The 57,671-nt window shown below is 33.0% G+C and carries 50 protein-coding genes and 1 tRNA gene (1 of these 51 running past the window's edge); 21 read left to right on the forward strand and 30 right to left on the reverse strand.

The window, feature by feature from the left end:
• Positions 1–141: 141 nt before the first annotated feature.
• Both EG814_RS17975 and EG814_RS17980 read right to left on the reverse strand, forming a co-directional pair.
• A complete protein-coding gene (locus EG814_RS17975; protein WP_317133053.1) occupies positions 142–510 on the reverse strand; it encodes a GIY-YIG nuclease family protein in 369 nt (122 codons plus the stop codon).
• Positions 479–551 (reverse strand) — tRNA-Phe (locus tag EG814_RS17980). Before EG814_RS17980 ends, EG814_RS17975 begins: the two co-directional genes overlap by 32 nt.
• A gap of 99 nt (positions 552–650) precedes the next feature.
• On the opposite strand from EG814_RS17980, the gene EG814_RS17985 reads away from it, so the two are divergent.
• The 6 genes from EG814_RS17985 to EG814_RS18015 all read left to right on the forward strand — a co-directional run bounded on the left by EG814_RS17985 (position 651) and on the right by EG814_RS18015 (position 7,593).
• Complete coding sequence (locus EG814_RS17985; protein WP_125723274.1) at positions 651–1,385, forward strand: type III pantothenate kinase; 735 nt, start codon at positions 651–653, stop codon at positions 1,383–1,385.
• Complete coding sequence (locus EG814_RS17990) at positions 1,378–2,607, forward strand: hypothetical protein (protein ID WP_125723275.1); 1,230 nt, start codon at positions 1,378–1,380, stop codon at positions 2,605–2,607. Before EG814_RS17985 ends, EG814_RS17990 begins: the two co-directional genes overlap by 8 nt.
• A gap of 50 nt (positions 2,608–2,657) precedes the next feature.
• Entirely contained in the window at positions 2,658–3,215 is a 558-nt protein-coding gene (gene lptC / locus EG814_RS17995) for an LPS export ABC transporter periplasmic protein LptC (RefSeq protein ID WP_125723276.1), read from the forward strand.
• 202 nt (positions 3,216–3,417) lie between these two features.
• On the forward strand, positions 3,418–4,674 hold the full coding sequence (locus EG814_RS18005) for a hemolysin family protein (protein ID WP_125723278.1): 1,257 nt from the start codon (positions 3,418–3,420) through the stop codon (positions 4,672–4,674).
• Between the two features lie 107 nt (positions 4,675–4,781).
• Entirely contained in the window at positions 4,782–6,881 is a 2,100-nt protein-coding gene (locus tag EG814_RS18010) for a peptidylprolyl isomerase (protein ID WP_125723279.1), read from the forward strand.
• A 271-nt stretch (positions 6,882–7,152) separates the two neighbouring features.
• Positions 7,153–7,593, forward strand: coding sequence for a hypothetical protein (locus tag EG814_RS18015; RefSeq protein ID WP_125723280.1), 441 nt, complete (start codon positions 7,153–7,155; stop codon positions 7,591–7,593).
• Between the two features lie 17 nt (positions 7,594–7,610).
• On the opposite strand, the gene EG814_RS18020 is transcribed toward EG814_RS18015, so the two are convergent.
• Together EG814_RS18020 and EG814_RS18025 are read right to left on the reverse strand one after the other, a co-directional pair.
• A complete protein-coding gene (locus EG814_RS18020) occupies positions 7,611–8,519 on the reverse strand; it encodes a GYDIA family GHMP kinase (RefSeq protein ID WP_125723281.1) in 909 nt (302 codons plus the stop codon).
• 121 nt (positions 8,520–8,640) lie between these two features.
• The gene (locus EG814_RS18025; RefSeq protein WP_125723282.1) at positions 8,641–9,954 is read right to left on the reverse strand and encodes a hydroxymethylglutaryl-CoA reductase, degradative; all 1,314 of its coding nucleotides are present in this window, start codon (positions 9,952–9,954) and stop codon (positions 8,641–8,643) included.
• Between the two features lie 180 nt (positions 9,955–10,134).
• Between EG814_RS18025 and EG814_RS18030 the strand changes: the two genes are divergently transcribed.
• The 6 genes from EG814_RS18030 (at position 10,135) to EG814_RS18055 (ending at position 17,397) form a co-directional block, all read left to right on the forward strand.
• Entirely contained in the window at positions 10,135–12,306 is a 2,172-nt protein-coding gene (locus EG814_RS18030; RefSeq protein ID WP_125723283.1) for a S9 family peptidase, read from the forward strand.
• Positions 12,307–12,344: 38 nt separating this feature from the next.
• Positions 12,345–14,021: a peptide MFS transporter gene (locus EG814_RS18035; RefSeq protein ID WP_125723284.1), complete on the forward strand. Its 1,677-nt coding sequence runs from the start codon at positions 12,345–12,347 to the stop codon at positions 14,019–14,021.
• A complete protein-coding gene (locus EG814_RS18040; RefSeq protein ID WP_125723285.1) occupies positions 14,022–15,506 on the forward strand; it encodes a peptide MFS transporter in 1,485 nt (494 codons plus the stop codon). It begins immediately after the preceding gene.
• A gap of 48 nt (positions 15,507–15,554) precedes the next feature.
• Positions 15,555–16,022: a thioredoxin family protein gene (locus EG814_RS18045; RefSeq protein ID WP_125723286.1), complete on the forward strand. Its 468-nt coding sequence runs from the start codon at positions 15,555–15,557 to the stop codon at positions 16,020–16,022.
• A 218-nt stretch (positions 16,023–16,240) separates the two neighbouring features.
• The gene (locus EG814_RS18050) at positions 16,241–16,693 is read left to right on the forward strand and encodes a thioredoxin domain-containing protein (RefSeq protein ID WP_125723287.1); all 453 of its coding nucleotides are present in this window, start codon (positions 16,241–16,243) and stop codon (positions 16,691–16,693) included.
• A gap of 257 nt (positions 16,694–16,950) precedes the next feature.
• The gene (locus tag EG814_RS18055; RefSeq protein ID WP_164515342.1) at positions 16,951–17,397 is read left to right on the forward strand and encodes a thioredoxin domain-containing protein; all 447 of its coding nucleotides are present in this window, start codon (positions 16,951–16,953) and stop codon (positions 17,395–17,397) included.
• 3 nt (positions 17,398–17,400) lie between these two features.
• On the opposite strand, the gene EG814_RS18060 is transcribed toward EG814_RS18055, so the two are convergent.
• From EG814_RS18060 to surE, 5 genes are all read right to left on the reverse strand, one after another.
• On the reverse strand, positions 17,401–19,425 hold the full coding sequence (locus EG814_RS18060; RefSeq protein ID WP_125723288.1) for a ComEC/Rec2 family competence protein: 2,025 nt from the start codon (positions 19,423–19,425) through the stop codon (positions 17,401–17,403).
• A gap of 46 nt (positions 19,426–19,471) precedes the next feature.
• Positions 19,472–19,969: a C40 family peptidase gene (locus EG814_RS18065; RefSeq protein WP_125723289.1), complete on the reverse strand. Its 498-nt coding sequence runs from the start codon at positions 19,967–19,969 to the stop codon at positions 19,472–19,474.
• 6 nt (positions 19,970–19,975) lie between these two features.
• Positions 19,976–21,097 carry a lipid-A-disaccharide synthase gene (lpxB, locus tag EG814_RS18070; protein WP_125723290.1) on the reverse strand — a complete coding sequence of 374 codons (1,122 nt, stop codon included), beginning with the start codon at positions 21,095–21,097 and terminating at the stop codon, positions 19,976–19,978.
• A 67-nt stretch (positions 21,098–21,164) separates the two neighbouring features.
• Positions 21,165–21,434, reverse strand: a complete 270-nt coding sequence (locus EG814_RS18075) for a hypothetical protein (protein WP_125723291.1) — start codon at positions 21,432–21,434, stop codon at positions 21,165–21,167.
• Positions 21,427–22,206, reverse strand: a complete 780-nt coding sequence (surE, locus tag EG814_RS18080; protein ID WP_125723292.1) for a 5'/3'-nucleotidase SurE — start codon at positions 22,204–22,206, stop codon at positions 21,427–21,429. Before surE ends, EG814_RS18075 begins: the two co-directional genes overlap by 8 nt.
• 213 nt (positions 22,207–22,419) lie before the next feature.
• On the opposite strand from surE, the gene EG814_RS18085 reads away from it, so the two are divergent.
• Together EG814_RS18085 and EG814_RS18090 are read left to right on the forward strand one after the other, a co-directional pair.
• Positions 22,420–24,603, forward strand: coding sequence for a carboxy terminal-processing peptidase (locus EG814_RS18085; RefSeq protein WP_125723293.1), 2,184 nt, complete (start codon positions 22,420–22,422; stop codon positions 24,601–24,603).
• Between the two features lie 94 nt (positions 24,604–24,697).
• Positions 24,698–25,483, forward strand: coding sequence for a DNA/RNA non-specific endonuclease (locus EG814_RS18090; protein WP_125723294.1), 786 nt, complete (start codon positions 24,698–24,700; stop codon positions 25,481–25,483).
• On the opposite strand, the gene rpe is transcribed toward EG814_RS18090, so the two are convergent.
• The 11 genes from rpe to EG814_RS18145 form a co-directional block, all read right to left on the reverse strand.
• A complete protein-coding gene (gene rpe, locus EG814_RS18095; RefSeq protein WP_125723295.1) occupies positions 25,460–26,122 on the reverse strand; it encodes a ribulose-phosphate 3-epimerase in 663 nt (220 codons plus the stop codon). The two genes, EG814_RS18090 and rpe, sit on opposite strands and share 24 nt — an antisense overlap.
• Before the next feature lie 353 nt (positions 26,123–26,475).
• Positions 26,476–27,339: a sigma-70 family RNA polymerase sigma factor gene (locus EG814_RS18100; RefSeq protein ID WP_007804760.1), complete on the reverse strand. Its 864-nt coding sequence runs from the start codon at positions 27,337–27,339 to the stop codon at positions 26,476–26,478.
• A 142-nt stretch (positions 27,340–27,481) separates the two neighbouring features.
• Positions 27,482–29,239 (reverse strand): hypothetical protein, encoded by a 1,758-nt coding sequence (locus tag EG814_RS18105; protein WP_125723296.1) that lies wholly within the window; start codon positions 29,237–29,239, stop codon positions 27,482–27,484.
• A complete protein-coding gene (locus EG814_RS18110; RefSeq protein WP_235831008.1) occupies positions 29,227–30,417 on the reverse strand; it encodes a DUF4249 domain-containing protein in 1,191 nt (396 codons plus the stop codon). Before EG814_RS18110 ends, EG814_RS18105 begins: the two co-directional genes overlap by 13 nt.
• A gap of 24 nt (positions 30,418–30,441) precedes the next feature.
• Positions 30,442–33,225, reverse strand: coding sequence for a TonB-dependent receptor (locus EG814_RS18115; RefSeq protein WP_125723298.1), 2,784 nt, complete (start codon positions 33,223–33,225; stop codon positions 30,442–30,444).
• Positions 33,226–33,231: 6 nt separating this feature from the next.
• Entirely contained in the window at positions 33,232–33,975 is a 744-nt protein-coding gene (locus EG814_RS18120; protein ID WP_125723299.1) for a hypothetical protein, read from the reverse strand.
• A 257-nt stretch (positions 33,976–34,232) separates the two neighbouring features.
• Positions 34,233–36,368, reverse strand: a complete 2,136-nt coding sequence (locus EG814_RS18125; RefSeq protein WP_125723300.1) for a polyribonucleotide nucleotidyltransferase — start codon at positions 36,366–36,368, stop codon at positions 34,233–34,235.
• 223 nt (positions 36,369–36,591) lie between these two features.
• Positions 36,592–36,858: a 30S ribosomal protein S15 gene (rpsO, locus tag EG814_RS18130; RefSeq protein WP_125723301.1), complete on the reverse strand. Its 267-nt coding sequence runs from the start codon at positions 36,856–36,858 to the stop codon at positions 36,592–36,594.
• A gap of 98 nt (positions 36,859–36,956) precedes the next feature.
• Positions 36,957–37,901, reverse strand: a complete 945-nt coding sequence (locus tag EG814_RS18135; RefSeq protein WP_125723302.1) for an energy transducer TonB — start codon at positions 37,899–37,901, stop codon at positions 36,957–36,959.
• A 105-nt stretch (positions 37,902–38,006) separates the two neighbouring features.
• On the reverse strand, positions 38,007–38,675 hold the full coding sequence (locus EG814_RS18140; RefSeq protein WP_125723303.1) for a toxin-antitoxin system YwqK family antitoxin: 669 nt from the start codon (positions 38,673–38,675) through the stop codon (positions 38,007–38,009).
• Between the two features lie 33 nt (positions 38,676–38,708).
• Entirely contained in the window at positions 38,709–39,164 is a 456-nt protein-coding gene (locus EG814_RS18145; protein WP_125723304.1) for a GAF domain-containing protein, read from the reverse strand.
• Between the two features lie 70 nt (positions 39,165–39,234).
• Between EG814_RS18145 and xrtF the strand changes: the two genes are divergently transcribed.
• From xrtF to EG814_RS18175, 6 genes are all read left to right on the forward strand, one after another.
• Positions 39,235–39,771: an exosortase family protein XrtF gene (gene xrtF / locus EG814_RS18150; RefSeq protein ID WP_125723305.1), complete on the forward strand. Its 537-nt coding sequence runs from the start codon at positions 39,235–39,237 to the stop codon at positions 39,769–39,771.
• Positions 39,761–40,207, forward strand: coding sequence for an exosortase F system-associated membrane protein (locus EG814_RS18155; RefSeq protein WP_125723306.1), 447 nt, complete (start codon positions 39,761–39,763; stop codon positions 40,205–40,207). Before xrtF ends, EG814_RS18155 begins: the two co-directional genes overlap by 11 nt.
• A 45-nt stretch (positions 40,208–40,252) precedes the next feature.
• On the forward strand, positions 40,253–40,651 hold the full coding sequence (locus EG814_RS18160) for an HYC_CC_PP family protein (RefSeq protein ID WP_125723307.1): 399 nt from the start codon (positions 40,253–40,255) through the stop codon (positions 40,649–40,651).
• 118 nt (positions 40,652–40,769) lie between these two features.
• A complete protein-coding gene (locus EG814_RS18165) occupies positions 40,770–42,776 on the forward strand; it encodes a TonB-dependent receptor plug domain-containing protein (protein ID WP_125723308.1) in 2,007 nt (668 codons plus the stop codon).
• 34 nt (positions 42,777–42,810) lie between these two features.
• Positions 42,811–43,152: a heavy-metal-associated domain-containing protein gene (locus EG814_RS18170; protein ID WP_125723309.1), complete on the forward strand. Its 342-nt coding sequence runs from the start codon at positions 42,811–42,813 to the stop codon at positions 43,150–43,152.
• A gap of 136 nt (positions 43,153–43,288) precedes the next feature.
• Positions 43,289–43,969 carry a DedA family protein gene (locus tag EG814_RS18175; RefSeq protein WP_125723310.1) on the forward strand — a complete coding sequence of 227 codons (681 nt, stop codon included), beginning with the start codon at positions 43,289–43,291 and terminating at the stop codon, positions 43,967–43,969.
• A gap of 206 nt (positions 43,970–44,175) precedes the next feature.
• Here EG814_RS18175 and rodA read toward each other — a convergent pair whose 3' ends face one another.
• From rodA to purH, 6 genes are all read right to left on the reverse strand, one after another.
• Positions 44,176–45,411 (reverse strand): rod shape-determining protein RodA, encoded by a 1,236-nt coding sequence (gene rodA / locus EG814_RS18180; RefSeq protein WP_125723311.1) that lies wholly within the window; start codon positions 45,409–45,411, stop codon positions 44,176–44,178.
• An 18-nt stretch (positions 45,412–45,429) separates the two neighbouring features.
• Positions 45,430–47,400 (reverse strand): penicillin-binding protein 2, encoded by a 1,971-nt coding sequence (gene mrdA / locus EG814_RS18185; protein WP_125723312.1) that lies wholly within the window; start codon positions 47,398–47,400, stop codon positions 45,430–45,432.
• Complete coding sequence (locus EG814_RS21235; protein ID WP_125723313.1) at positions 47,397–47,903, reverse strand: rod shape-determining protein MreD; 507 nt, start codon at positions 47,901–47,903, stop codon at positions 47,397–47,399. The genes mrdA and EG814_RS21235 overlap by 4 nt, the downstream gene beginning before the upstream one ends.
• On the reverse strand, positions 47,896–48,726 hold the full coding sequence (mreC, locus tag EG814_RS18195; RefSeq protein WP_125723314.1) for a rod shape-determining protein MreC: 831 nt from the start codon (positions 48,724–48,726) through the stop codon (positions 47,896–47,898). Before mreC ends, EG814_RS21235 begins: the two co-directional genes overlap by 8 nt.
• A gap of 112 nt (positions 48,727–48,838) precedes the next feature.
• Positions 48,839–49,867: a rod shape-determining protein gene (locus EG814_RS18200; protein ID WP_008466528.1), complete on the reverse strand. Its 1,029-nt coding sequence runs from the start codon at positions 49,865–49,867 to the stop codon at positions 48,839–48,841.
• Positions 49,868–49,923: 56 nt separating this feature from the next.
• Entirely contained in the window at positions 49,924–51,450 is a 1,527-nt protein-coding gene (gene purH, locus EG814_RS18205) for a bifunctional phosphoribosylaminoimidazolecarboxamide formyltransferase/IMP cyclohydrolase (RefSeq protein ID WP_125723315.1), read from the reverse strand.
• Positions 51,451–51,614: 164 nt separating this feature from the next.
• Here purH and EG814_RS18210 point away from each other — a divergent pair, with 164 nt between their 5' ends.
• On the forward strand, positions 51,615–52,862 hold the full coding sequence (locus EG814_RS18210) for an ABC transporter permease (RefSeq protein WP_125723316.1): 1,248 nt from the start codon (positions 51,615–51,617) through the stop codon (positions 52,860–52,862).
• Between the two features lie 81 nt (positions 52,863–52,943).
• Here the strand turns inward: EG814_RS18210 and EG814_RS18215 are convergent, their stop codons facing one another.
• From EG814_RS18215 to tamL, 4 genes are all read right to left on the reverse strand, one after another.
• Positions 52,944–53,552, reverse strand: a complete 609-nt coding sequence (locus EG814_RS18215) for a hypothetical protein (RefSeq protein WP_125723317.1) — start codon at positions 53,550–53,552, stop codon at positions 52,944–52,946.
• 85 nt (positions 53,553–53,637) lie between these two features.
• Entirely contained in the window at positions 53,638–54,495 is an 858-nt protein-coding gene (gene accD / locus EG814_RS18220; RefSeq protein WP_008466538.1) for an acetyl-CoA carboxylase, carboxyltransferase subunit beta, read from the reverse strand.
• A gap of 103 nt (positions 54,496–54,598) precedes the next feature.
• The gene (gene fbaA, locus EG814_RS18225) at positions 54,599–55,666 is read right to left on the reverse strand and encodes a class II fructose-bisphosphate aldolase (RefSeq protein WP_035645669.1); all 1,068 of its coding nucleotides are present in this window, start codon (positions 55,664–55,666) and stop codon (positions 54,599–54,601) included.
• Between the two features lie 60 nt (positions 55,667–55,726).
• Positions 55,727–57,671: the 3' portion of a translocation and assembly module lipoprotein TamL gene (tamL, locus tag EG814_RS18230; protein ID WP_125723318.1), read on the reverse strand. 611 nt of this gene lie beyond the right edge of the window; 1,945 of the gene's 2,556 nt are visible here — the last part of the coding sequence; its start codon lies beyond the right edge, outside the window; it ends in the stop codon at positions 55,727–55,729.

Genomic DNA, 57,671 nt, shown 5'->3' on the forward strand with positions numbered 1-57,671 from the left:
ATATAAAATTTTTGAGAAGAACTGGAATATAGAATATATAAGTAATGCATTTGTGAGTATGTTGAAAAACAAAAAACCCACTCGTTTGAGTGGGTTTCGTGGTACCTCCAGTCCCGAGGCTTCGGGAGAACCAGGGACGCATTATGATTTTCTTTTACTAAGAATGTCTTTTAGAATTGATGGGTCTGCTATTATTTTATTATTGAAAATTTTGCTTTTCATTTTTTTGATGAAGCTTTCAAGATATAAAGCTTCGTCTCTATTTTCACAGATAAAACTTAAAACTATTTCCCAATCTCTAGCAATTTTAGTGAAAGAATTTGAATATGAATGGTTGTTGTGTTTTAATGTTCTTTCATCAATATTGCTTGTTTCGCCAATATAAAATTTTTGAGAAGAACTGGAATATAGAATATATAAGTAATGCATTTGTGAGTATGTTGAAAAACAAAAAACCCACTCGTTTGAGTGGGTTTCGTGGTACCTCCAGGGATCGAACCAGGGACACATGGATTTTCAGTCCATTGCTCTACCATCTGAGCTAAGGTACCGTGCTTGTTGCGGGTGCAAATATATAATCATTTTTGGTTTGTGCAAAACATTTTTTAGAAAAAATCAATTCGTATCTTCGCAAAAGCAAAAATAGAAATATGATTTTAACGGTCGATGTTGGCAATACCAGAATTAAAGCATCTGTATTTGAGGATAATACTTCTCTAGAAAATTTTGTTTTTGATAAAAATGAAATCGAAAAAAAAATTGAAAAAATTTTAGAAAAATACCCAAAATGCTCCGATTTGGCTGTTGCATCTGTTGGAAATATCGAAAAACAGTCGTTTTTAACATTCGAAAATAGACTGAAAGTTCATTTCTTTACTCACGAAGACATTTTTCCTTTTCAAAATAAATATGCAACGCCAAAAACATTAGGAATAGACCGAATGATTTTGGCAGCAGGTGCAACATTACAATTCCCTAAACAAAATCGTTTAGTTATAGATGCTGGAACATGCATTACCTACGATTTTATCGACGAAAAAGATAATTATTTAGGAGGAGCCATTTCTCCAGGGCTTCGTTTGAGATATGAATCGCTTCATAATTTTACGGCCAGACTGCCGTTATTAACCTTAGAAGAACCCGATTCTTATGTAGGAAACTCTACGGCACAAGCCATACATTCTGGGGTTGTCAACGGTTTCGTCTATGAGATTGACGGTTTTATCGATGAATATCGCAAAGAGTTTTCAAATTTTATCATAATTTTAACGGGAGGTGATGCAGATTTTTTGGCTAAACGATTAAAAAATACCATATTTGCCAATTCAAATTTCCTTCTGGAGAGTTTGAGCCAAACATATCAATATAAAATCGACAATGATTAAAAAAGTAATACTAAGCGCTTGTTTGCTTATATCGTTCGTTTCATTCGCTCAACAAGGTACTGCTTCACCTTATTCTTTTTTCGGAATAGGAGATGTGAGATTCAAGGGAACACTTGAAAACAGATCTATGGCAGGAGTCGCAGTAGAACAGGATACGATTCACTTAAATATAGAAAACCCGGCAAGTTATGCCAGCTTAATTCAGACAACTTTTACAGTTGGAGGAACATTTGCTACTTCTAATTTAAAAACAACTTCTCAATCAGAAAAAGCACAACGTACTACTTTTGATTATTTAGCTTTAGGAATCCCGATGGGAAAATTTGGTGCTTCTTTTGGTTTAATACCGGTAAGTTCAGTAGGATACAAAATTCGTAATGACAATTCTGCTACAGAAGGCGCAACAAGTTCTCAGCTTGAAGGAAAAGGCGGGATAAACAAAGTGTATTTTGGTTTATCATATAAAATAATACCAGGCTGGAATATTGGAGCAGATGCACAATATAACTTTGGAAAAATTACAACCACTAGCATAGAAGCTGTTACTGGAGTTGAAAGTGGAACTGCAGAAGTTAATGCCTCTGAAGTTTCGGGTATAGCATTCAGTTTCGGAACAATGTATCAGAAAAAGATCGATAAAAAAATGAGTATATTTTCTAGTTTAAGTTATTCTTTTGGGAGTGATTTAAATTCAGATAATACAAGAGTTATTTCGGTTCAAGGAGATTCTGATCCTTATACAGTTCCAACAGTATCGACAAAATTAAAACTTCCAAATAAATTAAGTATTGGTTTAGGTGTTGGTGAAGCTAGAAAATGGCTTGTAGGAGCCAATATGTCTTTTCAAGGAGACGGGCAGTTGGGCAACTACTATAATACCATGCCTAATGTGAGATATGAGAGTTATTCTAAATATGCTCTTGGAGGATATTACCTTCCAAATTATTCCTCTTTTACTAGTTACTTGAGCAGAATAACTTATAGAGCAGGTTTGAAATATGAAAAAATTGGTTTGATTGTTAATAATGAATCAATTAAAGATGTCGGAATGTCATTAGGAGCTGGAGTTCCAATTCCAGGATCGTTTTCTAATGTAAATTTCGGAATCGAATTTGGTAAACGTGGTACAACTTCGGCAGACCTAGTACAGGAAAATTATGTTAATTTTAGCGTGAGTTTCTCTTTCAATGATAAATGGTTTGTGAAGAGTAAATACCAATAAGCAAAGTATTTTATCTTTAGAAGCTCATTACAATTTACTACATTTGGCAAATGAATTTACCAAAGAGATATAGTCTGATGGTTGTCACAGTTATTGCTGTGACACTGTTTTTTGGATGCGAAAGTAATTTTAAAGAAGTTCAGAAAATTAACTTTTCAGAATTTGTTCCTGCCAGTGATGCCGATACTGTAAATATTAAATATACAGATTCTGGACGCATCACGGGGGTTTTGAAAAGTCCGAAAATGCTAGATTACTCTAATCTCGAATTTCCATTTACAGAATTCCCTAAAGGAATAGATGTTACCTTATACGATAAAAACCAAAAACGTACCTTTATAAAAGGCAATTATGCAGTTTCGTATAAAAATACCGGAATTATTGATTTGATAGGAAAAGTAAAAATAACTTCTGAAGCCGGACAGATTTTAGAAACAGAACAATTGTATTTCGATCAGAAAAATGAATGGTTTTATACCGAACGAAAGTTTAAATTGACTGATAAAAAAGGTGTTTCCCATGGTCAGGGAATAGATTTTAGCAAAGATTTTAAAGTGATCAATTCGCAGCGAATAACAGGTGAAATTGAATCTAACGAAGAATTATAATTATTATGGGTTATTTAAAATATACACAATACGTTTACATCCTTTTTGCTCTTTTCTTTACTTACGATGGTATAGTAAAGCTAAATGAGGGCAATGAGAGCTATCCTTTCTATTTTGTAATTGCAGGAATGGCAATTTTTATGTTTTTCTTTAGGAGAAGATTTCTTAATAGGCATAACGATCGTAACAAAAAACAATAAAAATGGAAATTAGTATTATAATAATCTGTTTAATACTAGCCGCCTTTTTTTCTGGGATGGAAATAGCTTTTACATCCGCCAACAAAATTTATCTCGAAATAGAAAAGAAGCAAGACGATTTCCTGTCTCGAATCTTAACAAAACTAACCGAAAATCCTTCAAAGTTTATTGCGGCCATGCTTATTGGCAATAATGTAACGTTGGTAATTTACGGTTTTTTTACGGGCGATCTAATTTTAAATTGGATAACCAATTTTGGTTTTGTTCTTTCTGATTGGTGGGATATACTTATTCAAACTCTTCTAGCGACTTTGATCGTTTTAGTAACTTCAGAATTTTTTCCGAAAGTTTTTTTTCAAATTTACGCCAATTCGTTAATTAAAATTCTAGCGCTTCCAGCTTATTTGTTTTACCGATTATTTTATTACATCTCTACTTTTTTTATCTGGATTGCAGATTTTGTTTTAAGTAAATTTTTTAAAACAGAAGGAAGTCAGATTCATTTGTTTAGCCGTATCGAACTTGGAAATTTTATAACAGAGCAAATGAGCGCTGTTGAAGAAGATGAGGAAGTAGATTCTGAAATTCAGATTTTCCAGAATGCATTAGAATTCTCTGCCGTTAAAGCGCGTGATATTATGACGCCCCGCACAGAAATTGTAGACATGGATTTATTTGATACAGTAGATGATCTTAAAGCATTGTTTATAGAAACGGGCTATTCTAAAATCATAATAAGCCAGAATTCACTAGATGATATTGTTGGTTACGTTCATTCTTTTGATCTTTTTAAAAAGCCATCAACTATAAAATCGGTTTTAATGACAGTCGAATTTGTTCCAGAAACAATTTTGATTAAAGATGTTCTGAATTTATTGATTAAAAAACGAAAAAATGTTGCCGTCGTTTTAGATGAATATGGAGGAACTTCAGGAATTATCACTATTGAAGATATTGTTGAAGAGCTTTTCGGCGAAATTGAAGATGAACACGATTTGGATGAAGAATTGGTTGAAGAAGAAATAGGAGAAGGCAAGTATTTATTTTCGACTAGATTAGATGTTGAATACCTCAATGAAACTTATAAATTGATGATTCCAGAAGAAGATTCTTATGGCACATTAGGTGGTTTTATCGTAAATCATACCAAAGAAATTCCGCAAAAAGGTGATAAAATCGTAATCGACAGGTTCCATTTTTCTATTGAAGAGGCTTCAAATAAGAAAATAGAACTAGTTAAATTAAGAATTAAAGAGTGATTTTTTAAATTAATGAAAAAAAAAGTTGAAAATAAAACGCTAGTTGTATTGTTATTAACTAGATAATTGTATTTTCGCAAACTGAATATAAAATTAACGATAATAAAATGGCAGTTTTAGCAAAAATTAGACAGCGTTCCGCTTTATTGATAGGTGTTATTGCACTTGCATTATTTGCATTTATAATACAAGATCTAATCGGTAAAGGAACATTTAGTCAAAGTTCAAAAGATGTGGGAAGTATCGACGGAAAAGATATTTCATTTGAAGACTTTAGAATTAAAGTTAGTAATGTTGAAAAGAGTGGGCAAGGTATAACTTCCACTGAAGCTGCAAACAGAGTTTGGGATCAAGAAGTTTCAATCGCTTTATTGTCAACACAATTTGAGAAATTAGGATTGAGAGTTGGTGAAAAACACATTTTAGAAGTTTTAAAATCAGATCCAAATATTGGTAAAAATCCAATGTTCTTAAACGCAGCAGGAATTTTTGATGTTGTTAAGTTTAAAGATTATTTTAAATCAAACCCAGAAGCGGCACAATACATCTCTCAGAAAGAGAAAGATGCTGAATTGAATGCAAAGTTTCAAATCTATAATACTTTAATTAAGTCAGGACTTTACACAACTGCTAGTGAAGGAAAATTAAAGTATGAAATGGAAGCTAATAAAGTAAGTTTTGCTTTTGCAGCAGCTCCATATTCTTCTATTAAAGATAGTGAAGTTAAAATTTCTGATGACGAGATTGTAGCTTACATGAAGAAAAACGAGAAAAAATTCAAAGCAGATGCAACTCGCGAAATTCAATACGTTTTAGTTGAAGATAAAGCTTCTAAAGAAGATGAAGCTGAAATTAAAGCTAAATTGACTTCATTATTATCTGGAAGTGTTGTTTACAACGCAAAAACTGGTAAAAACGATTCATTGCCTGGATTTAGAAATGCTACAAACATTGCTGAATTTGTAAACGCAAATTCTGATGTTCCTTACGATTCTACTTATGTTCCTAAAAATGCATTGCCAGCAGTTGATGCTGACAAATTATTCAGCTTGCCAGCTGGAGCAATTTACGGACCATACGTTTACGGAAGATATTATGCAATCTCTAAATCTCAAGGATTTAAAGCTGGTGTTAATGCAAAAGCAAGTCATATCTTAATTGGTTACGAAGGATCTCAAACTCCAAATCCAAAAGAGAAAAGAACTAAAGAAGACGCTAAAGCTAAAGCTGAAGAAATTTTAGCACAAGTTCAAGCTAATCCAGATAGTTTTATGATGTTGGCTTTTACTAGTTCTGATGATTCATCTGCACAACAAGGTGGTGATTTAGGATATTTTGGGCCAAACCAAATGGTAAAACCTTTCAATGATTTTGTATTCAGCAACGGAATTGGTAAAGTTGGTTTAGTAGAAACTCCTTTCGGATTTCATATTATCAAAATTACAGACAAACAAGACGGAATTCGTTTAGCTACAATTGCTCAAAAAATTGAACCATCTGAAGCTACTTCTGATAAAGTATTTACATTAGCAACTAAATTTGAAATGGATGCTGCTGATAAAGATTTTAATGCTGCGGCAAAAGAATTAGGTTTAAAAGTTGCCCAGCCAGTTAATGCAAAAGCTATGGATGAAGCATTTGGACCATTAGGAAACCAACGCAACATTGTAAGATGGGCTTTTGACAAAGAAACAAGCAAAAATGATGTTAAACGTTTTGAGATCGCAAACATCGGACACGTTATTGCGCAATATAAAGGTGAAAACAAATCAGGTTTAGTTTCTGTTGATATGGCAAGAGCTTACGTAGAGCCAATTTTGAAAAACAAGAAAAAAGCAGAATTGTTAAAAGCTAAAATGCAAGGTTCTAGCCTTGAAGCTATCGCTAAGGCTGCAGGAGTTGCTGTTCAGCAAGCTGCAGATGTAACGCTTGATAACCCAGTTTTACCTGGTGGAGTTGGACAAGAGCCAAGAGTTGTAGGTAATGCATTTGCTTTAGCTGCAAACAAAATTTCTGCTCCAATTGAAGGTAACACAGGTGTTTATGTAGTAATAAACATTAAAACTGTAAAAGCTCCAGCAATTGCTAATCACGCTGCTTATGTAGAGAAAGTAAAAGCTCAAAGTGCTAACGATGCAAGCAGAGTATTGCCAGCTTTGAAAAACAATGCTAAAATTGAAGATAACAGATTGCAATTTAATTACTAATATTTAGTAATTCCAATTATAAAAAACCCGAAACATTTAAGATGTTTCGGGTTTTTATTTTTCTGTTTTTTTTTAAAATTGAAAACAAATTGTATTTTGTGTTAATTTTCTTAAATTATATAGAGATTATAGAAATTTAATTTAAAAAACTTGTGATTTTCAAATTATTACAGTTAATTTGCTCGATTTTTTCATTTTAACACTTTTTTGGCCTTCGCCGAAAATGAAAAATAATTTCCAATAAACGAACACTTTAATAATTAAACATTGAATGTTTTTTACTTTCAAATTTTTTAAAAAGAAGCCAAGAGTATATACCAAAATAGAAAGTCATATTTATGGTATTATTATAGAGCTTTTAAAAGTGCCTAGCACCGACATCAATGTTGATGAATTGGGTGGAAAGTATTATTTAAGTAATGACGAGCAGCATTTTAAAGTTACTATTTTGAGCAACGATAATGTGATTAGATTAACTAATACTCATGATTCTGTTGCCGAAAAGTACGATAAAATTTTTGTGGAAGATGTTTTAAGAGCAGTAAAAGAAGAGAAACACCGCCGAATGGAAGTGGTTTATGATTCTATTACAAACAGCATCGAAAAAATGGCAGAACGCTTGCATAATAGGCTTATAGAGTCTAATGAGCAAGAAAGCAAAGCTGTTCGTCGTTTAGAGACAAAGCACATTAGAGGCAAAAGAGCTAATTAATTGTTTTGAAATTGATTTTATAAAATCATTTCTTCGTAAGTCAAAATCGTTTCATATCCTTTTTCTAAGAAATATTCTTTAGGATCTTCTTTAGAAACCACCAAAATAAAATCGCCTCCCCAAGCTCCAAGACTTTTAATAACACCATTAAAATCTGGAAAAACAGCCTCTTTTATAGTTTGCATTTCTAAGATATTGCTCAAATGAATTTCATGTTTCTGAACTGCCACAGCAAATTCTTTTAAAGTCTTTGCATTTAGAATAGCATTTGTAATTTTATTATTTTCTGCAACGCTTGATGCTAAATGATTGCTTTTGTGATTGTTATAGGAGTATATAGCCGATTTGCTGTTTTGTTTTTTATTCAAATAAACAAAATAAATATGCTCTTTAAAATCAGGATTAAATTCAACTTGCTCTACAAAATTATCTTTTATTCTATATAAAACAGGAGTGTTATTTTGTGCGCAAGCAATATCGTAACCGCTTCCGCCAAAGCTATTATTTAGCAAAGTAAAAGCATTAATTTCTGTCCATTGTGCAATATTATTGATTAGCGTTGAAGAGGTTCCTAATCCCCAGTTTCTTGGAAAACTTAAATGTGTGCTCACTTTATATCCTTCAGAATCATCAATGAACTTTGGATTCAAAATATATGCTTCGTGCAGAATATTGACTAAAGTTGATTTTACGCTATCTGTTTGAGAATCTGAACCTTTTATAACTTCGTCAAACAAAATGGTTTCTTCAAACCATAAGTGTTTGTCATAGTCATAACTTTTCCATTCAATTTGCTTATAATCTGAACTTTCAATTACTAAATCCTGACCAAATTTTGTAGGTAACGCAAAAGCATCTGCTCCATCTAAAACCAGATATTCTCCAGCGATAAAAAGTTTTCCGTTACTGTAAAATGTTTTCTTCATACTTCTGTAAATTCCAATATTTTAATTTCAAATTCCAAAACTCAAATTCCAAATTCCAAATTCTTTTAGCTTTGGAATTTGGAGTTTGTTCAGAATTAAAATGTTTGGAATCTAACTTTAGTTATTTTCTTAGGTTTTCAATAAATTCTACCACAGCACTGTGAGAAACGGCTATTTTTTTGAAGTGTGTTTTAATTAAATAGCGCTCTTCATCGGTAGCTTCAAATTGATTGATAATGTTGTTAAGATGCATTTTCATGTGGCCTTCTTGAATTCCGGTTGTAGTTAAAGAACGTAATGCTGCAAAATTTTGTGCTAAACCTGCAACAGCTACAATTTCCATTAGTTCTGACGCAGAGGGTTTTTCTAAAATATCTAAACATAATTTTACTAAAGGATGTAAAGATGTTAAACCGCCAACAGTACCAACGGCAAGTGGAATTTCAAGCCAAAAAGTAAAAATTCCGTTTTCGATTTTCGCGTGGGATAAACTCGCATACTGGCCATTTCTGGAAGCATAAGCATGTACGCCGGCTTCTACAGCTCTAAAATCATTTCCTGTTGCCAGAATTACACCATCGACACCATTCATGATACCTTTATTATGAGTAACGGCTCTAAAAGGCTCGACTTCTGCAATTTGTACGGCTTGAACAAAACGTTCTGCAAATTCTTGAGGATTCGTAATATGTTTTTCTGCTAAATCTTCAATCGGACATGAAACTTCGGCTCTAACAAGGCAATGAGGAACGTAGTTAGAAAGAATACTCATTATAACTTCTAGGTTTTCACCATTTTGGCATAAGTCAGAATTTTGAGCTTCTTCTTTTAAAGTAGTTGCAAATTGCTCTAAACAAGAATTTATAAAATTGGCACCCATACTGTCTTTTGTTTCAAAAGTAGCATGAAGCTGGTAGTAGTTTTCTAGTAAACTTCTTTTGTCTTTTAGTTTAATGTCTAAGATCCCGCCGCCACGCTGCTGCATGTTTTTGGTAATGCTTTGCGTTTCTGAAAAGAATTTTGGTTTGATTTGGTCAAAAAACTGAGTAAGTTTTTCTGCATCTCCATTATACGTAAAATGCACTTGACCAATTTTTTCGGTATCAATTACGGTTGCTTTAAAACCTCCTCTTGTTGACCAATATTTTGCAGATTTTGAAGCCGCAGCAACCACAGAGCTTTCTTCAATAGCCATCGGGATGGTTTTGTACTTTCCGTTGATTAAAAAGTTAGGGGCAACTCCAAGTGGGATGTAAAGGTTTGTAATCGTGTTTTCTATAAATTCGTCATGAAGTTGCTGTAGCTTTTCGTCTGAATTCCAGTAATTTCTTATAATATTTTGCGCCTCTTCAGGGTTTGAAAAATATTCGTTTGCAATCCAGTTAATTTTTTCTTTTTTGGATAATTTAGAAAATCCAGCAACAGCGTTGTTCATTCTCAATATATTAAATAATAATGTTGCGGCAAAGATACTATTTTAAGAGTTTTGTTTGCAATCTATTTTGAATATCAGAATATGCAATCGTTATTTTTTTTAACATTTAACACTTAAAATGTGTATTATGTTTAAATTTTTCACTAAAATTGGGCTCTTTTTATATTTAAAATAATTCTAATGAATACAAGTAAATTTACTGCAGTACTTTTATTTTTAACTGCAGTCGTTTTTGGACAGCAAAAGATAACTGTCGAAAATGTTTTTGGCGGTACTTTCCGGGCTAAGGGAATGGATGAGCTGCAATCGCTAAAAAATACAAATCAATATACTGTTTTAAATGTTGATATGGCGGCCAGAAGTATGCAGATTGATTTATACGATTTTGCAACGTTAAAAAAAGTATCAAATCTTATTGATACAAAAAATCATAAAGAACTTGCCGATGGAATTGACAGCTATACTTTTGACGCTTCAGAAAAAAAGATCTTAATTGCTTGTAATTCAACTAAAATTTTCCGTCACTCTTTTACTGCTGATTATTTCCTTTATGATATTGCAGCAAAATCTCTAACTAAACTGGTTGATTTTCAAATTCAGGAACCAACATTCTCACCAGACGGAACTAAAATTGCTTATGCTAAAGAAAACAACTTATATATATATGATGTTGCTTCAAAAAAATCAACGGCAGTTACAACAGACGGAAAGAAAAATGCTGTTATAAACGGTATTACGGACTGGGTTTATGAAGAAGAATTTGCATTTGTACGTGCATTTGACTGGAGTAAAGACAGTAAAAAACTAGCTTACATTCGTTTTGACGAAAGCCAAGTTCCAGAATTTTCAATGTCAATTTTCCATAAAGATTTATATCCAAAAATCGAAACTTTTAAATATCCTAAAGCAGGAGAAAAAAACTCGGTAGTTTCATTGCATATTTATGATGCTGCTGGAAATGGTTCTAAAAAAGTAGATTTAGGAAACTATAATGATTTTTACATTGCAAGAATGCAGTGGACAAATGATGCAAATGTGCTTTCTGCACAAGTTTTAAACCGTCATCAAGATAATTTAGATTTACTATTTGTTGATGGCAATACAGCTACAGCAAAAGTAGTTTTGAACGAAAAAGACAAAGCTTACGTAGATGTGACAGATAATTTAACTTTCTTAAAAGATAACAGTTTTATCTGGACAAGCGAAAAAGATGGTTTTAATCATATTTATGTGTATGATAAAAACGGAAAGCTTAAAAATCAAGTTACAAAAGGAAACTGGGAAGTTACTTCTTACTATGGTTTCGACGAAAAAAACAAAACTATTTTCTACCAATCTACAGAAAATGGTTCTATCAACAGAGCAGTTTATCGTATTTCATTAGACGGAAAAAATAAAACAGCTTTAACTGCTAAAATTGGAACAAACGCGGCGACTTTTAGTCCAAATTTCCAATATTTTATCAATACCTATTCTAGTGCTACTCAGCCAACGACTTATACTTTAAATGAAGCAAAATCAGGAAAAGAAATTCAGGTTATTGAAAATAATCAAGCTCTTGCTGATAAATTAAAAGGATATAACCTTCCTTCTAAAGAATTTATTGTTCTTAAAACAGCAAAAGGGAACGAATTGAATGCTTGGATCTTAAAGCCAAAAGATTTTGATCCTTCAAAAAAATATCCTGTTTTCATGTTCCAATATTCTGGTCCAGGATCTCAGCAAGTAGCAAATCAATGGAATAATTCTAACGATTACTGGTTTCTGTCATTGACACAGCAAGGTTATATAGTGGCTTGTGTTGACGGACGTGGAACTGGTTACAAAGGAGCAGATTTCAAAAAAGTGACTCAAAAAGAGTTAGGAAAATATGAAGTTGAAGATCAGATCGATGCTGCAAAAGTAATTGGTGCTTATTCTTATGTTGATGCTTCAAGAATTGGAATTTTCGGATGGAGCTATGGAGGATTTATGGCTTCGAACTGTATTTTCCAAGGAAACGACGTATTCAAAATGGCAATTGCAGTTGCTCCAGTTACAAACTGGCGTTTTTACGATAGCGTTTATACAGAAAGATATATGCAGACTCCGCAGGAAAATGCAAGCGGATACGATCAAAACTCTCCTATAAATCATGTTGATAAATTAAAAGGGAAGTTTTTATTGATTCATGGTTCTGGAGATGACAATGTTCACGTTCAGAATTCAATGCAGATGATGGAAGCTTTAATTCAGGCGAATAAACAATTTGATTCTCAAATTTATCCAGATAAAGATCATGGTATTTATGGCGGAAACACGAGAATTCAGCTTTACAATAAAATGACAAATTTTATCAAAGAAAATTTATAATCTAAAAATATATTAAACCTAATTAAATAGACGAAAATATGGGAGAAACTCAAGTAAAAACTGCGCATCCAAAAGGACTTTGGGTATTGTTTGGAACGGAGATGTGGGAGAGGTTCAATTTTTATGGAATGCGAGCTTTATTGACTTTATTTCTTGTAAATTCATTATTAATGAAAGAAGAGGAAGCTTCGCTAATTTATGGAGGTTTTCTTGGACTTTGTTATTTGACACCAATGTTAGGTGGTTTTGTTGCCGACCGTTATTTAGGAAACAGAAATTGTATTCTCTTAGGAGGATTATTAATGGCGATTGGGCAAATGCTTTTGTTTACCAGCGGAAGTGTTTTTGAATCGAATTTAGGTCTGGCAAAAATTATCATGTATTCTGCATTGGGTGTAATTGTTTTTGGTAACGGATTCTTCAAACCAAATATTTCTAGTATGGTTGGAAGTTTGTACCCTAAACAAGAAAAAACAAAATTAGATAGTGCATTTACTATTTTCTATATGGGAATCAACATCGGAGCTTTTTTGGGTCAGTCAATCTGTCCATTGTTAGGAGATGTTAAAGATGCAGGCGGAATTAGAGATATTCATGCTTTTAGATGGGGATTCATGGCCGCTTCTGTTGCAATGTTATTGGGAACAATTCTTTTTTATGTCTTAAAAAATAAATATGTAGTTTCTCCAGAAGGAAAGGCATTAGGAGGACTTCCTTCTAAAAATGATGCTTCAGATTTTGAAGAAGGAGAAGCGCAAACAGCAAATTTTTCTCCAAAAGCTTTGATTGGTGCTGGAATTGCATTTATCGCTTTAGGATTCTTTTTCCATTATGTTGTAGGTCAGAACTTAATTTACACTTTGATTTATTCAAGTGGTTTGGCTTTGGCAGGATTAATTATTTCAGATACTTCTTTAACTAAAATTGAAAGAGACAGAATTATTGTAATTTATATTGTTTCGTTCTTTATTATTTTCTTTTGGGCGGCGTTTGAGCAAGCAGGTTCATCTTTAACTTTTATTGCAGATAACCAAACTGACAGACATTTCTTTGGCTGGGCAATGCCGCCATCGATGGTTCAGATTTTTAACGGATTATTCGTTGTGCTTTTAGCAGTTCCATTTAGTATTCTTTGGGATACTTTAAGAGCAAAAGGAAAAGAGCCGATTTCACCTGTAAAACTTGCTGCGGGATTAGTGATAATTTCTATCAGCTTCTTAATGATTGCGACTCAAGTTTCTTATATAGGAACTACGGGACTTTTATTAGTTAAATGGTTGATCTTATTATATTTCTTAAATACATGTGCAGAATTATGTTTGTCTCCAATTGGTTTATCATTGGTAGGTAAATTATCTCCAAAACGTTTTGCCTCATTATTATACGGAGTATTCTTCTTGTCTAATGCGTCTGGATATGCATTAGGAGGAACTTTGGGTTCTATTTTGCCAGCAACTGGAGATAAATTTGCAAAAGCAAAAGAACTAGGAATCGATCTTCAAGCGGTTTTAGATAAAAAAATAACACCATCAGCTGAGCAATTAGCTTTATTGGATCAACATCAAATTAGTGCGCAAAATCCAATTTTTGCAGGATTCGAAATCCATAATTTATATGAGTTCTTTATGGTTTTTGTTGTCTTGACAGGTATTGCGGCAATTTTATTATTTGCTTTAACGCCACTATTGAAAAAATTAATGCACGGTGTTAGATAAATGGAAAGCAAGATTACTTTAGAAGAAATTCAAAATTTTGAAGGCAAGTACCCAAAGCAATTGTGGTACTTGTTTTTTGTTGAAATGTGGGAGCGTTTTTGCTTCTACGGAATGAGAGGTGTTTTAACAATCTTTATGGTTGATCAGCTTTTATTGAAAGAAGATCACGCTAATTTACAATACGGAGCGATTCAAGCTTTTGTGTATGCATTTACCTTCATTGGAGGTATTTTTGCAGACAAAGTTTTAGGTTTTAAAAAATCGCTTTTTTTCGGGGCAATTGTAATGATTCTTGGGAATCTTTTAATTGCTGTTGCGCCTCATGATTTGTTTTATTATGGTATTGCATTCTCAATTATAGGAACGGGTTTCTTTAAGCCGAACGTTTCGTCAATGGTTGGAGAGCTATATAAAGAAGATGACGGTAGAAGAGATGCTGGTTACGGAATGTTTTATGCTGGAATAAATATTGGAGGACTTCTTGGAGGTGCTTTGTGCGTTTATTTAGGAAAATACTATTCTTGGGAGCTGTGTTTCCTTTCTGCGGCAATTGTAATGTTTTTAGGATTGGTAACTTTTTTAATGACTAAAAAATATTTAGGGCCAATTGGAGATTCTCCTTTATTAAATCTAGATGCCAGCAAAAGAACAAAACGTGAAATTGCAGTATATGCTCTTTCGCTTTTAAGTATTCCGCTTATTTACATCATGGTTCAAAACACCGATTATACAGATTATTTCATGTATACTATTGGTATCACAGCAGTTTTGTATTTTGTTTACGAATTATATAAATTAGGAGATGTAAAACTGCAAAAGAAGCTTTTTGCCGCCTTCTTGTTTGTTTTTTTCTATCTTTTGTTTAATGCTATTTATGAGCAGAGCGGAGGATCATTATCGCTATTTGCTAAAGATAATTTAGATAACAAACTGTTGTTTTTTAACATTGATCCAAATATTATCAATAATAGTTCAAATACTTTCTTTGTTGTTGTATTAAGTCCGCTGATTGGTTTATTGTGGATCTGGATGGGAAAAAGAAAAATTGAACCTAATACATTGATTAAATTCGGAATTGGATTTTTGTTTTTAGCAGCTTCATTTTATATTTTCTATTTGACTAGATTTTTTGCAGACGCGAAAGGAATTGCTTCTCTGAATGTATTTACTTTTGCTTATTTAGTAACAACAATTGGTGAGCTTTGTTTAGGTCCTATTGGAATGTCTATTATTACAAAATTATCACCAAAACGATTATTCGGAATGATGATGGGATTGTGGTTTTTGGCATCGGCTTTCGGACAATTATTTGCGGGTAAGTTAGGGGCAGAAATTTCAAGATCAAATACTGGAGATTCCTTGTTGTCTAAATTGCAATCTTATACAGAAGGATATTATCAGTTGGCAATTTATTCTCTTGTAGCGGGAGTCGTTTTAATTGCGATTTCGCCTTTAATCAAAAAATTAATGCAAGAAGTTAAATAATTAAATTGTAATCACTTTTTGTATATTTTTGTGAAAAATTTCCCCATTATGAAAAAAATAGTACTTATTACTTTGTTTTTAATTGGTGCTGCAAATCTTCAGGCGCAAGAATTAAAATGGTATACAGATGTTAGAGAAGCAATTACGATAAGTAACAAAGAGCAAAAGCCTATGCTTATGTTTTTTACAGGCAGTGATTGGTGCGGTTGGTGTATTCGTTTGCAAAATGAAGTTTTAAAGACTGCTGAGTTTAAAAAATGGGCGACAGATAATGTAGTTTTAGTAGAGTTAGATTATCCAAGATCGGTTCCTCAGACTCCAGAAGTTAAGAGTCAGAATAATGAATTGCAACAAGCGTTCGGTATTCAAGGTTTTCCAACTGTTTACTTTACAAGTGCAGAAACAAAAGATGGAAGAGTTAACTTTAAAGGTCTTGGTAAAACAGGATATGTTGCTGGCGGTCCATCAGCTTGGTTAACTGTTGCAGAAGGAATAGTGCATCCGAAGAAATTGTAAAATTTTTTATCTAAAATAATAAGGAAGGCCTTTTACATTGTAAGAGGCCTTTTTTTTTGTTTAGTAGGAAAAACTCTTTAAAAATTTCTTATCTATTGTGTATTTGGTATTTTATTATTGATAAAAAAACACATAATATATTTTTTATGCCAATAAAAATTGGATAATTAAAATATAATGTTAATTTCGTCTTGCTAATCTAACCAAAACCAATTAATATGACTAAAAAACTACTTGCCCTAGTGTTTTTTTTAGGTTCATTTATGATGCAAGCACAAAATTTAGCATGGAGAACTAACATGACAGATGCTATTGCTATTAGTAACGACCAGAAAAAACCAATGTTGATTTTATTCACTGCCTCAGGTGTACCGGAAAATCTTCAAAACGAAATCTTTAAAACACCAGATTTTGCTGTTTGGTCACGTGATAACGTGGTTTTAGTGAAACTGGATTTGTCCGATATCAACGCTTCAGATAGCGATCGCGAACAAAATGCGAAATTAAAAAATGCATTTGGAGTTCAAGATCTTCCAGAAGTATGCTTTGCAATGGCGTCGGTAAGAAAAAACAAAACTACGTTTAGCGCCTTAGGAAAAATAGCGTATAAACCGGGAGGAGCTAAAGCTTGGATTGCAGAATCAAATGCAATTTTGCATCCTGCCGAGTAGTAAACGATTTCATTTAACTTTTATTTTAATTTTTTTTAGTCCCTTTTTGTTTTACAGAAAGGGATTTTTTTATTAAAATACTCATCAAGAATTTAATGATTTTCATTAGTGTTTATTTCACATTTATTAAAAAATAAGCCATTTATTAGCAATTTGATTTTAATGCTCAGAAGTTGGTTTTTAATCTCTTAAAATTTTTATATGATTCTGTTTTTATAGTATTTTAGTTTTATTAACATAACCAAAACCAAAATTATATGCCAAAAAAATTACTTATTCTACTATTGTTTTTAAGTCCATTTTGTATGAATTCTCAAAATATAATATGGAAAACAGACATTAACGATGCTGTTGCTACAAGTGCAGAAAAAAGAAAACCATTGCTGATTTTTTTTACTGGTCAAGGGGTAAATCCTCAGTTGCAAAATGAAATTTTTTCTACTCGAGATTTCGAAGAATGGTCTCGAAAAAATGTTATTCTGGTTAAGCTTGATCTTTCAGATCCATCTATTACTGATGCTGCTAAAGAGCAAAATTTACTATTAAAGAATGCTTTGGGTATCGAAGAGATTCCGCAAGTTTGTTTTTCTGAAGTAACTGTTAGAAAAGGCAAAACAAATTTTAATAAGCTAGGTCTTATTGCGTATAGATCTTCTGCTAAAGCCTGGATTTCTGAATCAAATTCGATTTTAAATCCAGAATAAAAATTATAATCTATAATATCCCTTTTCTTTTGTTGAATGAAAAGGGATATTGTTTTTACGGCAACTTTTTTTCCAATATTTCTGAATAGAATTTGAGTTGGAGCCATCTGCAATTACAATTTTTGGATGCATGTTTTGCAATAGCCGATCCAAATTAATTCTCGAGGTTTGGGTAAGAATTAAAATGTCTGGATTTATTTTTTCTGAAAATATTCCTGTACTGTCAACGATGAAAATTTTGTTTTTTTTGAAGTAAAGAACATTTTTAATCTTTTTAATTCCAGATAAATCAATTGAGTTCCCTACGAGATATGAATTTATATTTTTGTTTTTGCGAATTGCTGTGTCTCTGGTAAAAAGCACAATATTTTTTCCCAAACGCTCCGAAATAAGCGTGTTATTTTTTTCGCTGTAAACTATTAATTCTTCTTCTTTTTCAGTTTCTATTTTGGTGTAGATAAACGAAAGCTGCACTATAATAATTGAGGCAAATGCAAATAACAATTTATGAAAACTCGGTTTTTTGATCCAAATTATTATACTTATTATTAAGAATGAAAATGCCCATAAATGATAGATGTTAAAGCTAATATCACGAATGACAAAGGAGTCAAAAGAAGCGACAGCATGAATCATGAGATTTAGCAAATAAATACTTTTCTCAAAAATAATTGTTATAAATAATGGAGGGTTTGTAAAAACAGCAATCACCATAACGATAATTCCTGCAATCATTATGAATGATAAAAGGGGAAGTATGATGATGTTTGTAACAAAAAATAAACCTGGAAATTGATGAAAATAATAAAGGCACAAAGGCAGAGTGCCAATCTGCGCGGCAAAAGAAACAGTTAGCGCTTCCCAAATATAAATGACGAACTTATTTTTCGGTTTATAAATATTTTTTAAAATAGGCTGCAGCCAAAGAATGAAAAATAACGCCAAATAGCTTAATTGAAAGCCCACATCAAATAAAAAATACGGTTCAAAAAGCAAAATCAGTAAAATAGAAACCAATAAAGTATGGTAAATATTGCCGTTTCTTCGAAGATGATTTCCAATTGCAAGAAATGAAAACATGACTACCGATCGTAGAACTGAAGGAGACAAACCGGAAATTATAGCAAAACCAGTTAATGAAATGAGAATCGAAGCTAATTTAATGAACGAGCCTTTTCTAGTGTTTGGAATTGGCTTCAGAATAAAAGTGATAAAGAGCATTATAAACCCTACATGAAGTCCAGAAACAGATAGAACGTGCGTAACTCCAGAATATTGGTAATCTTGAATAATATCTGCCGAAATCTCTTGTTGCTGGCCTAAAATTAAGGCGAGCGCGACATTCATTTCATCCTTGTTAAATTTTGATTTTTCAAGATTGGAGATTATTCTCGAATGCAATTTGGCACAATAATACCAAATGTCTTTTTGAATAGTTTTGCTAACCAAGATTTGACTTTTCTGGCAATAAATCTGCGCATAGATTTGTTTGTCGGCCAAATAACGACTGTAATCAAACTGATTCGGATTTTTGCTAGGTTTGTTTGGCTGTAAAACGGTTTGAATTTTAATGCTGTTTCCTATAATGAGACGGTTTTGACTGCTGTCTTTCTGGATGTTTATAATTACTTTTCCGGAGTAAGTTTTTCCTGAAATCGTTTTTATAAGGCCAATATATCGATCGCTATAATCGTTGCTTTTTAATTTTTCTCTTAAAAGTAAAGTTATTGATTGAGAATTTTTGAAAGCAGATTTGCAATGGGTATAATTGTTTTTGTGAAGGTTTTCGGTATGGCTTAAAAGTGTAAATGCTCCAACACAGAAAGATAGAATGTAGCTTGAAATTCCGAAAAAGTTTGATTTCTTGTTACGTTTTAAGTACCAAAAGAAAGCTCCGCAAAAGGCAATGAAACTCAGCGAAAGCGAAGAAATGATTACCGAAATTGGCAGAAAAAGATAATAACAGGCAATTACGCCTAATACAAAGGCAATTGTAATTTTTACTAAAGGAAAATCTAATACTTTCATGAAAACAAAAGTATTAAATTTGTAGGAAAAATAATAAATATTTTATTTACGGAATCACTCGATTTACCTGTTCAAAAGAATTTTTGTAATACGGTTCTTTAGTAGAAGAAATAATAACGCCTTTTGAAGTTGATGAATGCACAAATTTAACTTCATCAGAATTGGCTTCTGTAATTAATCCGACGTGATTTATAGTTCTGCTTTTATTGGTTTTAAAGAAGATTAAATCGCCTTTTTTTGCATCATTAAGCGGAATCACTTTTCCAACTTTTGCCTGCTCGTAAGAGGGTCTCGGAAGTTTGATATTCTCACTTTCAAAAGTAGTATAAACAAGTCCAGAGCAATCAAATCCGCTTTTTGTAGTTCCTCCTGCTTTATACCGAACCCCAATATTTTCAGTTGCTTTTTCAACTAAAATATTAACCAATTGCCTGTTTTCTTTTTTTGATTCGCTTTTTGTGCTATTTTTTGAAACCGCTGTTGAAGTCGATTTACAAGAAGTAAAAGCAATTGCTAAAAGCAGAAAAAGGATTATTCTTTTCAAAGTCAGTTAATTATTTTGTTTTAAATCGGATACGATAAGTTTTGCGGTATTTTTACTAGCACCAACTCCACCTAATTTTTGCTCTAATATATCGTAATTTTGTAGCACTTTATTGCGATGGCTAGGCTCTAATAATTTTTGAAGCTCTTCTTTTATTCGTTTTTTGTTACAATCTCCCTGAATTAATTCGGTTACCACTTCCTGATCCATAATTAAATTAACCAGAGAAATGTATTTTAAAGTAATGATTCGTTTTGCAATCTGATAAGAAACTTCGCTTCCTTTATAGCAAACCACTTCGGGAACTTTAAAAAGAGCTGTTTCTAGAGTTGCAGTTCCAGAAGTTACTAATGCAGCTGTTGAACAGCGAAGCAAGTCATACGTTTTATTGGAAACAAACGCGATGTTTTTGTTTTTTAGAAACTGCTGATAAAATTCATATTCCTGACTTGGAGCGCCTGCAATTACAAATTCGTAATCCTGAAAATCGTCAACAACGCTTAGCATTACGCTCAACATTTTGGTAATTTCCTGTTTACGGCTTCCGGGCAGAACGGCAATAATTGGTTTTTCGCCCAAATTATTTTCTTTTCTAAACAATTCCTGGTCAATTGCTGGCTGATTTTCGATGGCATCAATAAGCGGATGTCCAACAAAATCTACAGGAAAATGATGCTTGTCTTCGTAAAAGCTTTTTTCGAAAGGCAAAATAACATACATCTTGTCAACGTCTTGCTTGATGGCTTTAATTCGGTTTTCTTTCCAAGCCCAAATTTGAGGAGAAATATAATAATGTGTTTTATAGCCCAATTCTTTAGCCCATTTTGCAATTCGCATATTAAAACCTGGATAATCAATAAAAATGATCACATCTGGCTGAAATTCTGTGATGTCTTTTTTACAGATTTTGATGTTGTTTAATATGGTTTTTAAGTTAAAAATCACTTCAATGAAGCCCATAAAAGCCAAATCACGATAGTGTTTTACTAGAGTTCCGCCTGCTTTTTGCATTAAATCGCCTCCCCAAAATCTAATTTCTGCTTCTGGGTCTTCGGTATATAATGCCTTCATTAAATTGGAACCATGTAAATCTCCAGAGGCTTCTCCTGCAATGATGTAATACTTCATGTTGATTTTTTTGTAATGTGCTAAAAGTTGTAACTCCGTAATAACGGTGACTTAGCAAAGATAAGATTTAAATAACTAATGTTGAAATTGCCAGAACAATGACTGCTAAAATTATACCTCGAGCCATAAATTCTTTGTTTCTTTTTAAAAGAATAGCAAATACGGCAAGATTTAAAAGTGTTCCTAAAGTGATTATTTTTCCTAGATAGCCTTTTTCTCTAATGATTTGAAATCCCGAAGAAATGTCAAAGGTTGTAAAAAAAGTGATGAACAGATAGCTTCCTAAAAGGGCAGTGAAGATTCCGATTAGAAAACCAATTAATATTTCTTTAGTCATTTAATTTCCAAGTATTAAGTTGCTGAATAGAGTGGTGTGCAGTCAAGTCAAATTGTACAGGAACGACCGAAATGTACCCGTTTGCAAGAGCCCATTCGTCGGTATCTTCGCCTTGATCTTCGTTTACAAATTTTCCGGCGAGCCAGTAATAATCTTTTCCAAAAGGAGTTTGTCTTTTATCGAATTTTTGAGCGTAGTAGGCTTTCGCTTGACGGCAAACTTTAATTCCTTTAATTTCAGATTCCTTTAATTTTGGAAAATTGACGTTTAGAACAACTCCCAGAGGCAGTTTATTGGCAAGAGTTTCTAAAGCGATTTTTTTGACAAAAGATTTTATAGGTTCAAAATCGGCATTCCAGTCAAAATCTAAAAGAGAAAAACCAATTGCCTGAATGCCTTCAATTCCTGCTTCGACAGCCGCACTCATCGTTCCCGAATAAATAACATTGATAGAAGAATTTGATCCGTGATTTATTCCCGAAACGCATAAATCGGGTTTGCGTTTTAAGATTTCGTTTACTGCCAGTTTTACACAATCTACGGGAGTTCCAGAGCAGCTATATTCTGCAATTGTGTCATCGTCTTTGGATATTTTGTCAAGAAATAAAGTGTTATTTATCGTAATAGCGTGTCCCATTGCGCTTTGTGGTTTGTCTGGTGCAACGACTATTACATCGCCTATGGTTTCCATAACACTAATAAGGGCTCTAATTCCGGGAGCCAAAATACCATCATCGTTTGTTACTAAAATTAGTGGTTTCTCAGCTTTCATTTAATAAATATTATGTGTAGTTTTAACAATTGTAAGATTTTAAATCTAAAATTAATCGCAAATTCATTGTGATAAGTCACAAATAATGCAAAATTTGTCAACTAAGGTAAAGAACTTTTTTGCGAATTAAACATTTTTATATCTTTAACAAAAAATTATCGTGGCGTTAGCTCTCGTGGCATAGTTTTTAACGTAACTTAGATAAAAAAATTGATGAATGCTATTATAAAGTTTATGAAAAGAAATTATAAGATACTCATAGCCGTATTGTGCCTATCGCTTACCTTATTTGCATTTAAGATGAATGCGGACAGGACAATCGACCCAGATCCTAATAGAGATAAGACACTTTTAGAATTACTAGCATTTGTTATTGAAAAAGGGCATTATAGTCCTGCAGAAGTAAATGATGAATTTTCAAAAGGTATTTTTAAAGATTATATTGAGGCTCTAGATCCTTCAAAAAGATTTTTCCTTCAGTCTGATATTGATGAATTTAAGCAATATGAATTAATGCTGGATGATCAATTTTTGAATAAAGATATCACTTTTTTTAACCTTACTTATACAAGGTTGATGAAGCGTATGGAAGAAAGCAAAAAACGTTACAAAACGATTTTGGCTCAGCCATTTAACTATAATGTCGATGAGACTTTTGATGCGGATTATGAGAAAATCCCGTATGCAAAAAACTTAACGGAGATTAACGAAAGATGGAGAAAACAGATAAAATTATCGACACTTTCTTCTTTAGTTACAAAACAAAAAATTGAAGAAGAAAAGAAGAAAAAAGATGCAGCTTACAAAGAAAAATCTTTTGAAACTTTAGAAAAAGAAACGCGCGAAAGCTCTTTGAAGTCTTTAGATGATAACTTTAGCGTAATTAAAGATTTGAATAGAGAATATTGGTTTTCTGTGTATTTGAACTCTATTATGGCTCGTTTTGATCCGCATACAAGTTATTTTGCGCCAGAAGAAAAAGACCGTTTTGATGTAAATATAAGTGGTAAATTGGAAGGTATTGGTGCTCGTTTGACTAAGAAAAATGATTTTACTCAAATTGATGAGCTAATTTCTGGTGGTCCGGCTTGGAAAGGAAAACAACTTGAAGCAGGAGATTTAATCTTGAAAGTTGCTCAAGGAAATGAAGAGCCAGTAGATGTTGTTGGAATGCGTTTGGATGATGTGGTGAAAAAAATTAAAGGCCACAAAGGGACTGAAGTTAAATTGACAGTTAAAAAAGTAGACGGTTCTATCAAGGTAATTTCGATTATTAGAGATGTTGTTGAAATTGAAGAAACATACGCTAAATCTAGTATTGTAGAGAAAAACGGATTGAAATATGGCGTAATTTATCTTCCTAAATTTTATATCGATTTTGAAAATAAAGACGGACGTGACGCAGGAAAAGATATTGCTCGCGAGGTTGAAAGATTGAAACAACAAAATATTAACGGTATCGTATTGGATGTTCGTGATGATGGCGGTGGATCTCTTTCTACTGTTGTTGATATTGCCGGTTTATTTATCGAAGAAGGACCAATTGTTCAGGTAAAATCTGCGGGTAAAAAGAAAGAAGTTTTATACGATAAAGATAAAAAAATCGAGTGGGACGGTCCGTTGGTAATTATGGTAAACAGTTTCTCTGCGTCGGCGTCTGAAATCTTAGCGGCAGCTATTCAAGATTACAAACGTGGAGTAATTATCGGAAGTAAGCAGACTTACGGTAAAGGAACTGTACAAAACGTATTAGATTTGAATCAGTTTGTACGTAATGCAAATTATGGAGATCTTGGTGCATTGAAAATTACAGGACAGAAATTTTACAGAATTAATGGAGGTTCTACTCAATTGGAAGGTGTTCATAGTGATGTGGTAATGCCAGATCGTTATGCTTACTTAAAAATGGGAGAAAGAGATATTGATAACGCAATGCCTTGGGATAAAATTGATCCAGCCGATTACAGCACTTGGACTTCTACGGAGAATTTCAATAAAGCAATTATGAACAGTAAAAACAGAATTGCTCAAAACGCTCAATTTAAGTTAATTGATGATAATGCGAAATGGATTGATGTTAAAAACAAAGAGAACGTATACAGTTTGAATATCACGAGTTTTAAAGCAACTCAGGAACAAGTTGAAAATGAAGGAAAAAAATACAAGCCAATTTCTGATTACAAAAACGATTTGATCTTTAAATCACTTCCTTATGAAGAAGAAGAAATGAAAGCAGATGCTTCTTTAAAAGAGAAGAGAGATGCATGGCACCAAGCTTTATCTAAAGATGTTTATGTAGAAGAAGCTTTGAATGTATTAGATGATTTACAAACAAAGGGTTTGGTAAAAAATACGGTTAATCCGAAAATGAAGAAGGATAAACTAGTGAAGTCTTAAGTTCGAAGAGAATTTAATTTGTTTAAAAAACGCTCTATAAATTTTTGAATTTATGGAGCGTTTTTTTGTAAGTTTATCTTTTAAAAATAGTAATATGAAAGTTTGTTTGAGTTTGGTTTTAATGAGTTTTGCATTGTTTTCTTGTAAAAAAGAAAATGTAGAAATTACAGAGAAAGAAAGTAATGAAGAAGCTATTTCTTTTAAGGGAAATTCTACAAGTACAGATTCTGTATATACGGTTGCTTATTTGCCAACTTCAACAACGAAGCAGATTGTAAAACACCAATATTATACCTTGTCGTATAATGAAAAATTTGAACAGGCGGAATGGGTGGCTTACGAATTAAAAAAGGAATATTTAAAAAATAATGATTTTAAAAGACCTTATTTTATTGAAGATCCAAATGTAACAACAGGTTCTGCTGATTGGAGAAACTATAAAAATTCAGGTTATGATAAAGGGCATCTTTGCCCTGCTGGAGACATGGAATTCAGTAAAGACGCTTACAATGATACTTTTTACACCTCGAATATTTCTCCGCAGAAAAAGAAATTCAATTCTGGAATTTGGAACAGAATAGAGCAGAAAACGCGTTACTGGGCAGGAAAATATAATGATATTTATGTGGTAACAGGCGGGATTTTGAAAGATACGGATAAAAAAATAGGGACAGAAAATGTTGCTGTCCCTAAATATTTTTATAAAATCGTTTTGGCTAAAAAAGGCAAAGAGCATAAAGCAATTGCTTTCTTGGTTCCCAACGAAAAGAGTGACAAATCTATTTATGATTTTGTTGTTCCGATCGAGACTTTAGAAAAAATGACTGGAATTGATTTCTTTCCGAATCTTAAAAATTTAAAAAGCAGTAAGGACTTTTAAATCTGCAATAGTTTCTGTTGGATTTTCGGCTTTAAAGACAAAGCTTCCAGCAACTAAAACATCGGCTCCAGCTTCTACTAATTGTTTGGCATTTTTGCTTGTTACGCCACCGTCAATTTCGATTAGTGTGGAAGCATTTTTGCGTGTAATTAGCGCTTTTAGTTTCTTTACTTTATCATAAGTGTTTTCGATGAATGACTGGCCTCCAAATCCTGGATTAACGCTCATAATACAAACGACGTCAATATCATTAATAACGTCTTCTAATAAGTCAACATTGGTATGCGGATTCATAGCTACTCCAGCTTTCATTCCTTCAGCTTTAATGGCTTGCAATGTTCTATGCAAGTGTGTGCAAGCTTCGTAATGTACAGTCAGTCCATTTGCGCCTAAATCGGCAAAAGTTTTAATGTATCGATCTGGATCGATAATCATTAAATGTACATCGATATATTTTTTTGCATGTTTTGCAATAGCTTCTAAAACCGGCATTCCGAAAGAAATATTTGGAACAAAAACTCCATCCATAATATCAATATGAAACCAATCGGCTTGACTGTTATTAATCATTTCGACATCGCGCTGTAAATTGGCAAAATCCGCAGCAAGAACAGAAGGAGCAATAAATGTATTTTTCATTGTAGTGTGTTGTTTTCTACAAAGATACTTAGAATATGAAATTTTACCGCAAAGCACACAAAGGATTTTCGCAAAGTTCGCAAGGTTTCTTTATAGTTTTTAGGAGGCAAAGATCACAAAGCTTTGTATGCTTGCCTTCAAGATAAACTTTATAATCTTAGCGAACTTTGCGTTACAAAAAAGATTAAAATAAAAAACTCCGGTAATCAGCCGGAGTTTCAATCATCAATCAAAAAACGAACAGTCAATCAAACTGTTGTTTGGGATAAAATTCCAAATTATAAAACCCAAATCCCAATTTTGTTGGAATTTGGTCCCGAAGTTTCGGGATTAAATATTGAAATTTAATATTGTTATCCTAAATAAGTTTTAAGGATTTTACTTCTAGAAGTGTGTTTCAATCGACGGATTGCTTTTTCTTTAATCTGACGAACACGCTCACGAGTTAGGTCGAAAGTTTCTCCAATTTCTTCAAGAGTCATTGGGTGCTGATCGCCAAGACCAAAATACAAACGTACAACATCTGCCTCTCTTGGAGTTAATGTTTCTAAAGAACGTTCGATTTCAGTACGAAGAGATTCGTGAATTAATTCTCTATCAGGATTTGGAGATTCGCCAGAACGTAATACGTCATAAAGGTTAGAATCTTCTCCTTCAACAAGAGGAGCATCCATAGATAGGTGACGTCCAGAGTTTTTCATAGACTCTTTTACGTCGTTTACAGTCATGTCAAGTTCTTTTGCAATTTCTTCAGCAGAAGGCGGGCGCTCGTTAGATTGCTCTAATAAAGCGTACATTTTGTTGATTTTATTGATAGAACCAATTTTATTTAATGGTAAACGTACAATACGTGATTGCTCAGCCAAAGCTTGAAGAATCGATTGACGAATCCACCATACAGCGTAAGAAATGAATTTAAAACCACGAGTTTCATCAAAACGTTGAGCCGCTTTAATTAAACCTAAGTTTCCTTCATTAATTAAGTCAGGAAGAGTTAATCCTTGATTTTGATATTGTTTAGCCACAGATACGACGAAACGTAGGTTGGCTTTTGTTAGTTTTTCTAAAGCTCTTTGATCACCAGCCTTTATTCTTTGTGCTAATTCTACCTCTTCATCAGCGGTAATTAGGTCAACTTTTCCAATTTCTTGTAGATATTTATCTAACGATGCAGTTTCACGATTAGTTACCTGCTTGGTGATTTTAAGTTGTCTCATGTTGTTGTCTCCCTATTTTTAAAGTGTACAAATGATTATACGTAGAGAGTATCGAAAAAGTTACAATTTGACGGATTTTTTTCAAATAAAAAAACTCCAGAACTATAAAGTGCTGGAGTATTGGTGTTTATGATGTGTTTTTTTAGTTTAAAGAAGTGTCTTTTACCTCTATAAATTCACTTATTGAAACGGGTGTTCCGTTTTTTGTAAATCCTTCTAATCTTATTTCAAAATTTCCTGAAATATCCGAAGTATAGAAAGAGTTATTATTTGATTCGTTTAATTTGAGATCCGGAATCCAGAATAACTGATTTCTGTAATCTGGAATTCGAGAGTTATCGACTTGGTTGTTGTATTCGATTTTGTTATATATTTTTTTCGGTTTAGGACTCAGAATGTCGGTTTTTACAATTGAACTTCCTGTCTGAGTGCTAGTGAAATTTTTATCGAAAGTAGTAAAACTTATTAAACCGTTAAAAGGTTTTGATCCCACATAATAACGCCCAATAATTATGTCAACTTTGAAAACGTTTTTCATTGGATAATTCATCAGGTCATTTTGATTTTCTAAATATAAACCGTCAATCAATACCAAAGCGGGCTCCGGCAACTGAGGAAATACGCTTGGATCGTTTACATGCAAATAATTTTTTCCGTCTTTTTGTCTTATAAAAATATCTGTTACCACCTCGATTGCCGTTTCTTTCAGCGTTTTAAATCTGGTGTAATCGTCCAGAACATATGTTTTAGCAAGTGGTGAATAAAAAGGTTCTAAAGTTGGAACTTTAGAAAGATTATCTACTTTTTTATGAAAATAAGCATTTTCAATCTGAGCCGAAATGGATCTTTCTAGAATACTTTCTTTTAGAGAATAAGAAAGATTAACCGGTGCAGGAAATGTCAACCCAGAATAATTAATTTCAGGATCATTGTTTAATTTCAGAGTGTAATTTTCAGCTTTTTCATCAATAAGCTGCACCGTTATATTCGACGTGTAGTAGGTATCTTTTATGTAAAACACAAAATTTCCTGCCGCATCAGTTTGCGAAATTTCGAAAGTAAACGATTTTCCCGGTAAGGATAAACCAATAAATTTATCATTTACATTATCTGTGTTGTTTTTGGCAGTAATTTTTCCCGAAATAATTCCTCCGCGAGCTTCAGGCAAGTATAGTGTACTTGTCGGATTTTGAATATTCAGAACATTAATTTCTTTTGATGAAGAAGAAAATTCAGTTGCCGATGCTTGTTTTTTAGTAGAAATGTTATCTGTTTTTCTAACGGATAAAGAATAATTTCCGTCTTCAAAAAGAGAATTTGCTGTTTCAATTTTTAAATCGACAAACTCACGCGTTGAAAATGTTTTTTTAGGAATTCTAATTTTAATGTTAGAATTTGTATTTGATACATTATTTGAAATAACTTCTGAATTTACTATTGGAGAATTCGTAGTTACTGATGTTGCTTTAATTTCAGCTTCATTCTTAGTTTCTGATTTAAAAGGATTAACGATCGTTAAATCTATTTGAAAGTAATCAGAAATTTTTTTGTTAAGCATCCAGGTTGTATATCCGATAAGTTTATAATTTCCTGTTTTTAAGGTTGTCGGAATAAAATAATCGCCTTGTCCAGTGCTATTCTGTAAAGCAATCTTGGTTTTGAAAACAGATTTCTGGTTTTCGTCTACAAGTTCAACATACCCCACTTTACTAATCGTACTTGGGGTTTTATCAGAAGATTTTAAGCAGTAAATCTTGAATAGGATTGTCTCTCCACAAACAAATGACGAAGCATTTGAATGGATGAATACCGTTTCGTCTAAGGTAACGGTTTGTTGTGCGTTTATGAATTGCCCACTAATTAGAGTGAACAATAGTATAAGGGTTTTTAATTTGTCCAAAATGAAGGTATTTGATTAGACGAAAATGATGTACAATCACCGCATTCAACTGGTACGGTGTAATAAAAAGAACTTTCGATGTTAAACTTATATCTGATTTTGTTGGCATTAAGTCTGTCGATTAATAATTTCCCTTCACATGGATTCGGTATGCTAAAATAAAAACAGAATTTGTATTCTTCTTCTGTACAATCGGTTACGTATGGAGGAAGTAGTTCTCCCGCAAAAAGATCTTTGTAATTAAAAAATATTCTTTTCTCTGAATAAGATGAAACTTCGAAGAATCCAATCGCTTTTTGATCTGTATGCGAAATACATCTAATATTTCCGCTTACAAATCCTGGTTGTTTAGGCGAAAGCACACTTCCTGAACTTGAAATTTCTTTCATCGTTCTACGAAATGTATACGATTCTAAACTCTGTACATATTGTTTAACCAAAATGGAATAACGGTGACTTATAATGTAATTTTGATCACTTATAAATCGTACAGGAAAATTTACACGGTCTTCATGCAAATCTGTGGTTGTGGTTAAAATAATATCGTTTGACAGTTTTGTGCTGTAGCAGGTACGTGTATTAGGATCATTAGGCTGTAATTCTACATTTTCAGGACCAGTTACTACCAGTTTTTCTTGTCTCCAGACTGGTGCAACAATCTTATATGTTTCTTCATATTCATATCTGTAATATTTTGAAGTATTTGTTGGGTCATAATTGGTTACACGAATCTCAACCCCTCGTCCTTCTTTGCTGTCTGTAATAACTGCAGGATTCACATCGATTATCGGATTTTCGGTAGTCAATGTTTCATTTGTAGATTCATAAACTTTACCGTCTTTAGTTTTAATTTCCAGAGTATAAATGGTATTTGCTGTTGCCTGAAAAGGAGTGTCAGAAACATAAATTCCGTCTTTTTCAGAAAATGGATAAACGGTACCCAGATTATCTTTAACAATTACGCTTGCTCCACTTTCAATTTCTACTCCGTCGTCTTCTAATCTAGCTGTTTTAGAAAGTTTGATTTCCTGAGTTTTAAGTTCATTTGTGATTGTTGCTTCTACAACCAGCGCTTCTTCGTAGTTGTCCGACTGTAAAGTGTAGCTTTCTGCACAACTATTCAATAGTACGCACAGCAACAATATAAAGATGGATCTGTTTTTTTGTATTGTTTTCATGATTTTTAAATCCATTTTGTTGTATTAAAATTTAAAATTGTAAGTGATACTAGGAACAGGAATTGAGAATATAGAAGTCTTATACCCTTTTACCTTACCGCTCTGATCTGTTACGAAAAAGATTGAATACGGATTGTTTCGCCCTAAAACATTATAAACAGATATGTTCCAGAAACTATGTGCCAGTTTCTTTATTTTATGATTTCCTTCTATATTAATTCCGATGTCTAAACGTATGTAATCCGGAATTCTGAATTTATTTCTGTCGCTGTATAAAGTATATTCAGCTCCTCCGTAATTATAAGTTCCAATTGGAAAAGTAATTGGTCTTCCTGTCTGATATAAAAAGTTGGTAGACAAGCTGTAACGTTTTGTAAATTTATAATTTAAAACGGCACTCAGGTCATGAGGTTTGTCAAAATTTGCGGCAAAATATTTTCCGTTATTTACTTTCTCTTCGTTAAATTGTCCGTCAAGTTTAATTAAAGATCTGGAATAAGAATATCCAAGCCATCCGTTTAATCTTCCTACTTGTTTTTTAACTAAAAATTCAATTCCATAGGCTTTTCCGTCGCCTTGCAAAAGTTCTGTTTCTACATTTTCGTTAAGTAATAATTGTGCTCCAACTTTATAATCTAATATGTTTTTAGATTTTTTGTAATATCCTTCTAAACTAAGTTCGTAAGTTTCGTCATCAAGATTTTTGAACAATCCTAAAGAAAACTGTTGAGCACTCTGCGGACGAACATTCGCATCTGAAAGCTTCCACGTATCTGTTGGAGATTGTGTTACATTGCTGGAAAGCAGGTGAATGTATTGTCTGGTCACATCGTAGCCCGCTTTTACAGAAAAATCTTCCGTTAAGAAATACCTTGCGGCAAGACGCGGCTCAAACCCTCCATAGGTTTTAATTACTTCGTTTTTTCCGTAATGATCCGTTCGTATTACAGTGGCATCATTTAGAGGCAGACCTTCCTGATAAACATTTACATCAGCTTCTCCTAAGGCAGAATAGCTAGAATATCTTAATCCTAAATCAATTAATAGTTTTTCACTTAATTTATAAGTGTCAGCAAGATAAACCGCAGATTCTAATCCCCGTTCTTTATCAATATCTGTTGGGACTAAAGTAGCATTCGGATTTGTCGGATGCTGATAACCCGGTGAAATATTGTATAATTTGCTGGAAATTCCATAAGATAAATTATGCTTCTTATTGAGTTCATAATTAAATTTTAATTGCAATTGCGTCTCATTGATTTTATATCCAAAATCAAATGAATTGATATCATCAGAATCATAATCAATATTGAATTTATATTCGCTGTTCGTTAAAATTAAAGCAGATTTATGTCTGTCACTAAAAGTATGATCCCATTTTACAGAAGCAAGTCTGTTGCTGTATTTGTATAAAGAATCAGAGCTAATTCTAAATCTATCGTTACTATAATATGCTGTAGCTTCTAAATTGTTATTTGCATTTATTGCATTGTTGTATTTTAAGATACCATCATAAAAACCGGCTTCGCTATTTTTTAAGTTTTCGTCATCAAGCGTTTTTAAAATCCAGTCAGAATAAGTTGCTCTTCCTCCAAAAATAATACTTGATTTGTTTTTTTGAATAGGAAGGCTTAAAGTTAAATTCGAAGTAATAGGGCCAATTGCACCTTCTCCTGAAAATTTCTCCGGATTACCATTTTTAGTTCCAATATCAAATACAGATGATAATCTTCCTCCAAAACTTGCAGGAATACTACCTTTATAAATATCTGCTTTTTTAGCTGTATACGGATTTATGGCAGAGAAAAATCCCAGAAAATGCTGTGGATTATATAAAACTGCATTATCAAGAAGAATTAAGTTCTGATCTTCTTTTCCGCCTCGTACATTAAACCCGGCTGAACCTTCACCTGTAGTTTTAATTCCCGGAAAAGTAGTGGCAACTTTTAAGATATCTCTTTCTCCAAGTATTAACGGTACATTTTTAATGTTCTCAATATCAATAGAAACTAATCCGGAAATAACGGTTTCTGTTGCTTTTCTGCCTTTCTTCTGAATGACAACTTCATCAAGAAGATTCGATTTTTCATTAATATTGATATCTAAATTACCATCATCATAAACCACAACTGTTTTTGTAACATCTTTGTGATTAAGTGATTTGATTTCAATTACGTTTGTACCTCGCGGAAGTACCAAAGTGTAATTTCCATCTAAATCAGTAGAAGTGTTGATGTTTTTGTTTTTTACTCTAATGTAAATGTTTGGTTCAGCTTTACCCGTTTCTTCATTTCTGATAGTTCCTGAAACCGTGTAGCTTTTTTTTGCAGTACTGCTGTTTTCTTTTCCAATAAAAGTTACGGCCGATTTTTTAGTAACACTGTAATTATTTAAAGAATCATATTGCTGATAGAAAACAGGATTTCCGGAACCGTCATTTTTGTTAGTTCCTGTTTCTGTTGGTGCATCGGCAAAAAAGCCACTAGGCAGACTTTCGTGAATTGTCTGGTTCAGTGTAAGAATGATTTTGTTTTTCAAAACAATAAAATTCAAATCAGTTTTGTTGAATAATTTGTCAAGTAATTCGTCAATAGTTACATTACTGTAACTTTCAGAAATAAGGGTTTTGTTTGAATCAACCCAAACCGGATCAAAATAGAATTTATAAGAAGTAGATGCTTCTATCTTTTTTAATGCTTCAGATAAAGTGTTATTATTAAATGTAATAGATAGTTTTTCATTTGAATTTTGGGAAAATGAAAAATTACATGATAATATAACAACTAAGGCGAGTATAATTTTTTTCATGCAGTCTTATTTTTCAATCGAAAGAGAGTTGTTAATATATTTCATTAAGTTTTTCATAAATAAATTAAGATCAGATTTTCTTAGGTCCCGATTCATTTCATAAAACTCATTGATGTTTTTTTTCTTTTCCGGAAATATTTTTATGATTTCACTTTTACTGTCTACAGTGTATAAAGATTTTTTGTAACCCAGTAAATAATTGCTCTTTGGTTTGAACTGATAGAAAACCCCATCTTCTCTAACTACCTTTTGGATTGTTTTACTGTGTTTGATGTAAAATGCAAAATCTGTGGTATTTTCTGTTACTTCATAATAGCCTGTAACAAAACCTGGTAAATTATATTGCTCTTTGTTTAGTTTGATAAAGTTTCGATTGTATAAAGAGAAAGATTCTACTTTATCTTTTACTAAACTTATTCCGATCAATTCTGAAGACCCGTAAGGGTTTAAAACTAATATATCTCTGTAGATATCGTATTTTAAAGATGTTTCATAGTACGTCTGTCCTTCAAAAGCCAGAGTTCCTTTCTCGAACTTGTCTTCCTGAAAATAGATTGTACTGCCGTCTAGTGTGCTGTAAGGATTAGTATGGAGGACACCATTGTTAATGTCAAGATTGTTTTTTCCAATACTTTTGTCAAACCAATTGTAGATTTCAATTTCTTTAGCGCTTTGGCTACGAATCGAATTAATGCTTAATAATATTCCAAATAAAGTCAGGAATATTATCTTTTTTTGATAATTTTTCAAAGGATTCTGTAGTTTAAATGATTTGTTTTGGTGGTTTTCAAAAGTATTAAAAAAACGTTATAAATAAAACGCAGATTTGTTAAAATGTGATATTTTTTTTATGTATTTAGAGCTTTTACTTCTTTAATTGTCGAATTTTGATGGTTGTTATTAAAAAAATAAAAATAAATAATCCTATTTTAGATAAATTGAAAAACCCCAATTCGATTAAGAATTGGGGTTTTCTATGAATAAACCTTTAGTAAACTAAGATCTGATTACTCTTTTTTATCCTCACGCGGAGGTCTTGGAACAAGTGCTTTTTTAGAGACTTTTTCTTTTTTAGTTTTAGGGTCAACTCCTAGGTATTTCACTTGGAAAACATCACCCATTTTAACTACGTCAGCAACATTTTCTGTACGCTCCCAAGCCAATTCAGATACGTGAAGCAATACCTCATTTCCTGGTGCAGCAGTATATTCTACCACAGCTCCAAAATCAAGCATTTTAATCACTTTCACTTCATAAGCTTCTCCCATTTGAGGTTTGAAAGTGATAGAAGCGATTTTTGCTAATACCGTTTCAATTCCAGCAGGATCTGTACCTAAAATTTCTATAACACCTTGCTCGTCAACTTCGTTAATAACGATAGTTGTTCCAGTAGCTTTTTGTAATTCTTGAATTACTTTTCCACCAGGTCCGATCAATGCTCCAATAAAGTTTCCAGGAATAGTTCTGGTAATGATTTTTGGTGCATGAGCTTTTACATCAGCTCTTGGCGCAGCAATAGTTTCGTTTATTTTTCCTAAAATATGTAAACGTCCGTCGCGAGCCTGAGCCAAAGCTTGTTCCATAATATCATAACGTAAACCGTCAATTTTGATATCCATTTGGCAAGCTGTGATACCGTCGGCAGTTCCAGTTACTTTAAAGTCCATGTCTCCTAAGTGATCTTCGTCTCCTAAGATATCAGACAATACAGCAAATTTCTCACCGTCAGTAATTAATCCCATAGCAATTCCAGAAACTGGTTTTGTCATTTGAACTCCAGCGTCTAATAATGCCATTGTTCCAGCACAAACCGTTGCCATAGAAGAAGAACCGTTAGATTCTAATACCTCAGAAACAACACGGATTGTATAAGGACAATCTGCAGGAATCATATTTTTTAATGCTCTTTGAGCTAAGTTACCGTGACCAACTTCTCTTCTTGATGTTCCTCTTAGTGGTTTTGCTTCACCAGTTGAGAAAGGAGGGAAGTTGTAATGTAAGTAGAATTTCTCTTCACCTTGCTCAGACGGAGAATCAATTTGGTTTGCTTCTCTAGAAGTTCCTAAAGTTACAGTAGCCAAAGCTTGAGTTTCTCCACGTGTAAATAAAGATGAACCGTGAACTCTTGGTAAATAATCAGTTTCACACCAGATTGGTCTGATGTCTGTAGTTTTTCTGCCGTCAAGACGAATTCCTAATTCTAAAACTACATTACGAACAGCTTCTTTGTTTGTTTTATAGAAATATTTAGAAACTAAATCTCCATCAGCGGCCAATTCTTCTTCTGTAAATAAAGCTTTTACTTCTTCTTTTACTTCAGCAAATGCAGCGCCTCTTTCGTGTTTAGCCGAACCAACTTTTGCAATAGCATAAATTTTATCGTATGCAGCTTCTTTTACTTTTTTGTAAATTTCTTCGTTTTCTTTTTCACCTTCGTAAGTACGAATTTCTTTTTTACCAAAAGCTTCTTGTAAACGGTATTGAGCCTGAATTTGAACTTTGATAGCTTCGTGAGCAAATTTAATTGCTTCGATCATTTCAGCTTCTGAAATTTCTTTCATTTCCCCTTCAACCATTGCAACAGAATCCATAGAAGCTCCAATCATCATATCGATGTCTGATTTTTCTAATTCTTCCCTGCTTGGGTTGATTACTAATTTTCCATCGATACGCGCAACACGTACTTCAGAAATTAAATTGTAAAACGGAATATCTGAAACTGCTAATGCTGCAGAAGCTGCTAAACCTGCTAATGCATCTGGCATAACTTCTTCGTCGTGAGACATTAACTGAATCATAACTTGTGTTTCTGCATGGTAATCGTCTGGGAAAAGCGGACGTAAAACACGATCTACTAATCTCATTGTTAATACCTCGCTGTCGCTAGGGCGTGCTTCTCTCTTAAAGAAACCTCCTGGAAAACGACCAGCAGCTGCAAATTTTTCGCGGTAATCTACCGTTAATGGTAAAAAATCAACGCCTGGGTTGCTGGTGCGAGCTGAAACTGCTGTTGCAAGAATCATCGTGTCGCCCATTCTAACTACTACAGAACCATCAGCTTGTTTAGCTAAACGTCCTGTCTCGATTGTGATGCTTCTGCCATCACCTAAATCGATCTTTTCTACAAATAATTGTGGAATCATAAATTTTTTCCTTATTGATTATACAATGGGTTTTAGTTGTGTTGTAGTTGTTGTTGTGTGTAGTTGTTGTTATCTAAAACCCAATGAAAAACCAAACTTTTTTTAATGTTAATATCAATTACAAGAATCAATATTAATGTGTTGTAAAGTTAGAAATCTAAAATCTAATTTCTAAAATTTAAAATAAAAAAAGAGGCACTCTCGCACCTCTTTACTATATTGATTATTTTCTGATATTCAATACTTTGATAATCTCACGATATCTGTTGATCTCTTTCTTTTTCAAGTAATCCAACAAAGCTCTTCTTTTACCTACTAATAGTACAAGAGAACGTTCAGTGTTATAATCGTGACGATTTTTTTTCAAGTGTTCAGTTAAGTGAGTAATTCTGTAAGTGAACAATGCAATTTGACCTTCTGCGCTTCCAGTGTTTGTTGCACCACCGTGTTGTGCGAAAATCTCTTCTTTCTTTTCTTTAGTTAAATACATTCCAATATTATTTAATGATTTTTATGTATGTCAGACAACTTTTGTAAGACGGGTGCAAAAATAATACTTTTTTTCAGAAAAATAAATTTTATTGCGTCTTATTTTGCTTTTATTGTTATTGGTAATTTATAAAGTACTCTAACAGGAACACCTCTATTCTTTCCAGGATTCCATTTTTTTGCTTCTTTAATCAATTGAATGGCATTTTCATCAATGCCGAAACCAACTCCTTTTAGTACTTTTGGGTCTGCTAAATTTCCTTCTTCATCGACTATAAAAGTGATGTATATTTTTCCAGAAATGTTTCTGGCTTCTACAGGAATATGCATAGATTTTCCTATGTAGCTGTAGAAAGATTCAATTCCGTTTTTAGGGCTTGGGTAAACATATTTTGTGCTGTACGAATGTTTTGTATTCAAAGAATCGGTAGTCACGCCAGAAATTAGTTTTCCATTTTTATAAATTTCAGAAAAACTTGATTTTCTCTTAAAATCCTTTCCCGTCCAGAGGCCTTCTTGCAGACCATTCTTTAATAGGCCGGCCTCTTCATTGTTTTCGCTCTTGTCTGAATAATTTCCATTTCCATCGATAACGATTCGTTCTTTTTCAGGATTCCAAAAATTAATAATTTTACTCTCAATTTGCCCTTTTTTATTTTCAAAATAGTCAATTTCAGATTTTAGATTTCCGTTTTCGTACCAGTTAAATTCTCTTCCTGATTTTCTTTTATTGACATAATTTGCAATGTGTTTTTTATTTCCATTTTCATAATAAGAAACCGCTTGACCATCATTTATCATGATATCCTTATCTAGAGTCGTAGCGATAAATTTTAATTTTCCAGATTTATAAAAGTCTTTATAAACGTAAGATTCTTTATCAGCATAATAGTCTTCAATAAGTCTTGTATATTTATAATTGTCTTCATTGGATTGCGTCCACATAGAATCTAAATAGATCAATTTATTTGTAACAACCGCGTTTTGTGAGAATGATTTGGTGGAAATTACAATAATAAGAAGTAGACGTAGAAATGTTTTCATAGAAAATTAAAAAGTTTTATGTAAAGCCAAAGTAGTATTTTTAATACAATATACCAAGTTTCTCTTATTAACAAATTCTGAAGTTTCTCGCAGATTTTAGATAGATTATTTTTGGTCTTTAATTTTCTTTTTTGAATTATCTAGATTCTTTTCATCAACATTTGTTGTAGATAATAGAATGCCTTTATTGTAATTTTCGTTAAATGTAATGTTGCTAGAAGTATCTGTTTTCTCCCACACTCCTTGTTTTAAGCCATCTTTTACAGTTCCTTTTTGCAAAATAAACTGATTTTTTTCCTCGTATTCTCCGTTACCGTCAATAACAGTTTGTTCTTTATTTTCGTCCCAAAAATTTAGAATTAAAGTTTGAACAGTTTTTGTTTTAGGATTCCAAATATTCAGTTTTTCAGACTTTTTATTTTGGTTTTCGTACCAATTTATTTCTTTACCTTCTTTACGGTCTTCTTTAAAATTTATTACAGACTCTTTTGCGCCATTTTTAAAATAGTAAATAAATTCGCCGTCTTTTTTTAAAACATCACGATCTAATGTCGCGCCAGTCATTTTCTTTCTTCCGTTTTTATAAAAATCGGTTACAACATAACGCGCGCTTTTCTGAGAGTAATTGGTAATTACTCTCGTGTAAGTATAATTTTCTGGTGTGCATTCTCGATTTAAGGAGTCTAAAAATATTTTTTTAGAAACCATATTAATTTGCGAAGACAGAGTAGCTGAAATTATCAGAAGCAAAAAAAGTAGTATGTTCCTTTTCATTCAGTCCTATTTTTTATCTTAAAAATAGTTCTTCTAGAATAATTTAGCAACTTCTTGATTTACAAATTCTAAAAATCTTTCGTCAGCTTCTGTAAAAGGATCGATCACGTGGCTGTCAATGTCGATTTGTCCGATATTTACTCCATTTACAAAAAGAGGCACCACAATTTCTGATTTCACAGTTAAACTGCAGGCAATATAATTGTCTTGTGCTTTAACGTCTGGTACAACAAAATTAGCATTACTTTCTGCTACTTGGCCGCAGATTCCTTTTCCGAACGGAATTACAGTATGGTCTGTTTCTGCGCCAACATAAGGTCCTAAATGTAAAGTTTTATTGTCATGATTGGCAAAATAAAAGCCAACCCAATTATAGTAGTCAACATTTTCGTTTAAAAGCTGGCATATTGCTAATAGTTTTTCGTCTCTATTTGCTTCGTTTCCAGTAATAATTGCACTTATTTTTGGTTGTAATTCTTGAAATGTCATAATGTAAAAATTTATACAAAAGTATTTAAAGCTGAACTTAAAAAATACATAAATTTGAAAAAAAAATCTCTTGAAAAAATATTTAGTCCAGTTTAAGCCGTTCCTGATTTTTGTAAGCATCTTTTTTTTGACCTATATTGTGCTTACAATTCTCTATAAGTTTTATTTAAGTGGCTATCAGTCTGAAGATTTGGACACTATGACGGTAATTTCTGGCAATACCTCAGAGCAATTGCTAAAGCTTTTTAATTACGACATCATAATTCAGAAAAACTCACAAAATCCGTGGCAGGATATTATTTTAAATGGCAAATATATAGCCCGCATTACCGAAGGTTGTAATGCTATAAGTGTAATGATACTCTTTGTATCGTTTGTAATGGCTTTTTCGGGTAGTTTTAAGAAAACTTCGCTGTTTATTATTTTAGGAATTATATCAATTTATATATTAAATGTCACAAGAATTTCTCTTTTGATTGTACTGGTATACAATTTTCCACAATATACCCAATTTCTACATGGAACTTTCTTTCCATTAATGATTTATGGATATGTTTTTATTTTATGGATTTTATGGATCAATAGATTTTCAAAGTATGCTAAATAAGTTAAAAGAGAATAAATTTAAAATCTTTGTTGCCATTATTGCCGTAATAGGCTTTGCTTTGATTAGAACTTTTGAAAATAAATTGTTTTATGATCCGTTTCTAGTATATTTTACTGCCGATTTTCACTCGATTCCTTATCCTGAAGTGCATACTTTCAAGCTTTTTACGGGACTTTTTTTTCGATATTTTCTAAATTCTGCGCTATCCCTTTTGTTAATTTATGCTTTGTTTCAGAATCGCGATATTTTTAAATTCAGCTTGTTTATGTATGCCTTCTTCTTAGTTGTGCTTTTAAGTTCCTTTTTTATAATACTTTATTTTATTCCGGATGCTGGCTGGCTTCTTTTTTATGTAAGGAGATTTATAATTCAGCCTATTTTGGTGCTATTATTCATTCCTGGATTTTACTATCAGCTTCAAAAAACCAAAAAATAACATTTGTTTTAGATTTTATCGGCAGTTTTTAAATAGCTTTGCAGTATGAATTTGAAAAAGTGTACAGGCCTATTTCTAGCTTTCCTTTTATTGGTTTCCAATATTGGGTTTGCTTTTGATGTGCACTATTGTGGCGGACACATTGCTTCGGTTTCTTTAAAAACTACAGCAGAACCTGTTGTCGAAAAGAAATGCTGCGGTTCTAAAGAGAAAAAAAAATCTTGCTGTAAAGACAAAGTTGTTCATTTCGAAAAAAAATCAGATGATGCAACAATAAAATTCTTCTTTTTTCAATTTGCTTTTCCAGCAGTTATACAAGATTATACACCTCTTGTCTTTTTAGAACTTCCAAGTTTTAAAAAGAAAGAAGTTCTTTCGTATTATGCTGATGCGAATGCGCCTCCCTTATTTAAATTATACCATCAGTATATTTACTATTCCTGATTTTATTGTTAAGATGCACTGCAAGTCTTGATTAAGGCTTTGCATTTACATTTTATTGCTTTTTGCTTTGCGCAGAATGCCAAAATGTAACTCTATTTCAACATTAAAATCATTTTTTATGCAAAAAAATATAATGCTTTTTGCGGTGTTTTTGCTTTCTGTTTCTATGTTTTCGCAAGAAGATTTAGAGGAAGTAAAAATCACTAAAAAGCAAAAAGGAATTAAAAAATCCTATACGTTAACAACCAATACATCTCTAATTACTAGTAAAGAGTTGCTTAAAGCGGCATGCTGTAATTTGGCAGAAAGTTTTGAAACCAATCCATCAATCGATGTTAATTTTTCTGATGCTTTAACAGGAACAAAGCAAATCAAAATGCTTGGACTTACGAGTCCGTATTTAATGATTACAGAAGAAAATATTCCATCTGTTCGCGGCGCTTCTCAAGCTTACGGATTGTCATTTACTCCTGGAACTTGGATCGAAAGTGTTCAGATTACCAAAGGAGCGGGGAGTGTTATAAACGGTTACGAAAGTATTTCGGGTCAAATCAATACAGAACTTTTAAAACCATTAAGCGATATTCCTTTTTTTCTAAATGCTTATGGTTCTACCGATTCTCGTTTTGAATTGAATACACATTTTAATAAAAAACTATCAGATAAATGGGCAACAAGTTTATTTGTTCACGGAAATACGCGTGTAGCAAAAAACGACATGAACAATGATGGTTTTCTAGATAATCCGTTAGGGAAACAAATCAATGTATTAAATCGTTATCAATATTACAATCCAGAAAGCGGTTTGGTGAGTTTTATCAATTTCAGATATATGAACGATAAAAAACAAACTGGTGAAGTAGATTTTGATAAAGATCGCGATAGAGGAACTACAAACTATTGGGGATCTGAAATTAATACAGAACGTTTTGATGTTTCAACAAAAATCGGTTATGTGTTTAAGGATATGCCATATCAAAGCATCGGATTTCAAAATGCTTTTAATAGTCATAAACAAGATTCTTATTTTGGTTTAAATCAATATGATATCAAGCAAAACAGTTTTTATTCGAATTTGATTTTCAATTCGATTATAAACAATACGATGAATAAGTTTACAACTGGTTTGAATTTTTCTTACGATCAATATCAGGAATTTGTAAATCTTACAGATGTAACTAGAATCGATAATTCGGTTGGTGCTTTCTTCGAATATACGTATGACAATACAGATAATTTCAGTTTAATTTTAGGAGGAAGAGTTGACAATCATAATCGATTAGGAATTTTTGTAACACCAAGATTGCACATGAGATATAATCCTTGGAAAAATGGAGTAATTCGTTTTTCTGCAGGAAGAGGGAAACGTTCTGCTAACATTTTTGCCGAAAATCAGCAGCTTTTTGCGAGTTCAAGAACTTTTTCGATTTTAGATTCTAATGGAAAAGTATACGGGTTAAATCCAGAAATTGCTTGGAATTATGGAGTAAGTTTTTCGCAGAAATTTAAAATATTTGGCAACAATGCCGATGCAGGTTTTGACTTCTACAGAACCGATTTCCAAAATCAGGTTGTTGTAGACGTGATGCAGAGTCCGCAGCAAGTTTTGTTTTATGATTTGAAAGGAAGTTCTTTTGCCAATAGCCTTCAAGTTGAATTTAATTATGAATTGATTCATAACTTAAATTTGAGAACGGCTTATAAATATTACGACATTCAAACCGATTATTTAAGAGGAACATTCCAGCGTCCGCTTCAGGCGAAACATCGTTTTTTAGGGAATTTAGAATACGAAACAACTATGAATGACGATAAACAATGGAAGTTTGATTTTACTTATAATTGGTCTGGGAAACAGCAATTACCTTATACGGCATCAAATCCAGCAGAAGATCAATTTCCTGATTTTTCGCCAGCTTATGCAGTGATGAACGCGCAAGTGACTCGTGTTTTTTCTTCTGTTTTTGAAGTTTATGTAGGAGGAGAAAACATTGGAAATTACAAACAAGAAAAAGCAATTTTAGGGGCAAATGATCCCTTTGGACCTAATTTTGATGCATCGATAGCATACGCACCAATTTTTGGGCAAATGTATTATGCAGGATTACGATTTAAAATAAAATAAAGAATAATTTCAACAACAATAAATAGTAGACAAAATGAATAAAATAGTTTTAATCGCAATGATAATGTTTTTAGGTTTTTCGGCACAGGCTCAAACCAAAAAAAATAAGAATTTAAAATATACAACCGAAGTAAACGGAAACTGTGAACAATGCAAGAAACGTATAGAAAAGGCCGCTTATGGTGTTGCAGGTATAAAATCGGCAAGCTGGGATGTAAGTTCGCATCAGCTTTCTGTAATTTTAAACGAAGAGAAATGTTCTCCGTCAGATTTGAACAAAGCAATTGCAAAGGCAGGTCATGATACTAAGGATGTTAAAGCAACTGAAGAAGATTATGATAATCTTCACAGCTGTTGCAAGTATGTAAGAGAATAATGCAAAGAGAAGCCCAGAACGACTAGTTTGGGCTTTTTTTAATAGTTAATTTATGTTTAAAATACCGCATTTTATTGTGGTTAAAGTAAATTATTGTTACTTTCACGAACTTATATAGATAACCAATTTCCCTTTTATGAATAATTTTGATTGGACCCAGTTAATTAACCCTGAATTTTACATTACTTTAAGTGTCGGAGGTTTTCAAATTGGGTTGTTTATTGTGCTGTTTATAGTTTTTGCTGAAACAGGACTTTTTGCAGGTTTTTTTCTGCCTGGAGACAGTTTGCTTTTCTTAGCAGGTATTTACAGTCGTGATTTAATTGAGAATGTTGCCTATATCCCAAATGATTTTATAAATGTTTTTCTTCTTGCCACAGCAGTAGCTATTATGGGAGTTTTAGGAAATATGACCGGTTATTGGTTTGGTGCAAAAAGCGGTTATTATTTATTTAAAAAAGAAGATTCATTCTGGTTTAAGAAAAAATATCTACTTCAATCAAAAGATTTTTTTGAAAAGTACGGTGGAAAAGCAATAATTTATGCACGTTTCCTACCAATTTTTAGAACGTTTGCTCCAATTGTTGCTGGAATCGTTTCAATGGACAAAAAGAAGTTTATGTTTTATAATATCCTGAGTTCTTTCCTTTGGTCATTTATATTGATTTTTGCAGGACACTACTTATATGGTGTGTTCTTAAAACAAGGAATCGATTTAAAGAAACATATCGAATATATCATCATCATTATCATTATTATCTCAACTCTTCCAGTTGTATTGAAATTGTTGAAAAAGAGACCAAGCGAGAATATTTAAAAGAAGAAAATCAAATTCATATAAAAAATCCGAAGTGAAAGCTTCGGATTTTTTTTATAATATGTCGAATTATGAAATGTGTAAGGAGTTGATTTTTAGTAAGTGTTTTGAATAGCTTTTGGCTTTGTTTCAAAACTTGACAATATTATTATGCTTTAGAAAAAAAAACTCAGAACCTTAGCCTCTTAGTCCCTTAGCAACTTAGATTACCATTCATTCACTTTATTGGCATCCATTTTAAGGAATATAAACAGTAAAATAGTGAATCCCCAGAGGCCAGAACCTCCGTATGAAAAGAAGGGCAGAGGAACCCCGATTGTTGGGAAAATACCAATTACCATCGCGATGTTTACAAAGAAGTGTATAAAGAGAATTGCGGCGACACAGTAGCCATAAACCCGACTAAACTTTGTCTTTTGTCTTTCTGCTAAATAAATTACTCTAAGCAATAAGCTAACGAAAAGTAGAATAACAACAAAAGAACCAGCAAATCCCCATTCTTCACCAACGGTTGTAAAAATATAATCGGTGTGCTGTTCAGGAACAAATCCTCCTTTTGTTTGTGTTCCTTCTAGAAAACCTTTTCCAATCCATCCGCCAGATCCGATTGCAATTTCAGACTGATTGGTATTATAACCAATACCTTTCATGTCTACAGTTTTACCTAGTAAAATATTGAAACGGTCTCTATGGTGCTGTTTAAAAACGTTATCAAATACATAATCTACAGAAAAAACAAATCCAGAAATTAAAATCAATAAGATACCGCTTAAAATGATATTTCGATCTACTGCTCTGCCTTTGAAATGTATGATTGCCAAAACCACAAAAGCCATTATGATAACAGCGTACGGTTCTAAAACCAAAGTAAGAACAAAGAGAATAATAGTTATAAAACCAGTCCAAACATACCAAGAAGGTAAACCTTCTCTATACAAAACAAGAATAAAGGCACTATAAATTAAAGCACTTCCAGGGTCGGGTTGAGGTAAAATCAATAATACCGGCAAAAGCATAATAGCCAAAGCCTGAATCTGTCTGTTAGTTTCTTTTAAGTTAATTTGCGTATCGCTTAAATATTTGGCCAAAGCCAAAGAAGTGGCGGCTTTTGCAAACTCAGAAGGCTGAAGGGTAAAACTTCCTATGGCATACCAGCATCGTTGTCCAGCAATTGTTTTTCCGAAGAGAAATAATCCTGCAAGAGACAATAAAGCGACACCAAATATAATGCTGGCATATTTTTCATAAAATTTACCATCAACAAAAAGAACGACAAAGATCAAAGGAATTGTACAGCAAATAAAGATAAGCTGTTTTTGATAAGTGCCATCTGTTGACAATAAAGAAGACGAATAGATATTAAGCCAACCTAAAGTTACCAGCGCAATGTAGATAAAGACACTTATCCAATCAATATTATTTTTTACACTTTGATTTTTCATTTGAAATAATCTTCTTTCTTAATTTTTCTTAGTTGTGTCTACTGCTGTTTTCTTGGCTTCTGGTTTAGGAACAACTGGTTTGGGAACAATAATTTTGGCTCTTAAAACAGAATCTTTAGGCACAGATTCTATAATACTTGCTGGATTTGGCGGCGCAACTTTTGCATATTCTGCTGCCAAACTTTTATTTAAAACTCTAATTTCTAAATCGGTTCTGGTGATTTTTTTTCTCAAATATTTTTCAATCATCAAACTTGCGATCGGTCCAGCTACAGTTGCACCAAAACCTCCATTTTCGATCATTACGGCAATGGCAATTTTCGGATTGTCTTTTGGAGCAAATGCCACAAATATAGAGTGGTCTTTAAGCTGTGTTCTTTTTCCGTTAATTTTCGCAAAGTTCTCTGCTGTTCCTGTTTTACCGCAAATATCAATTCCTTCTACTCGAAGTGAATAAGCGGTACCTCTATTGTAAACATCAAAAAGACCGCTGATTATAGGAGTAAAATATTTTTGATCGATTGTGGTAACGTGTTTTGTTGTAAACTTAGGATCAATCTTTTCACCTTCAATTTTTTTAATGATATGAGGCGTATAGTAATAACCTTGATTGGCTATTGTTGCCATCATATTAGCTAGCTGAATAGGCGTCATTAAAACTTCTCCCTGTCCGATAGCATTAGATACAATTGCAGTACTTCTCCAGCCACCGTTTGGATAGATTCTTTTGTAGGTTTTGGAAGTCGGAATATTACCTCGTTTACCTGTAGGCAAATCGTAACCCATAAACTGACCTAACCCAAAACTTTTTACGTGATTGCTCCAAATATCTACAGCAGCGCCTGGCTTAGTGTATTTGTTTATAGTTCTCATATATGCAGTTGCGAAATAAGTATTACAAGATTGATAAATACCTCTGTGCAATTGTAATTGTCCTCCACTGCAGTGGCATCTCATAAAACGGCCACGTGCGTAACTAAAACCGTGGTGACAAGAAACACTGAATTTTTCCTCGTCTATCACACCTTCTTGCAATGCCACCAAACCTGTTAAGATTTTAAATGGCGAACCAGGAGGATATTCGGCCAATAGACCTCTGTCATATAAAGGTTTTGCAATAGAATCGTTGTATAAAAGCGTGTAATTTTTAGATCTTTGGCGCCCTACTAAAATTCCCGGATCATAAGAAGGAGCGGTAATTAATGAAAGAATTTCACCAGTTTTAGGTTCAATGGCTACAATTCCGCCTCGCTTATTAATCATTAATTCTTCGCCATATTTCTGAAGTTCGGCATCGATAGTTAAATTAATGTCTTCTCCAGCTACAGCAATTGTATCGTATTTTCCTTCTTTATAAGGGCCAATTTCTCGATTGTATTTATCTTTCTGAATATATTTTACACCCTTTATTCCGCGTAAAATTTCTTCATAGCTTTGTTCTACACCTTGTTTCCCAATTAAATCTCCGCTATTGTAGTATGGATTCTGAGCAATTAATTTTTCGTTAACTTGTGTGATAAAACCAAAAATGTTTGCTCCATAATCTACTTCGTAGTCACGCAACGATCTCTTTTGGAAATAAAAACCTTCATATTTTCTGATTTTTTCCTGAAAAGCAGCGAATTCGTTTTTATTCAGCTGAGATAAGAAAACAGAGGGAAGTCTAGGGCTATATACTTTTGCTTTTGCAACGCGTTTATGATATTCTTCTGGAGTTATATTCAAAAGAGCGCAGAATTCGTCAATATTTAGATCTTTTTTGATTTCTCTCGGAATAACCATGATATCATAAGAAGCCTGATTCGCAACAAGAAGTTTTCCGTTACGATCATAGATGTAGCCTCTTTCTGGGTAGTCATAGACCTTTTTTATCGCATTATTTTCAGATTTCAATTTAAAAGAATCATCAATAATCTGCAGGTAAAAGATTCTGATCACTAGCAAAGATGCTGCAATAATAATTATAGTGGGCAGCAAGACTTTTCTCATCGTTTATTGGGCTTAATAAGATAAATTATTATTATTGAGGTGATTATCGTAAAGATAGAGCTAAATAAGGTTCGGAGCAAAATGTCCCAGATAAATTTGAATTGAAATGCTTCTAAGACAAACAAGACAATATGATGCATTAAAACCGAGACCAGTATAAATGAAAATCTTTCGGGTGTTAAAGATTCGTTTAGTTTAATAGTTTGATATTCATAACTCAAACCAAAAGAAAATTTGAAAATATAAGGTCTGTAATAAGCTAGAATAACACATGCAGTGGCATGTATACCTCCAGAATTACAAAACATATCCATTATTAATCCTAAGAAAAAACTAGAAATTATTAATCCTGCTTTATTGCTATTTACAGGGTATAAAATAATATACAAGATATACGGAAAAGGACTTATGTATCCTAAGAAATTCATGTTGTTGAAAATAACAACCTGAATTGCCAGTAACATAATAAATCGAAAAATATTTACCAACAAAGCGCTATTCATCTTTCTCTTTGCTTTTGTTTTCTAAATTAATAAGCTCTTCTCTTCCTTTACTTTTAATGATATAAACGTGTCCCAAATTGGTCATGTCGTTGAACAATTTCACTTTTATAACATAAAAACTTGTGCCTTCTTTTTTATAGACAATATCAACAGTTCCAATATTAATGCCTTCAGGGAAAATTACAGATTGCCCACCAGTAACAATAGTATCTCCTTTTCTGATAGAAGCCAATCTAGGAACATCTTCTAACTGTACATATCCGGTGCTTTTTCCGTTCCATGTCAATGAACCGAAATGATTTGATTTCTTGATTTTCGCATTGATGTGCGATTTCATATTCAAAATACTAACTACAGTTGAGTAGTTTGGCGAAGTATTGTCAATAACACCGACAATTCCTAAGCTATTGATAACTCCCATATCTTGTTTAACCCCGTCTTTGCTTCCAGAGTTTAAAGTGATATAGTTCTCGTGTGTGCTGTATGAATTATGAATAACTTTAGATACTATAATATCTGAAGGTTTTACGCCTTTAATACTGTCAGGTGTAGGTGGTTTTGTAGTGTCTTCTTTGTTGAATAAAAGACTCTTTAATCTTGCGTTCTCAAGTACAAGTTCGTCGTTTTCTGCTCTTAAATTCAAGTATTCATTTACACGATTGATTCTTTCGTAAACACCGCCACTTAAAAAATTAGCAGAACTAATTACTCTGCTTCTGTGAAAGGAATGTGATTGAATTGTGAGTCCTAACGATATACCTAAAAGCAGCAAAAACAGCAATCGATTACTGTTTCTTATAATAAAATTAAATATTTGCTGCATTTCTTGTCTGGTTATTTTGTTTCAGGATATGCTTAAAGGTTTCAGTTTTTACAAGGGTCAAATATTGAAAATTCGACCCTTATAAAAGTAAATTGATTGTTATTTTTAGATCTTATTTAATTAAGATGCTTTTAAATTTTGCAATGTTTTTAAGAGCCATTCCTGTTCCTCGTACAACTGCTCTTAACGGATCTTCAGCAATATAAACTGGTAAATCTGTTTTTTGAGAAATACGCTTGTCAAGACCTCTTAACATTGATCCACCACCAGCTAAATAAATACCAGTGTTGTAGATATCTGCTGCTAACTCTGGAGGAGTCTGAGATAATGTTTCCATTACAGCATCTTCAATACGCTGAATAGATTTATCTAAAGCTTTTGCTATTTCACGGTAAGAAACATCTACTTGTTTTGGTTTACCCGTAAGCAAATCTCTACCTTGAACCGACATATCTTCTGGCGGGCCATCTAAATCTTCGATTGCCGCTCCAATTTGAATTTTAATTTTCTCAGCAGTACTTTCTCCAACAAAAAGGTTGTGCTGTGTACGCATGTAATAAACGATATCATTTGTGAAAACGTCACCTGCAATTTTTACAGATTTGTCACATACAATTCCGCCCAAAGCGATAACCGCGATTTCCGTTGTACCACCTCCGATATCTACAATCATGTTACCTTTTGGCTGCATAATGTCAATACCAATACCAATTGCCGCTGCCATTGGCTCATGAATCAAGTAAACTTCTTTTCCGTTTACTCTTTCACAAGATTCCTTCACCGCTCTCATCTCCACTTCAGTAATACCAGAAGGAATACAAACAACCATACGTAAAGCTGGAGTAAACATTCTTTTTTTCAATGCAGGAATACTTTTAATGAACATATTGATCATTTTTTCCGAAGCATCAAAATCAGCAATTACACCATCTTTCAAAGGCCTTATAGTTTTGATGTTTTCATGTGTTTTACCTTGCATCATGTTGGCTTCTTTACCAACAGCAATGATTTTGCCTGATACTCTATCACGTGCAACGATAGACGGACTATCAATGACAACTTTATCATTATGAATGATTAAAGTGTTTGCGGTTCCAAGGTCTATCGCAATATCCTCGGTCATGAAATCAAAAAATCCCATAAGTTTTTTAGGGGTTTAAAATGTTATAAATTATTTATCGAACAAAGTTAAACAAATTAATGTTTAAAATGACGAGTTCCTGTAAATACCATTGCAAGATTATTTTCATTGCAATAATTAATACTTAATTCGTCTTTAATCGAACCTCCAGGCTGAATTACAGCAGTTATTCCTGCTTTTTTAGCCAATTCTACGCAATCCGGAAATGGGAAAAATGCGTCACTTGCCATCGAAGCTCCATTTAAATCAAATCCAAAAGCTTTTGCTTTGTCAACAGCTTGAATTAAAGCGTCGACTCTTGAAGTCTGACCTGTACCTGATGAAATCAATGTTCCGTTTTTAGCAAATACAATAGTGTTTGATTTTGTATTCTTGCAGATTTTAGAAGCAAAGATCAAATCTTCGATCTCTTGAGCAGTAGGTTCTGTAATTGTAACGGTTTTTAAATGCTCTTTATTATCCGTAATATTATTTCTGTCCTGAATTAACAAACCATTAAGACAAGTTCTAACTTGGCGAGCTGGTAATTCAACTTCATTCTGAACCAAAATAATTCTGTTTTTCTTCTCTTGAAGTACTTCAATTGCTGTATCATCGTAAGCTGGAGCAATTACAACCTCGCAGAATAGTTTGTTGATTTCTTGAGCCGTTTCTAAGTCAATTTTAACATTTGAAATTAAAACTCCTCCAAAAGCAGAAGTAGGATCACATGCTAAAGCTGCTAAATAAGCTTCGCTGATTGTTTTTCTAGAAGCCAATCCGCAAGCATTGTTGTGTTTTAAAATGGCGAATGTTGGTCCGTCAGTTTTAAATTCAGCAATTAAATTAACTGCAGCATCTACATCTAGTAAATTGTTGTATGATAATTCTTTTCCATGAATTTTATTGAACATTGCATCAAAATCTCCAAAGAAGAATCCTTTTTGGTGAGGGTTTTCACCATATCTTAAAACTTGACCATTTGCAATACTTTCTTTGTAAATAGTCTCGTCTGTATTAAAGTAATTAAAAATAGCTCCATCATAGTGAGATGAAACGTGGAAAGCTTTAGTAGCAAACAATCTTCTGTTTTCAAGAGTTGTTGCTCCGTCTTGCTCTGTAATCAAATCCAGAAGTAGGCTGTACTCGTGAACAGAAGCTACAATTACAGTGTCTTTGAAATTTTTTGCACCTGCACGAATTAATGAAATACCACCAATATCAATTTTTTCAATAATATCTTGTTCGCTTGCTCCAGAAGCAACTGTTTTTTCAAAAGGATATAAATCAACAATTACTAAATCGATTTGCGGAATATCAAATTCCTTCATTTGCTGAACATCGCTCTCGTTGTCTTGACGATTTAAGATACCACCAAAGATTTTTGGATGCAAAGTTTTTACTCTTCCGCCTAAAATTTCAGGAAAAGAAGTAATGTCTTCAACAGGAACTACCGGAATACCAAGGTTTTTGATGAAATCTTCAGTTCCTCCAGTTGAATAAAGTGTTACATTTTGTTCGTGTAGTTTTCTAACAATTGGTTCTAATCCATCTTTAGAAAAAACAGAAATTAATGCCGATTGTATTTTTTTAGTTGTGCTCATTGTGTAGTTATGATTTTCAGACTGCAAAAGTAGTTTTTTTATATATTATTTTAAAGTAATTGATGTAACAAAATGCTAAAAAAATCTACTGATGAGTAAGTTAACTTTTATTAGGTTTTTGAATTTAAATTATTGAATTTTACTTTATTGAAAAATACAAAAATATGATCGTTTATTTAAGATTATTAAAAGAAAGTCTAAGTTTTGCTATTAATGCACTTCGCAATAACAAATTGAGAACATTATTGTCTTTATTAGGCGTTACAATTGGTATTTTTTCAATCATTGCTGTTTTGGCTGCCGTTGATTCTTTAGATAAAAAAATTACTAAAGATTTGAGCAGTTTAGATAAAAATACGATTTATTTAATGAAATTCAGTTTTGGGCCTTCTGAAATTCCGCAATGGAAACGTGAACAGTTCCCCAATGTGAAATATGATGAATATGTCGGACTTAAAAATTCGATGAACGATACAGATCAAGTAGGGTATCAGCTTTTTGTAAATAGAGAAAGTTTAAAATACGATTCTAAAACAGTCAGCGATGTCAATATTATTCCTGCGTCAAGCGAAATGGTCGATATTGACGGAGTGAGTTTTGATAAAGGAAGGTTTTATAACGAATCTGAATCTAACTCTGGAACTGCTGTTGTTGTTCTCGGTTACGATATTGCCGATGGACTTTTCGGAACAAGTGACCCAATTGGTAAAAACATCCGTCTGTACGGACAGCGATTTACAGTTATTGGCGTAATGGCAAAACAAGGAGCAGGATTTTTTGGAGACAGTAACGATACCTCGGTTTATATTCCAGCTAATTTTTTAAGAAGAATGTACGGAGATAGCGATGCAATGACACCTGTAATTGTTTTGAAACCGGTAAAAGGAGTTGATATGGACGCGTACAAAGCGCAAATTGCACAGAAACTTAGGGCAATTCGCGGAATGAAAGCGGGAGAAATGGACAATTTTTTTATTAATGTACTTTCTGGATTTACCGATTTTATTGATGGAATTTTAGGGCAAATGAATTTTGTGGGCTGGGTGATTAGCGGATTCTCTCTTTTGGTTGGCGGCTTTGGAATTGCCAATATTATGTTTGTTTCGGTTAAAGAAAGAACCAATCTTATCGGGATTCAAAAATCATTAGGAGCAAAAAATAAATTTATCCTGTTTCAATTTTTGTTCGAAGCTGTTATTCTTTCTGTAATAGGAGGTATTATTGGTCTTTTAATGGTTTGGGGAATTGCCTTTGCCTTGACCAAAATGCTGGATTTTGAATTTGTTCTTAGTATAGGGAATGTCATTTTAGGAACAACTTTGGCCGCAATTATCGGATTAATTTCAGGAATTCTTCCCGCAATTTCTGCCGCAAATTTAGATCCGGTTGAGGCTATTAGAACAGGGATGTAGGTTTTTTTAAAGGCTCTAAGGCGCTGAGATGCTAAGGTTCTGAGGTTTTTCTTTGTGAAAATTCCAGAGAAACGACACATTTTATTTGTTTTGCAATTTAGGTTTTGAAAAAGGAAATGTAATTCTGTTTTTATCCCATTTAATATCTTCTGAATTGTAATATTCACTTCCCTTCTTGTATTTTAATACCGTATCTTCTTCTTGAGTTGTCCTTCTGACGATGTAGATGTCTCTATATTTTGTAAAAGAAATTATAGATTTTTTTAAGTCAAAAAAGGCTTTCGAATTTATGGTGTCAGATTTTGAAGCAATATATGTCACATTTCGAAAATCATCTTTATAATTTAATTTTATAAACTGATAGATGTTTTTATTCGATAATAATATTAAATCTTTTGGATGTAAATTGATAAAATGCGGAATTGTATCGGCAGTTGGTGTTCCGCAAATCATGCCTATTGCTGGTCTTTGAAAGTAATACATTGTTGTATCTGAATCAATAATAAAAGTATTTGTGCCATAAACGAGCCAGCCAGGAATAGGGTAGCTTGGTGGAATAGTGTCATTGCCAGTGATTTTTCCTTTTCTTTCCTTCGAAACTATATAAGGAATATTTTCTTCAATGTCTTTTTTCTTATTGCAGTCAGTAAGAAGAAAACAAATTACAACACCAATAAAAAGTCTATTCATAAAAATCAGATTTAAAATAAAGATATAAAAAAATCCCATTTACAAATTTGCAAATGGGATTCTAGGTATTTGAATAGTTTAAAAACTATTTTCTGATATCATTATTTTGAATCAAATCGATGTATAAGTTGATCTTATCTTTCAATTCTTTTCTAGGCGTGATAAAGTCTAAGAAACCGTGCTCTAAAAGAAACTCAGCAGTTTGGAAACCTTCTGGTAAATCTTTTCCTGTAGTATCACGTACAACACGCGGACCAGCAAAACCAATCAAAGCGCCCGGCTCAGAGATGTTAATGTCTCCTAACATAGCGTAAGAAGCTGTTGTTCCTCCGGTTGTTGGATCTGTACAAAGAGAGATGTAAGGTAATTTAGCCTCAGCTAACTGCGCTAATTTTACAGAAGTTTTAGCTAATTGCATTAAAGAATAAGCCGCTTCCATCATACGAGCTCCACCAGATTTAGAAATCATTACAAAAGGCAATTTATTTTTGATCGCGTGATCAATACCTCTTGCGATTTTTTCTCCTACTACTGCACCCATAGATCCACCGATAAAAGCAAAATCCATACAGCAGATAACAAGTTCTCTTCCTTTAGATTTTCCTACTCCCGTACGTACAGCGTCTTTAAGATGAGTTTTTTCCATTACATCTTTCAAACGATCTGCATATTTTTTTGTATCCACAAAATGCAGAGGGTCTTTAGAAGTCATGTTTTTGTCTAACTCAACAAATTCGTTGTTGTCGAATAAAATTTCAAAATAGGTTGCGCTTCCAATTCGAACGTGAAAATCATCTTCAGGGCTTACGAATAAATTTCTCGCTAATTCGTCAGCATCAATAATTTTTCCAGTAGGAGATTTGTACCACAATCCTTTCGGAACGTCCATCTTGTCTTCTGTCGCGGTCGTAATTCCTTTTTCTTGTCTTTTAAACCAAGCCATTTCTTTTAGTATTCAGTGTTCAGTAATAAAATTTTAGTGTTCAGTGGTATTCAGTTTTAAGTATTCAAAAGGGAACACTTAAAACTGTAAACTGAATACTTTTTTATAACGTGTTAACGTTATTTAAGTCAGCAAAAGCTTGCTCCAATCTTGCGTTGAATGTTACTTCGCTTTCACGTACCCATCTTCTTGGGTCATAGTATTTTTTGTTAGGAGCATCAGCACCTTCTGGATTACCGATTTGTGATTTTAAATAGTCAAGGTTTTTAACCATATAATCACGAATTCCTTCTGTATATGCAAACTGTAAATCAGTATCAATATTCATTTTGATAACTCCGTAGCTAATTCCTTCTCTGATTTCTTCTAATGTAGAACCTGAACCTCCGTGGAAAACGAAATCAACTGGATTGTGTCCTGTGTTGAATTTGTTTTGTACGAAATCCTGAGAATTTTTTAAGATTTTTGGAGTTAATTTTACGTTTCCTGGTTTGTAAACACCGTGAACGTTTCCGAAAGCAGCAGCAATTGTAAATTTAGGGCTCACTTTAGATAATTCTTCGTAAGCGTATGCTACTTCTTCTGGCTGAGTATATAATTTTGAGCTGTCAACATCAGAGTTGTCAACACCATCTTCTTCACCACCTGTAATACCAAGCTCGATTTCCAATGTCATACCCATTTTGCTCATTCTAGCTAAATATTCTTTACAGATTTCGATGTTTTCTTCGATTGGCTCCTCAGACAAATCGATCATGTGAGAACTGAATAATGGTTTTCCTGTTTCTGCAAAGTGTTTTTCAGAAGCGTCTAATAAACCATCAATCCAAGGCAAAAGTTTTTTTGCACAGTGGTCAGTGTGTAAGATTACAGTTGCACCGTAAGCTTCTGCCAAAGTATGAATATGTTTTGCTCCTGCGATTCCTCCCGCGATTGCTGCTTTTTCACCTGCATTAGATAAACCTTTTCCAGCGTTGAATTGTGCTCCACCGTTAGAAAATTGAATGATAACTGGCGCGTTTAGTTTTGCTGCAGTTTCAAGAACTCCATTAATTGTGCTAGATCCAGTAACGTTTACTGCTGGAAGAGCAAAACCCTTCTCTTTCGCATAATTAAAGATCTCTTGAACTTGATCTCCTGTAGCTACTCCTGGTTTAATGTTGTGTGCCATTGTAATTTTTTTTATAGTTGTTTTTAGTTTTTAGGTTGCAAAAATAAGAATTAATTAGCATTAGAACGGATAATTTATCCCAAAATTTAAGACCGAGTGTCCAAAATTGTACTCTTTAAACCATCGGTCTCCCTTCTCATGCGCCGGATTATAAGTCTTAAAGCCTAAATCTAAACGAATAACAAAAAAGCTTAAATCGTATCGTAATCCAAATCCTGTACCCAAAGCAATTTCTTCTAAATCGTTTAAGTTGTCAAATTTTGCTTTTGGATCTACCACATTATCGAGCACATTCCAGATATTTCCGGCGTCTGCAAAGATAGCGCCTTTAACATCGCCGAAAATTTTAAAACGAAATTCACCGCTCAATGCAATTTTCATATTGGCCTCATTAAAATCGTTTACGGCATTGGTGCTTCCTGGCCCCAAAGCATAAGGTTGCCAAGCTCGATTGTCATTAGATCCTCCTGCATAATAACTTCTTGAAAAAGGAATGTAATTAGAGTTTCCAAACGGAATCGCAATTCCGAAGAAACTACGAACCGCCAAAACTTTTTCCTTTCCAAAATCCCAGTGCTTAATATAGTCAAATTCGGTTTTTATATATTCAGAATATTCCAAATTAAATATTTCGTAATTTCCTCTGGCATTTTTTTGGAGATTACCAATAGAAGAAACCGCAGACAAAAGGGTTCCTGCAGATTCAATTTTTGCTCTAATTTGATAAAAAGTATTATCGGCAAGATCTTTTTTGGTCGTTTTTGTAAAAGTGTAATTGGTGGCTAAAATAAAATCGTTTTCTGTAAGACGAATTCGTCTTTCTTCAATACTTTCAACTTCTTGGTATTGAGAATCTGCTGGTGTTAGTGGAGTTTGTCCAGTTAGTACTTGCTCCGTAAATTCGGTTGTTCCTGTTGGAACAGTTAAATTATTATTGTCATCAACTTCCGCACCTTGAGTGTTATAGGTTTGTGCAATATTATTCAAATCATCGTAAGAAGAGGTGTAAACATTATAATAATTACCCGGATTAAGGTTACGGACAAATTGCGCGTTTAACAATTCCAATTTTGCCGTATTATGGCGTTTAGGAGTCCAGTTGTAAGCAATACCTCCCGTAAAGTTTTCTTTGTCCAAACCAATATTTCGCTGTTTAGAAAAACCAGACGATATAGAAGTATACGGAATCATACTCTTAGGAATAATTTTTTCTGTTCCGAAGGGCAGTAAGATTCTTGGAAAATTCAGTTTTAAATCTAAACCATATTCAGAAACGTTAAAGAAATTATCGTTCGGATTGGCCATGTCTCTAGAGGAACCTACATTTAAACGAGCCGAAATTTCTAGCGTTTCTGCACGGTTAAATACATTCCGAATAGTTTCAGAAATACTGGCTCCAATTCCGAAATCCTGAATATTGGAATGGGTTACGTCGAGAGTGGCTCCAAAACTGTATTTCTTTCTGGGAGTTAAGTAGACATTGGCTATAAGAGATTGTGCTGTTGAATCTCGTTTGTCAACTTCATATTGAATAGAAGGATAGTTGAAGACCCTTAAATTATTTAAATATCGAGAAGAAAGAGTAGTTCTAAAATCAGCATATGTACCTCCTTTTGTAATGAAAATGGCATCTGTAATAGCACGAGGCTTATACTTTAAAGACTTGTAGCTGTATAGGTTAAAATTGTTGTAAGTTACACTGTCTGTTGGTTTTTTCTTTGCATTTGCAGCAGAATAATCAGTATAAATATTTACATCACTAATTTTATATAATTTGAAAGGTTCTGTACGACTAGAATCTCTTTCTTGAATGCTATTGTTATTAATGATTAAAGTAACATCTGCTTTAGCTTTTTTGCCAATGGTATCAATGTCAAAAGTTACATAAGTCGGCTGAAAATAATAAGCGCCGTGATTTCTAAAGTATGTTGTAATACGGTTTTTTTCTTCTTCAAAATCTGTGGTTTTGTATTGGTTTCCAGATTTTAATAACGAAGGTTCATTG

Source organism: Flavobacterium ustbae (assembly GCF_003946915.1).
In the GTDB taxonomy this organism is placed as follows: Bacteria; Bacteroidota; Bacteroidia; order Flavobacteriales; family Flavobacteriaceae; genus Flavobacterium; species Flavobacterium ustbae.

Coding starts and splice junctions, on each gene's coding strand:
- EG814_RS18215 (WP_125723317.1), bottom strand. CDS start 53,552: ATGAATAGACTTTTTATTGGTGTTGTAATTTGTTTTCTTCTTACTGAC.
- EG814_RS18145 (WP_125723304.1), bottom strand. CDS start 39,164: ATGACATTTCAAGAATTACAACCAAAAATAAGTGCAATTATTACTGGA.
- EG814_RS18135 (WP_125723302.1), bottom strand. CDS start 37,901: ATGAAAACATTTCTACGTCTACTTCTTATTATTGTAATTTCCACCAAA.
- EG814_RS18155 (WP_125723306.1), top strand. CDS start 39,761: ATGCTAAATAAGTTAAAAGAGAATAAATTTAAAATCTTTGTTGCCATT.
- lptC (WP_125723276.1), top strand. CDS start 2,658: ATGAATTTACCAAAGAGATATAGTCTGATGGTTGTCACAGTTATTGCT.
- EG814_RS18140 (WP_125723303.1), bottom strand. CDS start 38,675: ATGAAAAGGAACATACTACTTTTTTTGCTTCTGATAATTTCAGCTACT.
- EG814_RS18015 (WP_125723280.1), top strand. CDS start 7,153: ATGTTTTTTACTTTCAAATTTTTTAAAAAGAAGCCAAGAGTATATACC.
- EG814_RS17990 (WP_125723275.1), top strand. CDS start 1,378: ATGATTAAAAAAGTAATACTAAGCGCTTGTTTGCTTATATCGTTCGTT.
- EG814_RS18160 (WP_125723307.1), top strand. CDS start 40,253: ATGAATTTGAAAAAGTGTACAGGCCTATTTCTAGCTTTCCTTTTATTG.
- EG814_RS18060 (WP_125723288.1), bottom strand. CDS start 19,425: ATGAAAGTATTAGATTTTCCTTTAGTAAAAATTACAATTGCCTTTGTA.
- accD (WP_008466538.1), bottom strand. CDS start 54,495: ATGGCTTGGTTTAAAAGACAAGAAAAAGGAATTACGACCGCGACAGAA.
- EG814_RS17985 (WP_125723274.1), top strand. CDS start 651: ATGATTTTAACGGTCGATGTTGGCAATACCAGAATTAAAGCATCTGTA.
- EG814_RS21235 (WP_125723313.1), bottom strand. CDS start 47,903: ATGAATAGCGCTTTGTTGGTAAATATTTTTCGATTTATTATGTTACTG.
- purH (WP_125723315.1), bottom strand. CDS start 51,450: ATGAGCACAACTAAAAAAATACAATCGGCATTAATTTCTGTTTTTTCT.
- EG814_RS18100 (WP_007804760.1), bottom strand. CDS start 27,339: ATGAGACAACTTAAAATCACCAAGCAGGTAACTAATCGTGAAACTGCA.
- lpxB (WP_125723290.1), bottom strand. CDS start 21,097: ATGAAGTATTACATCATTGCAGGAGAAGCCTCTGGAGATTTACATGGT.
- EG814_RS18110 (WP_235831008.1), bottom strand. CDS start 30,417: ATGAAAACAATACAAAAAAACAGATCCATCTTTATATTGTTGCTGTGC.
- EG814_RS18175 (WP_125723310.1), top strand. CDS start 43,289: ATGAATAATTTTGATTGGACCCAGTTAATTAACCCTGAATTTTACATT.
- rpsO (WP_125723301.1), bottom strand. CDS start 36,858: ATGTATTTAACTAAAGAAAAGAAAGAAGAGATTTTCGCACAACACGGT.
- EG814_RS18025 (WP_125723282.1), bottom strand. CDS start 9,954: ATGAACAACGCTGTTGCTGGATTTTCTAAATTATCCAAAAAAGAAAAA.
- EG814_RS18040 (WP_125723285.1), top strand. CDS start 14,022: ATGGAAAGCAAGATTACTTTAGAAGAAATTCAAAATTTTGAAGGCAAG.
- fbaA (WP_035645669.1), bottom strand. CDS start 55,666: ATGGCACACAACATTAAACCAGGAGTAGCTACAGGAGATCAAGTTCAA.
- EG814_RS17975 (WP_317133053.1), bottom strand. CDS start 510: ATGTGTCCCTGGTTCGATCCCTGGAGGTACCACGAAACCCACTCAAAC.
- EG814_RS18165 (WP_125723308.1), top strand. CDS start 40,770: ATGCAAAAAAATATAATGCTTTTTGCGGTGTTTTTGCTTTCTGTTTCT.
- EG814_RS18090 (WP_125723294.1), top strand. CDS start 24,698: ATGAAAGTTTGTTTGAGTTTGGTTTTAATGAGTTTTGCATTGTTTTCT.
- EG814_RS18170 (WP_125723309.1), top strand. CDS start 42,811: ATGAATAAAATAGTTTTAATCGCAATGATAATGTTTTTAGGTTTTTCG.
- EG814_RS18045 (WP_125723286.1), top strand. CDS start 15,555: ATGAAAAAAATAGTACTTATTACTTTGTTTTTAATTGGTGCTGCAAAT.
- mrdA (WP_125723312.1), bottom strand. CDS start 47,400: ATGAGAAAAGTCTTGCTGCCCACTATAATTATTATTGCAGCATCTTTG.
- EG814_RS18035 (WP_125723284.1), top strand. CDS start 12,345: ATGGGAGAAACTCAAGTAAAAACTGCGCATCCAAAAGGACTTTGGGTA.
- rpe (WP_125723295.1), bottom strand. CDS start 26,122: ATGAAAAATACATTTATTGCTCCTTCTGTTCTTGCTGCGGATTTTGCC.
- EG814_RS18200 (WP_008466528.1), bottom strand. CDS start 49,867: ATGGGATTTTTTGATTTCATGACCGAGGATATTGCGATAGACCTTGGA.
- EG814_RS18210 (WP_125723316.1), top strand. CDS start 51,615: ATGATCGTTTATTTAAGATTATTAAAAGAAAGTCTAAGTTTTGCTATT.
- EG814_RS18050 (WP_125723287.1), top strand. CDS start 16,241: ATGACTAAAAAACTACTTGCCCTAGTGTTTTTTTTAGGTTCATTTATG.
- EG814_RS18020 (WP_125723281.1), bottom strand. CDS start 8,519: ATGAAGAAAACATTTTACAGTAACGGAAAACTTTTTATCGCTGGAGAA.
- rodA (WP_125723311.1), bottom strand. CDS start 45,411: ATGAAAAATCAAAGTGTAAAAAATAATATTGATTGGATAAGTGTCTTT.
- EG814_RS18125 (WP_125723300.1), bottom strand. CDS start 36,368: ATGATTCCACAATTATTTGTAGAAAAGATCGATTTAGGTGATGGCAGA.
- EG814_RS18085 (WP_125723293.1), top strand. CDS start 22,420: ATGAATGCTATTATAAAGTTTATGAAAAGAAATTATAAGATACTCATA.
- EG814_RS18075 (WP_125723291.1), bottom strand. CDS start 21,434: ATGACTAAAGAAATATTAATTGGTTTTCTAATCGGAATCTTCACTGCC.
- EG814_RS18005 (WP_125723278.1), top strand. CDS start 3,418: ATGGAAATTAGTATTATAATAATCTGTTTAATACTAGCCGCCTTTTTT.
- EG814_RS18055 (WP_164515342.1), top strand. CDS start 16,951: ATGCCAAAAAAATTACTTATTCTACTATTGTTTTTAAGTCCATTTTGT.
- mreC (WP_125723314.1), bottom strand. CDS start 48,726: ATGCAGCAAATATTTAATTTTATTATAAGAAACAGTAATCGATTGCTG.
- EG814_RS18115 (WP_125723298.1), bottom strand. CDS start 33,225: ATGAAAAAAATTATACTCGCCTTAGTTGTTATATTATCATGTAATTTT.
- EG814_RS18010 (WP_125723279.1), top strand. CDS start 4,782: ATGGCAGTTTTAGCAAAAATTAGACAGCGTTCCGCTTTATTGATAGGT.
- surE (WP_125723292.1), bottom strand. CDS start 22,206: ATGAAAGCTGAGAAACCACTAATTTTAGTAACAAACGATGATGGTATT.
- EG814_RS18030 (WP_125723283.1), top strand. CDS start 10,135: ATGAATACAAGTAAATTTACTGCAGTACTTTTATTTTTAACTGCAGTC.